41 protein-coding genes, 1 pseudogene and 1 riboswitch (1 of these 43 running past the window's edge) are annotated in these 54,432 nt (G+C 59.8%); of the genes and pseudogenes, 26 read left to right on the forward strand and 16 right to left on the reverse strand.

What is annotated here, in order from left to right:
* The 4 genes from dapE to dapC all read right to left on the reverse strand — a co-directional run.
* Window positions 1-197: the start of a succinyl-diaminopimelate desuccinylase gene (dapE, locus tag IWX87_RS12730; protein WP_196863890.1), read on the reverse strand. It extends 1,024 nt beyond the left edge of the window; 197 of the gene's 1,221 nt are visible here — the first part of the coding sequence; it begins with the start codon at window positions 195-197; its stop codon lies off the left edge, out of view.
* Between the two features lie 188 nt (window positions 198-385).
* Complete coding sequence (locus tag IWX87_RS12735; RefSeq protein ID WP_196863891.1) at window positions 386-1,534, reverse strand: PilT/PilU family type 4a pilus ATPase; 1,149 nt, start codon at window positions 1,532-1,534, stop codon at window positions 386-388.
* Window positions 1,535-1,720: 186 nt separating this feature from the next.
* A complete protein-coding gene (gene dapD, locus IWX87_RS12740) occupies window positions 1,721-2,548 on the reverse strand; it encodes a 2,3,4,5-tetrahydropyridine-2,6-dicarboxylate N-succinyltransferase (RefSeq protein WP_196863892.1) in 828 nt (275 codons plus the stop codon).
* Window positions 2,549-2,559: 11 nt separating this feature from the next.
* Window positions 2,560-3,768 carry a succinyldiaminopimelate transaminase gene (gene dapC / locus IWX87_RS12745; RefSeq protein ID WP_196863893.1) on the reverse strand — a complete coding sequence of 403 codons (1,209 nt, stop codon included), beginning with the start codon at window positions 3,766-3,768 and terminating at the stop codon, window positions 2,560-2,562.
* Between the two features lie 434 nt (window positions 3,769-4,202).
* On the opposite strand from dapC, the gene smc reads away from it, so the two are divergent.
* The 5 genes from smc (at window position 4,203) to def (ending at window position 13,191) form a co-directional block, all read left to right on the forward strand.
* Window positions 4,203-7,748 carry a chromosome segregation protein SMC gene (gene smc / locus IWX87_RS12750; protein ID WP_196863894.1) on the forward strand — a complete coding sequence of 1,182 codons (3,546 nt, stop codon included), beginning with the start codon at window positions 4,203-4,205 and terminating at the stop codon, window positions 7,746-7,748.
* A 14-nt stretch (window positions 7,749-7,762) separates the two neighbouring features.
* Window positions 7,763-8,848: a cell division protein ZipA C-terminal FtsZ-binding domain-containing protein gene (locus IWX87_RS12755; RefSeq protein ID WP_196863895.1), complete on the forward strand. Its 1,086-nt coding sequence runs from the start codon at window positions 7,763-7,765 to the stop codon at window positions 8,846-8,848.
* A gap of 70 nt (window positions 8,849-8,918) precedes the next feature.
* The gene (gene ligA / locus IWX87_RS12760; RefSeq protein WP_196863896.1) at window positions 8,919-11,033 is read left to right on the forward strand and encodes an NAD-dependent DNA ligase LigA; all 2,115 of its coding nucleotides are present in this window, start codon (window positions 8,919-8,921) and stop codon (window positions 11,031-11,033) included.
* Window positions 11,034-11,337: 304 nt separating this feature from the next.
* On the forward strand, window positions 11,338-12,477 hold the full coding sequence (locus IWX87_RS12765; RefSeq protein WP_196863897.1) for a glutathione-independent formaldehyde dehydrogenase: 1,140 nt from the start codon (window positions 11,338-11,340) through the stop codon (window positions 12,475-12,477).
* 174 nt (window positions 12,478-12,651) lie between these two features.
* Window positions 12,652-13,191, forward strand: coding sequence for a peptide deformylase (def, locus tag IWX87_RS12770; protein WP_196863898.1), 540 nt, complete (start codon window positions 12,652-12,654; stop codon window positions 13,189-13,191).
* Between the two features lie 47 nt (window positions 13,192-13,238).
* Here the strand turns inward: def and IWX87_RS12775 are convergent, their stop codons facing one another.
* The 4 genes from IWX87_RS12775 to map form a co-directional block, all read right to left on the reverse strand.
* A complete protein-coding gene (locus tag IWX87_RS12775) occupies window positions 13,239-14,603 on the reverse strand; it encodes a sodium:alanine symporter family protein (protein ID WP_231374774.1) in 1,365 nt (454 codons plus the stop codon).
* Between the two features lie 190 nt (window positions 14,604-14,793).
* Window positions 14,794-16,050 (reverse strand): D-amino acid dehydrogenase, encoded by a 1,257-nt coding sequence (locus IWX87_RS12780; protein ID WP_196863899.1) that lies wholly within the window; start codon window positions 16,048-16,050, stop codon window positions 14,794-14,796.
* 164 nt (window positions 16,051-16,214) lie between these two features.
* A riboswitch (glycine riboswitch) is annotated at window positions 16,215-16,315 on the reverse strand.
* A 139-nt stretch (window positions 16,316-16,454) separates the two neighbouring features.
* Window positions 16,455-19,133 carry a [protein-PII] uridylyltransferase gene (locus IWX87_RS12785; protein ID WP_196863900.1) on the reverse strand — a complete coding sequence of 893 codons (2,679 nt, stop codon included), beginning with the start codon at window positions 19,131-19,133 and terminating at the stop codon, window positions 16,455-16,457.
* A 59-nt stretch (window positions 19,134-19,192) separates the two neighbouring features.
* Complete coding sequence (map, locus tag IWX87_RS12790; RefSeq protein WP_196863901.1) at window positions 19,193-20,026, reverse strand: type I methionyl aminopeptidase; 834 nt, start codon at window positions 20,024-20,026, stop codon at window positions 19,193-19,195.
* Window positions 20,027-20,252: 226 nt separating this feature from the next.
* On the opposite strand from map, the gene purL reads away from it, so the two are divergent.
* Window positions 20,253-24,398: a phosphoribosylformylglycinamidine synthase gene (gene purL, locus IWX87_RS12795; protein WP_196863902.1), complete on the forward strand. Its 4,146-nt coding sequence runs from the start codon at window positions 20,253-20,255 to the stop codon at window positions 24,396-24,398.
* Between the two features lie 76 nt (window positions 24,399-24,474).
* Here the strand turns inward: purL and IWX87_RS12800 are convergent, their stop codons facing one another.
* Window positions 24,475-25,356 carry a D-hexose-6-phosphate mutarotase gene (locus IWX87_RS12800; protein ID WP_196863903.1) on the reverse strand — a complete coding sequence of 294 codons (882 nt, stop codon included), beginning with the start codon at window positions 25,354-25,356 and terminating at the stop codon, window positions 24,475-24,477.
* Between the two features lie 304 nt (window positions 25,357-25,660).
* On the opposite strand from IWX87_RS12800, the gene IWX87_RS12805 reads away from it, so the two are divergent.
* Window positions 25,661-26,404: a heparan-alpha-glucosaminide N-acetyltransferase gene (locus IWX87_RS12805; protein ID WP_196863936.1), complete on the forward strand. Its 744-nt coding sequence runs from the start codon at window positions 25,661-25,663 to the stop codon at window positions 26,402-26,404.
* 225 nt (window positions 26,405-26,629) lie between these two features.
* Window positions 26,630-29,080, forward strand: a complete 2,451-nt coding sequence (locus IWX87_RS12810; RefSeq protein WP_280757488.1) for a catalase — start codon at window positions 26,630-26,632, stop codon at window positions 29,078-29,080.
* Window positions 29,081-29,143: 63 nt separating this feature from the next.
* On the opposite strand, the gene IWX87_RS12815 is transcribed toward IWX87_RS12810, so the two are convergent.
* The 5 genes from IWX87_RS12815 to IWX87_RS12835 form a co-directional block, all read right to left on the reverse strand.
* Complete coding sequence (locus IWX87_RS12815) at window positions 29,144-29,926, reverse strand: peptidylprolyl isomerase (RefSeq protein ID WP_196863905.1); 783 nt, start codon at window positions 29,924-29,926, stop codon at window positions 29,144-29,146.
* Window positions 29,927-30,034: 108 nt separating this feature from the next.
* Entirely contained in the window at window positions 30,035-30,334 is a 300-nt protein-coding gene (locus tag IWX87_RS12820) for a BolA family transcriptional regulator (protein ID WP_196863906.1), read from the reverse strand.
* Window positions 30,331-30,957: a septation protein A gene (locus IWX87_RS12825; protein ID WP_196863907.1), complete on the reverse strand. Its 627-nt coding sequence runs from the start codon at window positions 30,955-30,957 to the stop codon at window positions 30,331-30,333. The genes IWX87_RS12820 and IWX87_RS12825 overlap by 4 nt, the downstream gene beginning before the upstream one ends.
* 193 nt (window positions 30,958-31,150) lie before the next feature.
* Window positions 31,151-31,561, reverse strand: coding sequence for a peptide-methionine (R)-S-oxide reductase MsrB (gene msrB, locus IWX87_RS12830; protein WP_196863908.1), 411 nt, complete (start codon window positions 31,559-31,561; stop codon window positions 31,151-31,153).
* A gap of 46 nt (window positions 31,562-31,607) precedes the next feature.
* A complete protein-coding gene (locus IWX87_RS12835; RefSeq protein WP_196863909.1) occupies window positions 31,608-33,101 on the reverse strand; it encodes a YdiU family protein in 1,494 nt (497 codons plus the stop codon).
* Window positions 33,102-33,297: 196 nt separating this feature from the next.
* On the opposite strand from IWX87_RS12835, the gene IWX87_RS12840 reads away from it, so the two are divergent.
* The 18 genes from IWX87_RS12840 to IWX87_RS12925 all read left to right on the forward strand — a co-directional run bounded on the left by IWX87_RS12840 (window position 33,298) and on the right by IWX87_RS12925 (window position 52,926).
* Window positions 33,298-34,929: a 3-(methylthio)propionyl-CoA ligase gene (locus IWX87_RS12840; RefSeq protein WP_196863910.1), complete on the forward strand. Its 1,632-nt coding sequence runs from the start codon at window positions 33,298-33,300 to the stop codon at window positions 34,927-34,929.
* 141 nt (window positions 34,930-35,070) lie between these two features.
* Complete coding sequence (locus IWX87_RS12845) at window positions 35,071-36,375, forward strand: branched-chain amino acid ABC transporter substrate-binding protein (RefSeq protein ID WP_196863911.1); 1,305 nt, start codon at window positions 35,071-35,073, stop codon at window positions 36,373-36,375.
* 114 nt (window positions 36,376-36,489) lie between these two features.
* Complete coding sequence (locus IWX87_RS12850; RefSeq protein ID WP_196863912.1) at window positions 36,490-37,443, forward strand: branched-chain amino acid ABC transporter permease; 954 nt, start codon at window positions 36,490-36,492, stop codon at window positions 37,441-37,443.
* 12 nt (window positions 37,444-37,455) lie between these two features.
* Entirely contained in the window at window positions 37,456-38,772 is a 1,317-nt protein-coding gene (locus IWX87_RS12855) for a branched-chain amino acid ABC transporter permease (RefSeq protein ID WP_196863913.1), read from the forward strand.
* On the forward strand, window positions 38,769-39,563 hold the full coding sequence (locus tag IWX87_RS12860; RefSeq protein ID WP_196863914.1) for an ABC transporter ATP-binding protein: 795 nt from the start codon (window positions 38,769-38,771) through the stop codon (window positions 39,561-39,563). The genes IWX87_RS12855 and IWX87_RS12860 overlap by 4 nt, the downstream gene beginning before the upstream one ends.
* Window positions 39,564-39,600: 37 nt before the next feature.
* Window positions 39,601-40,296, forward strand: coding sequence for an ABC transporter ATP-binding protein (locus IWX87_RS12865; protein WP_196863937.1), 696 nt, complete (start codon window positions 39,601-39,603; stop codon window positions 40,294-40,296).
* Between the two features lie 197 nt (window positions 40,297-40,493).
* Window positions 40,494-42,593, forward strand: a complete 2,100-nt coding sequence (locus IWX87_RS12870; protein ID WP_196863915.1) for a 3-hydroxyacyl-CoA dehydrogenase NAD-binding domain-containing protein — start codon at window positions 40,494-40,496, stop codon at window positions 42,591-42,593.
* Window positions 42,594-42,634: 41 nt separating this feature from the next.
* Window positions 42,635-43,810, forward strand: coding sequence for an acetyl-CoA C-acyltransferase (locus IWX87_RS12875; RefSeq protein WP_196863916.1), 1,176 nt, complete (start codon window positions 42,635-42,637; stop codon window positions 43,808-43,810).
* Between the two features lie 140 nt (window positions 43,811-43,950).
* Window positions 43,951-45,783, forward strand: a complete 1,833-nt coding sequence (locus tag IWX87_RS12880; RefSeq protein ID WP_196863917.1) for an acyl-CoA dehydrogenase — start codon at window positions 43,951-43,953, stop codon at window positions 45,781-45,783.
* Window positions 45,783-46,007 carry a hypothetical protein gene (locus IWX87_RS12885; RefSeq protein ID WP_196863918.1) on the forward strand — a complete coding sequence of 75 codons (225 nt, stop codon included), beginning with the start codon at window positions 45,783-45,785 and terminating at the stop codon, window positions 46,005-46,007. Before IWX87_RS12880 ends, IWX87_RS12885 begins: the two co-directional genes overlap by 1 nt.
* An 87-nt stretch (window positions 46,008-46,094) precedes the next feature.
* Window positions 46,095-46,886 (forward strand): SDR family oxidoreductase, encoded by a 792-nt coding sequence (locus IWX87_RS12890; protein WP_196863919.1) that lies wholly within the window; start codon window positions 46,095-46,097, stop codon window positions 46,884-46,886.
* Between the two features lie 217 nt (window positions 46,887-47,103).
* Window positions 47,104-47,553 (forward strand): PaaI family thioesterase, encoded by a 450-nt coding sequence (locus tag IWX87_RS12895; protein ID WP_196863920.1) that lies wholly within the window; start codon window positions 47,104-47,106, stop codon window positions 47,551-47,553.
* A gap of 96 nt (window positions 47,554-47,649) precedes the next feature.
* Complete coding sequence (locus tag IWX87_RS12900; protein WP_196863921.1) at window positions 47,650-48,666, forward strand: NADP-dependent oxidoreductase; 1,017 nt, start codon at window positions 47,650-47,652, stop codon at window positions 48,664-48,666.
* 25 nt (window positions 48,667-48,691) lie between these two features.
* A complete protein-coding gene (locus IWX87_RS12905) occupies window positions 48,692-48,991 on the forward strand; it encodes a hypothetical protein (RefSeq protein ID WP_196863922.1) in 300 nt (99 codons plus the stop codon).
* Window positions 48,992-49,034: 43 nt separating this feature from the next.
* Window positions 49,035-49,982: a glutathione S-transferase family protein gene (locus IWX87_RS12910; protein ID WP_196863923.1), complete on the forward strand. Its 948-nt coding sequence runs from the start codon at window positions 49,035-49,037 to the stop codon at window positions 49,980-49,982.
* Window positions 49,983-50,122: 140 nt separating this feature from the next.
* Window positions 50,123-50,431 carry a GNAT family N-acetyltransferase gene (locus IWX87_RS12915; RefSeq protein WP_231374782.1) on the forward strand — a complete coding sequence of 103 codons (309 nt, stop codon included), beginning with the start codon at window positions 50,123-50,125 and terminating at the stop codon, window positions 50,429-50,431.
* Window positions 50,432-50,448: 17 nt separating this feature from the next.
* Window positions 50,449-51,354 carry an SDR family oxidoreductase gene (locus tag IWX87_RS12920; protein WP_196863925.1) on the forward strand — a complete coding sequence of 302 codons (906 nt, stop codon included), beginning with the start codon at window positions 50,449-50,451 and terminating at the stop codon, window positions 51,352-51,354.
* Between the two features lie 783 nt (window positions 51,355-52,137).
* A complete protein-coding gene (locus IWX87_RS12925; protein ID WP_196863926.1) occupies window positions 52,138-52,926 on the forward strand; it encodes a response regulator transcription factor in 789 nt (262 codons plus the stop codon).
* A gap of 50 nt (window positions 52,927-52,976) precedes the next feature.
* Here IWX87_RS12925 and IWX87_RS12930 read toward each other — a convergent pair.
* Window positions 52,977-54,008 (reverse strand): annotated as a pseudogene (locus IWX87_RS12930) (IS30 family transposase).
* A 192-nt stretch (window positions 54,009-54,200) separates the two neighbouring features.
* On the reverse strand, window positions 54,201-54,432 hold a 232-nt coding region (locus tag IWX87_RS19710), incomplete at its 5' end, for a hypothetical protein (protein WP_231374776.1).

Genomic DNA, 54,432 nt, shown 5'->3' on the forward strand with positions numbered 1-54,432 from the left:
AGCGCAACTGGCCTGAAACCTTCAAATTTTGCCCAGAGGTTGGTAACCCGGAAGTGTTCAGGTCCGCTGATGATGGTTTCACACTTGAAACCCAGCAGCGCGAGCCGCGCGATCAGCAGGTCCTGGCACCCCGCATCGTCGGGCGTTGCCGAAGCGCGGGAAATCAGTTGCTCGGCAAGGTGGAGTGTTCGGGACATAAAAATCAGTGGCTGCTGGGTTGGCTTGAGTTGAAGTGAAAGGAAAGACTATGTGCTTGCGAAGCCAGGAGGGGTGGCAGTTCCAAGGCAGCCAGGGCTGCGGGACTGGCTTTGCCAGACCGCAGGCGCAGCGCGGCCCCCTCGGGGGGCAGGGAGCCACACGCAGTGGGCGTTCGTGGGGGCCACATTCAGTGCCGGACGTCAAAAGTGATTTCAGTGAACGACGGTTCGTCATCCGGGTCGATACCGGACAAGTCGGCCTTGGCCTTGCCGGCAATGAAGTCGTTTTCAAGCCGCCACATCAGGTTGGTCGGCGAATCGGCATTTGCCAGGCCTTCCTTGCGCGTCACCGTGCCGTTGGTGATCAGTTTGGCAATATGCTGCTCGAAGGTCTGCGAGCCCTCGGCCATGGATTTTTCCATGGCTTCCTTGACGCCCGAAAAGTCGCCTTTCTCGATCAGCTCCGCCACCAGTTTGGTATTGAGCATGACTTCCACGGCCGGGATGCGGTCGTTGTTCTGGCTGCGCAGCAGGCGTTGCGAAACCACCGCCTTCAGTGCTGCCGCCAGGTCGCCGAGCAGGGTCGGACGCACCTCTGCCGGGTAAAAGTTCAGGATGCGGTTGAGCGCCTGGTAGCTGTTGTTGGCATGCATGGTGGCCAGGCACAGGTGACCCGACTGCGCATAGGCAATCGCCGCCGACATGGTTTCACGGTCGCGGATCTCGCCGATCATGATCACGTCAGGCGCCTGGCGCAGCGCATTTTTCAGTGCGACCTGCAGCGACTGGGTGTCGCTGCCGACTTCGCGCTGGTTGACGACTGACTTCTTGTTGGTGAAGTAATACTCGATCGGGTCTTCAATCGTCAGGATGTGCCCCGTCGTGGTTTCGTTACGGCGATCGATCATCGAGGCCAGCGTGGTGCTTTTACCAGCGCCAGTGGCGCCCACCATCAGGATCAGACCCCGCTTTTCCATGATCAGTTCGCCCAGCAGCGGCGGCAGGTTCAGGCTGGCCAGCGCCGGAATCCTGTTCGGGATGTAGCGAATCACGGCTGCGTGGGTTGTGCGCTGGCGAAAAGCGCTGATACGGAAATTGCCCAAGCCTTCAACCGGCAGCGCCATGTTGAGTTCGCCGATTTCATCAAGTTCCTCAATGCGCTCGGGGGGCAAAATCTCGGCCAGCAGGCTGCGACATGCCTCGGCTGGCAGGATTTGCGCATTGATGGGAATGGTGTGTCCGTTGATCTTGATCAACGCCGGCGAGTGCGCCGACAGGTAAACGTCTGACGCCTTCTTGTCCACCATCAACCGCAGAATTCTTTCCATAGTGCTCATGGTTCAGCTTTCATCAGGGTTGGTTCAAGTGGTTTGCGCCGCAGGCGCAATGTGTTTGATCCGGCACACGCATGTAGCCCGCTCCAGCCCAGCAGGGGCCGCGGAACCGGCTTTGCCGGGCCGCAGGCGCAGCGGCCCCCTCGGGGGGCAGCGAACCACGCGAAGCGGGGAGCGTGGGGGCCATTTCTAGTCCCGCAGCAAGTCATTCAGGCTGGTCGTTGCGCGGGTCTTGGCGTCCACGCGCTTGACGATGACGGCGCAATACAGGCTGTACTTGCCGCCGGCCTTGGGCAGGTTGCCCGACACCACGACCGAGCCGGCCGGAATGCGACCGTAGCTCACAGTGTCCAGTTCACGGTCGTAAATCGGCGTGCTCTGGCCGATGTACACGCCCATCGAGATCACCGAGTTTTCCTCGACGATCACGCCTTCGACAATTTCGGAACGTGCGCCGATGAAGCAGTTGTCCTCAATGATGGTCGGGTTCGCCTGCATTGGCTCCAGCACGCCGCCAATGCCGACGCCGCCCGACAGGTGAACGTTCTTGCCGATCTGTGCGCAGGAACCGACAGCCGCCCAGGTGTCGACCATCGTGCCTTCATCGACATACGCGCCGATATTGACGTAGCTGGGCATCAGGATCGCGCCCTTGGCAATGTAGCAGCCGCGGCGTGCCACGGCGGGCGGCACGACGCGAACGCCGGTGGCGCGCATTTCCTGCTCGCTCAGGTGCGAGAACTTGGTTTGCACCTTGTCGTAAAAAGCCAGTTCGCCGGCGCGCATCATTTCGTTGTCTTTCAGGCGAAAGCTCAGCAATACGGCTTTTTTCAGCCACTGGTGGACCGTCCATTGGCCCACGCCTTGGCGGGTGGCGACGCGCATTGTGCCGTTGTTGAGCTGCTCGATGGCGTGCTCGACCGCTTCGAGAACTTCTTTGGGCGCGGCGGTGGTTGACAGATTGGCACGGTTTTCCCATGCGGCGTCGATGATGGCTTGCAGGTTGTCTTGTGTCATTTTTGGGTTTCTCAGTGAACTTTGGATTGAATGAATTGGACGATGCGCCGGGCGGCTTCCACACATTCGGCGGTTTCGGCGACCAGCGCCATTCGGATTCGGCCGGCGCCGGGGTTGAGCCCCTGCGCATCGCGGGCCAGGTAACTGCCCGGCAGCACGACAACATTGTAAAGAGCCAGCAATTCGCGGGAGAACGCCGTGTCCGAACCATTAAATCCTTCAGGCACAGCGGCCCACAGGTAAAAACCAGCGTCGGGCAGGGCCACGTCCATCACCTGCGCCAGCAACGGTGTGACCTGCGCAAACTTCTCACGGTACTGCGTGCGGTTGTCCACCACATGCGCTTCGTCGGCCCAGGCGGCGATGCTGGCGGTCTGCACGATGGGGCTCATGGCGCTGCCGTGGTAGGTGCGGTAAAGCAAAAATGACTTGATGAGGGCCGCGTCACCGGCGACAAAGCCGCTGCGCAGGCCGGGGACGTTGCTGCGCTTGGACAGGCTGGTCAGCGAGATCAGGTTCTTGAAGTCATGCCTGCCGAGCCTGGCAGCCGCTTCCAGTCCGCCCAGCGGCGGCTCGTCCCGGAAATAAATTTCGCTGTAGCACTCGTCCGAGGCAATCACGAAACCGTAACGGTCGCTGAGTTCAAAAAGCAGTTTCCACTCGCCAAGGTCCATCACCGCGCCGGTCGGGTTGCCTGGCGAGCAGACAAACAGCAGCTGGGTTTTTTCCCACACGGCGGCGGGCACGGCAGCCCAGTCAATGCCGAAGTTACGCGCCGCCTCGCTCGGCGCAAACCACGGCTGCGCGCCGGCCAGCAGCGCCGCGCCTTCGTAGATTTGATAAAACGGATTGGGGCTGATCACCGTCGCGCCCGGCCGGCTTGGGTCAATGACGGTTTGCGCCAGCGCAAACAGCGCCTCGCGCGAGCCATTAACTGGCAGGATTTGCGTCGCCGGGTCAACTTTCAGCCCGCCATAGCGCCGGGCCAGCCAGTCGCTCATGGTCTGGCGCAGCTTGGGCTCGCCCAGCGTGCCGGGGTAGCTGGCCAAGCCCGCCAGGCTGCCGGTCAGTGCATCCTTGATGAGCTGCGGCGTGGCATGGCGCGGCTCGCCAATGCCCAGGCTGATGGGTTTGTAGGCTGGATTGGGGGTGATGTCGGCATGCAAGTGACGCAGCCGCTCGAAGGGGTAAGGCTGAAGGCGGGAAAGCAGGGGATTCATGGGTCGCGATTATCCACCGGTCACCTGCTGTGCCTTCATAGGTCTGCTGCGGTATCTGCTCCGCCCTCCCGCCGTCGGTTTTCTGCTGGATATGTATCTTGGTGTCAGCCAGCAGGACGCCAGGAAACGGGACAATAGTGGACAATTTCAGCGCCTGATTTTATATGAATTACTATGAATTAAATAGCAGTAAGCGTAACAGCTGCAAGCGCCAATGGCATATTTGACTTTATAAATGGTGTGTCTTTCAATGCAGGGTCTTGCCGCATGTACAGAGGCCACGACCTGAGGCTGTTTTGGGCCTCACGGCTCTAAAAATAACCCTGCGCTCGGGTAACATTACTGACCGTGTGCCGCCTGACCGTAGCGCTGCGGATTCACAAGCGTCAAAAGTATCAACGCATTAGCCTCAGGCTCAACAACACAGGTCAGCCGTGCGTCTCAATTCGATCAAGTTAGCTGGTTTCAAGTCCTTTGCCGACCCAACCCATTTCCAGCTGCCGGGCCAGCTCGTTGGCGTGGTCGGGCCCAACGGTTGCGGCAAGTCCAACATCATGGACGCCGTGCGCTGGGTGCTGGGCGAATCCAAAGCGTCGGAGCTGCGCGGCGAGTCGATGCAGGACGTGATCTTCAGCGGCACCACCACCCGCAAGTCGGCCAGCCGCGCCAGCGTCGAGCTGGTGTTTGACAACGCCGACCACCGGGCCGGCGGCCAGTGGGGCCAGTACGAGGAAATCGCCGTCAAGCGCGTGTTGACGCGGGACGGCACGTCGAGCTACTACCTCAACAACCAGCCGGTGCGCCGCCGCGATGTGCAGGACGTGTTCCTCGGCACCGGGCTGGGACCGCGCGCCTACGCCATCATCGGCCAGGGCACGATCAGCCGCATCATCGAATCCAAGCCCGAGGAGCTGCGCCTGTTCCTCGAAGAAGCCGCCGGCGTGTCCAAGTACAAGGAGCGCCGCCGCGAAACCGCCAACCGCTTGAGCGACACGCGCGAAAATCTCATCCGTGTCGACGACATCCTGCGTGAACTCAATGCCAATCTGGAGCGGCTTGAAAAACAGGCCGAAGTCGCCCTGCGCTACAACACGCTGCAGGCCGCTGGCACGCTGAAGCAGCACCAGCTGTGGTTTTTGAAGCGCGCCGAGAGCGAAGCCGACCAGGCCAAAGTCCGGCTGGAAGCCGAAAAATCGGTCAATGACCTGGAAAGCCGCGTGGCTGATTTGCGCCATGTTGAAGCCGACCTGGAAACCATCCGCCAGGCGCACTATGCGGCCGGCGACCAGGTGAACCAGGTGCAGGGCCGGCTGTATGAGGCCAGCGCCGAGGTCAGCCGGCTGGAGGCGGAAATCCGTTTCGTGGTCGATGGCCGGCTGCGCGTCGAGCAGCGCCTGGTCCAGTTGAAAGAGCAATCCGCCCAGTGGGCCACGCGCGGCGAAGACGCGTCGGTCGAGTCGGAAAGCCTGGCCGGGCAGGCCTTTGACGCCGAGGAACAAGCCGAACTGCTGGCCGCCCAGCTGGAAGAACAGCAGGACCAGCTGCCGGCACTTGAGGAAGCACTGCGCCAGGCCCAGGCCACGGCGAATGCGCAGCGCGCCGGTGTGACGCAGGTGCAGCAGCAACTCCAGGTGCTGGCCGCCGAACAGCGCCATGTCGAAGAGCAACTGCGCACGCTCGGCCTGCGCCATGAGCGACTGTCGGCGGACCGCAAGGCGCTTGATGCGCCCGACGAGGCACGGCTGGCCAGCCTGAATTTGCAACTCGATGATGCGCGCGAAGCGCAGTCCGTGGCGCAGGCCCGTTTGCAGGCGCTGACCGAAGCCGTGCCGCAACTGGACGACGCGCGGCGTTCGCTTCAACAGGCGGCCAATGCCGAATCGGCCAGGCGCGCCGAGCTGTCGGCGAAGCTGGAGGCGCTCAAGGCGCTGCAGGAAAAAGTCAGGACCGACGGCAAGCTCAGGCCTTGGCTGGCCCGGCACGGGCTTGAAAATCTGCAGGGCCTGTGGAGCCGCCTTTACATCGAGCAGGGCTGGGAAAACGCGCTGGAAGCGGCGCTGCGCGAGCGCCTGGGCGCGCTGGAAGTCAGCCGGCTCGACATCGTGCGCGGTTTTGCCGGCACCGACGCGCGCGGCCAGGCGCAGGGGCCGCCCGCCAAGCTGTCGTTCTACACGCCGCCGCAGGCCGGCGTGCCAGGCCGCGCCCGGCCGGCAGGGCTTCTCAAGCCATTGGCCGACCTGCTTCGGCTGAACGATGCCGGGCTGTCGGCGCTGCTGGACGACTGGCTGGACGGCTGCTTCACCGCGCCGACGCTGGACGACGCCCTGGCCGCGCGCGAACGGCTGGAGCCGGGCGAGACGATCTACGTCATGGGCGGCCATGCCATCACAAGGCACAGCGTGAGTTTTTATGCGCCCGATTCAGAGCAGGCCGGCTTGCTGGCGCGTGCGCAGGAGATCGACAACCTGGAAAAAAGCCTGCGTGCGCAATTGCTGATCAGCGAGGAAGCCCGGGCGGCGCTGGCGCGTGCCGAAGCCAGCTATCTGGACGCCAGCCAGCGCCTGGCAACGGCCCGGCGCGAAGCGGGCGAGGGCCAGAACCAGAGCCATGCGCTGCAGGTCGAGGTGCTGCGCTTGACGCAACTGGCCGAGCAGGCGCGCGCGCGCAGCCAGCAGCTCCAGGCCGACATGGCCGAAATCGAACCCCAGCTTGAGGAGTTGCAGGAGCGCAAGATCACTGCCGAAGGCCGGTTTGAAGAACTCGACATGCAACTGGCCGACAGCCAGGAGCGCCACGCCCAGCTGGAAGACCGGGTGATTGCTGCCGAGCGTCGGCGGGCCGAATCGCGCGAGCAGCAGCGCACGCTGGAGCGCCAGCTGCAGGAAGCGCAGTTTGCGCTGCGCACCCTGGCATCGCGGCGCGAGGAACTGGCGCGCTCCATCGCCATTGCCGCCGCCCAGGCGTCGTCGATTGCCGCCGAAGAAGGCCGTGCCCAGGATGAACTGGCGCGGCTGAGCGATGCCGCAGCGCAGGGCGGGCTTCAGGATGCGCTGAATGCCAAGGTCGCGCGCGACGCCGAGTTGCTGGCCCAGCGCAGCCAGTACGACGACCTGACGCACCGGCTGCGCAGCAGCGACGAGCGCCGCGCCGCTCTGGAGCGCGAACTCGATCCGCTGCGCCAGCGCATCACCGAATTCCAGCTCAAAGAGCAAGCCGCGCGGCTGGGTTTCGAGCAATATGCCCAGCTGCTGCTTGACGCGCAGGCCGATCTTCAGGCGGTCCAGGCGTCCATCGAGTCCGGCAATGTGCGCATCAGCGGGCTGCAGGGCGAAATCGACCGCATCCAGCGCGACATCCACGCGCTGGGCGCGGTGAACCTGGCCGCGCTCGACGAACTGGGCATTGCCCGGGAACGCAAGCAGTTCCTCGATGCGCAGTCGGCCGACCTGAACGAGGCCATGGCGACGCTGGAAGACGCGATTCGCAAGATCGACATGGAAACGCGCGATTTGCTCTCCAGCACGTTTGACGCCGTCAATGGCCACTTTGGCCGCATGTTCCCCGAGCTGTTCGGCGGCGGCAATGCCCGGCTGGTGATGACCGGCGAGGAAATCCTGGACGCCGGCGTGCAGGTCATGGCGCAGCCGCCGGGCAAGAAAAACCAGACCATCCACCTGCTCTCGGGCGGTGAAAAGGCGCTGACCGCGATTGCGCTGGTGTTCGCGATTTTCCAGCTCAACCCGGCGCCGTTTTGCCTGCTCGACGAGGTCGATGCGCCGCTCGACGATGCCAACACCGAACGGTATGCCAAACTCGTGTCCAGCATGAGCAAGCAAACCCAGTTTTTATTCATCAGCCACAACAAGATCGCCATGGAAATGGCCGAGCAATTGATTGGCGTGACCATGCAGGAGCAGGGCGTTTCCCGCATCGTCGCCGTCGACATGCAGGCCGCCCTGGGACTTGCCGAAATAGCCTGAACCCATCAAACATCATGAGCACATTACAAATAAGTCTGGCGGTCGGTGGCAGCCTGGTCCTGGTGGGCATCGTTGCCCATGGCGCCTGGTCTGCCCGCAAGAACCTGCCCAAGCAGGCCACGGCCAAGCCAGTATCCGACATCGAACCCGCGCCAGCGCCTGGCCAGGAGAATTATTTCCAGATGGACGATGTCGATGGATTGCCGGAACGGCAGGAACCCAGCTTTGACACCGATGCCGTCCTGGCGGCGCTGACGCAGCTCACCACGCCCGAGAGAAAACCGGTGCTCGACATTTTGATCGACGCCATCGCATCGGTCACGCTGGAATCCCCGGTTTCTGGCGAAGCCGCGCTGGCTGCCATGCCAACCACGCGCCGTGTGGGCAGCAAGCCTTTTGCCATTGAGGGCCTGCGTGAGGACAGCCGCGAATGGGAAATTCCTGCTGCTGGCCATCGCTACAGCGCTTTTCAATGCGGCGTCCAGCTGGCCAACCGCACCGGCGCGCTGAACGCCATCGAATACTCCGAATTTGTCATGAAGACGCAGGCTTTTGTCGATGCGATTGGTGGGGAAGTCGAGTTTGCCGAAATGCAGAGCGAGGTGGCCCGTGCCCGGGAACTTGACCAGTTTGCCGGCGCGCACGATGCGCAGTTGAGCTTCAAGCTGCGCGCCGTGAAAACCGCCTGGAGCCCGGGCTATGTGCAGCAATGCGCGGCCGGCCAGGGATTCATGCCCGCCTCCACGCCTGGCCGCATGCTTTTGCCGGCCAGCCAGACCGGCCCTGGCCCGATCCTGGGCCTGAGCTTTGACTCGCAGGCCGCACAGGCCGAGGACCCCGAACAGACGGCCTTGTATGAAGTGACGCTTTCGCTGGATGTGCCGCAGGTGCTGCGTTCGGAACGGCCTTTTGCCCGCATGTGCGAAGTGGCGATTGCGCTGGCGGGCAGCATGGACGGCGTGATCATCGATGACAACACGATTTTGGTCAGGCCCGAGGCAATGGAAGCGATCCATGCCGACCTGGAGGCGTTGTACGACCGCATGGATGCGCGCGAACTGTCGGCCGGCTCGGTGCTGGGCCGGCGGTTGTTTTCGTGAAATCCTGATTTCTGCATCCATTTTCCGGCTGCCTCAGGCGGCCGATTTTTTGAAGCTTCCCGATATTCCCATGGCCACTCCTGACCTGTTTGCCCAGCCAATACCCGTGCCTGCGGCACTCGAAGCCGTGTCAGCGTCCGAACGCATCGCCGGCCTGCGCGCCGAACTCGACCTTCACGCGCACCGTTACTATGTGCTTGACGAACCCAGTATTCCGGACAGTGAATACGACCGGTTGTTCCGGGAACTGCAGGCGCTGGAAGCGGCGCATCCTGATTTGCAAAGTCCGGATTCGCCCACGCAGCGGGTCGGTGGCAAAGCCCTTGGCCAGTTCGCCACGGTGCGCCACCGGATTGCCATGCTCAGCATCCGCACCGAAACCGACACCGAGGCCAGCGGTGCCCGGAATTTTGACAACCGGGTGCGCAAGGAACTGGGGTTGACGGAATCCGACCCACCGGTCGAGTACGTGGCCGAACTCAAGTTCGACGGCCTGGCCATGAGCCTGCGCTATGAACACGGTGTGCTGGTGCAGGCCGCCACGCGAGGCGACGGCGAGATGGGCGAGGACGTGACGCAAAACATCCGCACCATTCGGCAGATTCCCCTTAGGCTGCCCTCCGGCGCACCGCCCGTGATGGAAGTGCGCGGCGAAGTCTATATGCGCCGGGGTGAATTTGAGGCACTGAACGAGCGTCAGCGTGAAAAAATCGCCAAAGGCGCGAAGGGCGAAAAAACATTTGCCAACCCGCGCAATGCCGCGGCGGGCGGCGTGCGCCAGCTCGACCCGGCGATTGCGGCGGAGCGGCGACTGAGCTTTTTCGCCTATGGTGTGGGGGAAGTCACGCCGCCCGAACAAGATGGCCCGGCATTCGAAACCCATTACGCGCTGCTGCAAACCCTGAAATCATGGGGTTTTCCGGTCGCAGCGCAGACCCGGCTTGCGCAAGGCGCTACTGAATTAATAGCGTTTCACGACACTGTTCGCAAAGAGCGGGATCGCTTGCCGTATGACATTGACGGCGTGGTCTACAAGGTCAACAGCCTGGCGCTGCAACGCCGGATGGGTTTTGTCAGCCGTGAGCCGCGCTGGGCGGTGGCGCACAAATACCCGGCGCAAGAGCAGCTGACCACCGTGCTGGCGATCGACATCCAGGTCGGGCGCACCGGCAAGCTGACGCCGGTTGCAAAATTAGCGCCGGTGTTTGTCGGTGGCGTGACCGTCACCAACGCCACGCTGCACAACGAGGACGAGGCGCGGCGCAAGGATGTGCGGCTGGGCGACACGGTCATCGTTCGGCGTGCCGGCGACGTGATTCCCGAGGTGGTCAGCGTGCTGCTTGACAAGCGCGTACCGGACGCGACGCAGTTCACCATGCCGCGCCAGTGCCCGGTCTGCGGCTCAGAGGCCGTCCGGGAAGAGGGTGAGGCCGATTACCGCTGCACCGGTGGCCTGTTCTGCGCCGCCCAGCGCAAGGAAGCCATCCTGCATTTCGCCCACAAGCGGGCTGTCGAGGTTGAAGGCCTGGGCGACAAGCTGGTCGAGCAACTGGTTGATGCGGGCGTCATCCGCACGCTGCCTGACTTGTACAAGCTGGGTTTTGCGTCACTGGCCAGCCTGGAACGCATGGCAGAGAAGTCGGCCAACAACCTGGTGGCGGCACTGGAAAAGTCCAAGCACACCACCCTGCCGCGTTTTGTCTTCGGCCTGGGCATCCGGCATGTCGGAGAGGCAACAGCCAAGGCGCTGGCCCGCCATTTTTGCCAGCTGGACCGCATCATGGATGCGACTGAAGCGCAGTTGCTGGAAGTGGACGATGTCGGTCCCATCGTGGCCAAAAGCATCCACACCTTCTTTGACCAGCCGCACAACCGTGAAGTGGTCGAGCAACTGCGTGCCTGTGGCGTGACCTGGGAAGAAAGCGAACCCGTGGCGCTGGCAGTCAAGCCGCTGTCGGGCAAGACCTTTGTGATCACCGGAACCTTGCCGGACCTGAGCCGTGACGAGGCCAAGGACATGATCGAGCTGGCCGGCGGCAAGGTGGCCGGCTCCGTCAGCAAGAAGACCGATTACGTTGTGGCTGGTCTTGAAGCGGGCAGCAAGCTGATCAAGGCCGAGGCGCTGGGCGTCGCAGTGATTGATCAGGAGGACTTGATGGCGCTGCTGCATGGGCTGCCAGATTGAAGCTGGCTTCAAATTTTCTTGTCGGTTGGATTAACCGCATGCGTAATTCGGCGCTTCGCTTTGCTGCTATTAAAAATGCAGCTGCTTGCATCCATCTTTATTACGTTGGCGGTTGTTTTCATTAAAAATTTTCAATGGAGAAGCGGCGTGCGCGAAGTACTTTGCCGGTTGGGGACTTACGAGATCCTCTGGTGCTCGCTTACAAGCGGCTGAAGGCACGGCCACTAAGGTTGTCAACTTGTGCTTCACCTCTCGGTGTTGCTGCAAACACAATTTCAATCGGCAACTTCAAAGGAAACCCACCATGAAAGCACTCGTCTATCAAGGTCCGCGCGACGTCCGCGTCAAGGAGGTGCCCGATGCCAAAATCGAACGACCCACCGATGTGCTGGTCAGGATCACCGTGACCAACATTTGCGGTTCTGACCTGCACATGTATGAAGGCCGTACCGATATGGAGACTGGCCGTATCCTGGGGCACGAAAATCTTGGCGAAGTGGTTGAAGTGGGCAACGCGGTCGATCGGATCAAAATCGGCGACCGGGTCTGCCTGCCGTTCAACATTGGCTGCGGCTTTTGCAAGAATTGCGAGCGTGGCTTAACCGGTTTTTGCCTCACCGCCAACCCGGGAACGGCAGGCGCGGCATATGGATTTGCCGGCATGGGCCCGTACAGCGGTGGTCAGGCTGAATACCTGCGTGTTCCCTATGCCGACTTCAACTGCCTGAAGTTGCCGCCCGACGCGCAGGAGAAGGAAAATGACTATGTGATGCTGTCCGACATCTTTCCGACCGGTTACCACGCCACCGAGCTGGCTGGTGTTCGACCGGGCGAGTCAGTGGTCATCTACGGCGCGGGACCGGTCGGCCTGATGGCCGCGTATTCTGCGGCGATCAAGGGTGCCGGCAAGATCATGGTGGTCGATACGCATAAGGACCGCCTGGCTTTGGCAGAGAAAGCCGGCGCTATTCCCATCGACGACTCCGACGGTTCATGCGTCGACCAGATTCTGGCGCTGACGAAAGGCCAGGGTGCTGACCGTGGGTGCGAGTGCGTGGGCTACCAGTGTTGCGACAAGCATCGCAACGAAGTACCTAACCTGACCATGAACAACCTTGTGAAAACAGTGCGGGCGACCGGTGGCATCGGCGTGGTTGGCGTCTTTATTGCTCAAGACCCGGGCGCCAAGGACGATCTGGCAAAGCAGGGGCAACTGGCATTTGACTTTGGCCAGTTCTGGATGAAAGGCCAAAAGATAGGCACGGGACAGGCCAATGTCAAGGCCTATAACCGTCCGTTGCGCGACTTGATCGAGGCTGGCAAGGCCAAGCCATCGTTTATCGTTTCGCATGAGTTGCCGCTGGACCAAGCGCCTGAAGCCTACAAGAATTTCGATGAGCGCAAGGATGGCTGGACCAAAGTGCTCCTGCGGCCGGGCACTTGATGAAATTGTGGTTTCTTGGTTTGCTCCTGCTTATCCATAAACGTAACAGCATGCCAGCTGTGTCATTGAGCATAAGCCGCAGGCAGTAGGACATGGCTAAAAGCGTGCCCGTCATTCGTGACATTGTTTTGAGCGCATGGGCGCAATGTGCCGCCAGCCGCTATGCTTGCTTGCATGACCATTCGTGAAATTCTCAAAATGGGCGATGCGCGGCTTTTGCGCATTGCCCAACCCGTGGCAGCCTTCGACACTGATGCGCTGCATCTGCTGATCTCTGACATGTTCTACACCATGCAGTCGGTGAATGGTGCTGGCCTGGCCGCGCCACAGATCGGTGAAAACCTGCAGGTGGTGATTTTTGGCAGCGACCAGCTGAACCCGCGCTACCCCGATGCGCCGGTCGTGCCGCGTACCGTGCTGGTCAATCCGGTCATCATGCCGCTGGGCGTGGAGGAAGAGAGCGACTGGGAAGGCTGTCTGTCGGTGCCTGGCCTGCGCGGCATGGTGCCCCGTTTCTCGCATATCCGCTATACCGGCTTCGACCAGTATGGAGACCCCATTGACCGCACAGTGGACGGCTTTCATGCGCGCGTGGTGCAGCATGAATGCGACCACCTGATCGGCAAGCTGTACCCTATGCGCATTCGGGACCTGAGCCAGTTTGGCTACACGGAGGTGCTGTTTCCCGGCCAGGACGCGTCCGACGACGACTAATCCAGCCGCGTCCTGTGCCGGTTGTCCTTATGGGCCCCGAGATCTTTTTAGCGCAATGTTCCCGCGTTGGTTTTGTCTGCAAAGTAGTCGTTGGTGACCTTGCTCACCACCGGCGAGAGCAGCACCAGTGACACCAGGTTGGGAAAAGCCATGAAAGCGTTCAGGGTGTCGGCCAGCAGCCAGACAAAGTCCAGGTGCGTGACCGCGCCTACCATCACAAACAGCGTCCACAACACGCGGTAAGGCACTTCGACCTTGCTGCCGAACAAGTAAGCCCAGCATTTTTCACCGTAATAGGCCCAGCCCAGAATGGTGGTGAAGGCAAACACTGCCAACGCAATGGCCAGCAGGTATTGGCCAAAACCCGGAAAGGCCGTGGCAAAAGCACTCGATGTCAACTCGGCCCCGGTCAGTCCGCTGTTCCAGGCCCCGGTGATGATGAGCACCAGGCCGGTCATCGTGCAGACAACAATGGTGTCGATAAAGGTGCCCATCATGCCGACGAGGCCGGATTCGGCGGCGCTTTTGGTCTGGCCAGCGGCCTGCGCGATGCCGGCCGTTCCCAATCCGGCTTCATTGGAGAAAATGCCGCGCGCCACGCCATAGCGCATGGCCAGCATGATGGTGGCGCCCGCAAAGCCGCCAGTAGCCGACAAGGGCGTGAAGGCGTACTTGAAGATCAATGCAAAGGCTGCCGGAATCTGGTCGGCGTACATGCCCAGCACAATCAGCGAGGCAACGACGTAGCCGATGCACATGGCCGGTACCAGTTTTTCAGCCACCGCGCCAATGCGCTTGACCCCTCCCAGCAGCACAAAGCCCGTCAGTACCATCAACACCACGCCCGACACCCAGGGCGAGATGCCAAAGCTGGCGGTTAGTACGGCAGCAATGCTGTTGGACTGCACCATGTTGCCAATGCCAAAACCGGCCAGACCGCCAAACAGGGCAAAGGCAGCACCCAGCCAGGCCCAGCGTTGACCCAAGCCGTTCTTGATGGCAAACATGGGCCCGCCCATGTGTTCACCATGGGCATTGGTTTCACGAAAGTGCACCGACAGCAACACCTCGGCGTACTTGGTGGCCATGCCGACCAGCGCCGTCATCCACATCCAGAATAGCGCGCCCGGCCCGCCAATGGCAATGGCTGTGGCAACGCCCGCAATGTTGCCTGTTCCTACAGTCGCGGCCAGCGCGGTCATCAAGGCGGCGTAAGGGGTGATTTCGCCTTTGGCGCCCGACTCGGGCTTGCGGCCTTTCCAGACCATGCGAAACCCGGTGACGATGCGCAAAATCGGCATCAGCTTGAGCCGGAGTTGAAGAAAAAGGCCAGTGCCAAGAACCAGCACCAGCATGGGCGGTCCCCAGACGAAGTTGTTGATCGCTGTGACGATCGATGTCAGGGTTTCCAAGATTTTGTCTCCATATAGTAGTTATTGAGGCGAACGAAAGCACCCGCCCATGGCGGTTATTGATGAACAACCTTGCCTGTCACGGCAAGGTCTCGTGGTTTTGAGGGCGGCTGGCAATGCCAGTGAATCGCTGCCGCACCCAGGCAAGCCGTCAGCGCCAAATGTCAGCTGGCGCATGGGCCTTGAGTTTTCAGGCCGCGACAGGGTTGCCTTGCAGCAAGCTCGTTGGTTTGAAGGCTTCGCTCACCACATCACCCACCATCTCGGCGGTGATGGCTGACAGCGTCCAGCCGAGGTGACCGTGTCCGGTATTGTAAAAAACGCAGGGCGAGCGCCCACGGCCAACGCGTGGCAGCATGTTGGGCATCATGGGCCGCAAACCCGCCCAAGGTATGACGCTCTGGGTGTTGATGCCGGGAAAGCAGCGCTGCACCCAGTCCACCAGGGGCTTGATGCGGTCGGCACGAATGTCACGGTTGTATCCGTTGAACTCGGCTGTGCCGGCCACCCGGAAACGGTCAAGGCCCAGGCGGCTGGTGACCAGCTTGGTTTCATCGTCCAGCAAACTGACCACGGGGGCTGCCGCCTGACTTTGCGCGTCTTGCAGGTTGACGGTGATGGAATAGCCCTTGACCGGGTAGATGTTCACGCGGTCGCCCAGCGAGGCAGCCAGCGCGCGGCTGGCGGTGCCGGCACAGACCACCACGCCGTCAAAGACCGCGCGGGTTTCCTGGGCGCCATGACCCACCGTCACGCAGGCCTGGGTTGCGTCTGCCGTCACGCTTTTTACGTCTTGGTCATAGAGGCATGTCACACCCAGTCGTACGGCGGCTTCGGCCAGGCCCTTGGTGAAGCGGTGGATATCGCCGGTCGAGTCGCTTTCGGTGAAATAGCCGCCGTAATACTTGCCGGCCAGCGTCGGCTCGAGGACGCGCATCTCTTCAGGGGTGACGGCGCGGCGTGGCAGACCGCCTTCGGCCAGCAACTTGGAAACCTTGCCTGCGTGGTCAAAGCTGGCCTTGTCGCGGTAAATGTGAAGAATGCCTTCTTTTTTCAGGTCAAAGTCTATGCCCTCCTGTTCGGCCCAGCCCAGCAGATGCTTGCGCGCCGCGATGGCCAGGCGCGTGGTTTCTATGGTGTTGCTTCGATAGTTGGGAATGTTTGCAATGAACTCGGCAAACCACGATATTTTGTGCCAGCTGGGTTTGGGACTGACCAGCAGCGGGGCATCGCTCTTGAGCATCCACTTCAGGCCCTTGAGCAGCGTTGACCAGTGGTTCCACACCTCTGCGTTGGACGCGGAAAGCTGGCCGCCATTGGCAAACGAGGTTTCCATGGCGGCATAACGGTGCTTTTCGAACAAAGTGACAGAAAAGCCGCGCTTGGCCAGTGCGTAGGCTGTGGTCACGCCGGTGATGCCACCACCAATGACTGCGATTTTTTTCATGAAAGTCTCCAGCAACGTCAAGGGGTTGAGCCCGCGCGCAAATGTGCTGCGGACACCCCCTCTGTTCTGGACCTGAGAGATTCACCGGCCTTCGCTTGTGGCAGGGCTGGTTTGCTCCTTCGGTGCACCGCATGACGTAGCCTGCGGCAACTCTTCAGAGATCAATAGTGATGCCGGTCCTTTGGCCTGAGAGTTTCCGGGGTGGTTGCTCCTTCGGCGCCGGGTACTGCGTTAGCCGTACCACAGACTCTTCCGGCATCAAGCAGGCTAAGCGCCGATTGATGCATGCCGTTCTCAATGAGAGCGGCAATGATGGTAATTTATCAGCTATCCGGCTAGATCAACAAACTTTTTCAGATTTTGCGGCATCTTTGTCAAGATACGACAAAGATGCGTGCTGAATCTTATTCGCTCAAGGCCTTGAGCAACTCGGTTTCAATCGCAATCTGCGCTTTGTTGTGCTGCAGTTCAGGTCCGTCGATCAAAAAAGTGTCTTCGACCCGTTCGCCCAGCGTTGTCACCTTGGCCAGCTTGACGTTGATGTGGTGATTGGCCAGCACGCGTGCAATCAGGTAAAGCAAGCCGACCCGGTCGCTGGCCGACACGCTGAGTAACCACCGCTGGGCTTTTTCATCCGGCCGCAAATCGACGCGTGGGGTCACCGGAAAGCTTTTGACGCGGCGCGACACCCGGCCTTTGCTGGGTGGCGGCAGCGGGCCTTTTTCTTCCAGAATGCGGCCCAGGTTCACCTCCACCATGGTGGCCAGTTCGCGGTAGTGCTCTTCCAGCAGCTCGCTGGTGACCTGGAATGTGTCCAGGGCAAAGCCGTTGTTGGTGGTGTGCACCTTGGCGTCCAGGATGCTGAAGTCGGATTTGTCAAAGAAGCCGCAGATGCGCACGAACAGGTCTGGCGCATCGGGCGTGTAGACCAGCACCTGCATGCCTTCGCCGGTTGCCGACTGGCGCACGCGCACTGTCACCACGGCCTTGCCGATGTGGCGCGACAGGTGCCGGGCATGCCAGGCAATGTCGGCGGCTTCGTGGCGCATGAAATAGCTCACGTCCAGCGTGTCCCAGAGCGCCTTGTAGGCCTGGAAGGGCTCGGCGTGCAGTGCCAAAAGCGTCAGTGCGCCGCGCTTGCGGGCCTCGATCTCGGCGGCGGCATCGGGCGCGCGTCCGCCCAGCACGCGCAGTGTGTAGCGATACAGGTCTTCCAGCAGCTTGCCCTTCCAGGCATTCCATACTTTCGGACTGGTACCGCGAATATCGGCCACCGTGAGCAGGTAGAGGGCGGTCAGGTAGCGTTCGTTTCCGACCCGCTTGGCAAATGTGGCGATGACCTCCGGGTTGCTCAGGTCCTCCTTCTGGGCCGTGCGGCTCATGCTCAGGTGTTCGCCCACCAGGAACTCGATCAGCCGGGTGTCCTCGGCGGCAATGCCGTGCTGACGGCAGAAAGTGCGCACATCCTTGCGGCCCAGCTCGGAGTGGTCGCCGCCGCGCCCCTTGGCAATGTCGTGGAACAGCGCGGCGATGTACAGAATCCACGGCTTGTCCCAGCCTGCGGCCAGTTGCGAGCACATCGGGTATTCATGCGAATGCTCGGCCATGAAAAAACGCCGCATGTTGCGCAGCACCATCAGGATGTGCTGGTCGACGGTGTAGACGTGGAACAGGTCGTGCTGCATCTGCCCGACGATGCCCCGAAACACCCACAGATAACGGCCCAGCACCGAGGTCTGGTTCATCAGCCGCATGGCGTGGGTGATGCCTTGGCCCTGCTGCAGGATGCGCAGGAAAGTCGCCCGGTTCACCGGGTCGGTGCGAAATTTCGCATTCATCATGCCGCGGGCGTTGTAGAGCGCGCGCAAGGTGCGTGCCGACAAGCCCCGGATGCCGACATGGGTTTCGAACAGCAGGAAGGTTTCCAGGATGGCGTGAGGCTCCCGCAGGTAAAGGTCGTCACTGGCCACTTCGAGCATGCCGGCCTTGTCCAGAAAGCGCGCATTGAGCGGGCGCAGCGGATAGTTGCAGGGGCTGAGATGCTCCTCGATATTGAGCAGCAATATCTGGTTCAGCTGGGTGACCGCCTTGGCCGTCCAGTAATAGCGGCGCATCAGCGCTTCGCTGGGGCGCGCCGGCGGGCGTCTGGCCGCCCGTCCGCCCCGGGGTGACACGGCCCTGTCCAGCGGCAGGGCCACCTGAGCCGCATCCAGTGCAGGCAGGCGTTCGCTTCGGTTGCCAGGCTGTGTGTGATAGCCGAAAGATTCGGCCACTGTTGTCTGCAGGTCAAACACCAGGCGGTCTTCGCGCCGACGGGCAATGATGTGCAGACGCGCCCGTATCAGGCTCAGCAAGGCCTCGTTGGCCTTGATCTGCCGGACTTCAAAGCTTGAGATCAGCCCGTTTCTGGCCAGCTCGTCCCAGGATTTCCCCAGGCCTGCAGCGCGGGCCACCCACAGCACCACCTGCAGGTCGCGCAGCCCGCCGGGCGATTCCTTGCAATTGGGCTCCAGCGCGTAGGGTGTGTTGTCAAACTTGTTGTGGCGCTGGCGCATTTCCAGCGTCTTGGCGATAAAAAACGCCTTGGGGTCAAGAATTGCGTCAAGCTGCGCCTGCAGGCGCTGGTAGCAATCGGCCCCGCCAGTCACCAGACGCATTTCAAGCAGCGAGGTCTGCACGGTGACGTCCTTGGCCGCTTCCTCGACGCAGTGGGCCGCCGTGCGAACACTGGAGCCAATCTGCAGCCCGCAGTCCCAGCAGCTGCTGATAAAGTCTTCGACCTTCGCCTTGAGCGCCGGGTTATTTTCAACATCGATCGCGTCGTCGGGCAGCAGCAGAAGTACATCGACATCGGAATGCGGAAACAATTCGCCCCGGCCAAAACCGCCGACCGCGATCAGGCAGGCATCCCGCGGAAATTCGGCTTGTTGCCACAGGCGCCGCAGGGTGGTGTCGGTCAGCTGGCTCAGCTTTTGCAGCAGTCCATGGATGCCCCGGGTCGAGGCACCGCTGCCCGCCAGCGCGGCCAGAACAACCGCCTTGCCAACACTGTATTGTTCACGAAAGGGAGCCAGTTCAGTCATGATGGCGGGGCCTGACCTTGAAAGAATCGAAGAAGGCAGTCCCGTCAGGGAGGCCGGGATCAGGCGGCGGTTGTTTCGCGCGACAGCTGCGGCACGAAATCCGGAATTGGCGGGCTGCCGGCCGACAGCGTCAGCACTTCGTAACCGGTCTCGGTGACCAGCACCATGTGTTCCCATTGCGCCGACAGCGAATGGTCGCGCGTCACGATGCTCCAGCCGTCTTTTTCCGGACCATCCTTGATGTCGCGCTTGCCGATGTTGATCATCGGCTCGATGGTGAACACCATGCCGGGCTTGAGTTCGTCAAGCGTGCCCGGGCGGCCGTAATGCAGCACCTGCGGGTCTTCATGGAACTTGGTGCCGATGCCGTGGCCGCAGAACTCGCGCACGACCGAGTAACCCTGCTTTTCGGCAAACGTCTGGATGGCGTGGCCGATGTCGCCCAAGTGGGCGCCGGGACGCACGCACATGATGCCCTTCCACATGGCGTCGTAGGTGACCTGGCACAGGCGCTTGGCGGCAATCGAGCATTCGCCGATCAGGAACATGCGGCTGCTGTCGCCGTGCCAGCCGTCCTTGATGCCAGTGACGTCCACATTGACGATGTCGCCCTTTTTCAGCGGCTTGTCGTTCGGAACGCCATGGCACACCTGATGATTGATCGAGGTGCACAGCGACTTGGGGTAGGGCGGATAGCTGGGCGGGCCATAGCCGAGCGTGGCCGGGACAGTTCCTTGCACGTCGACCATGTAGTCGTGCGCCAGCTGGTTGATTTCGTTGGTCGTCACACCGGGCTTGATGAAAGGGGTCAGATAGTCCAGCAACTCGCCGGCCAGTCTGCCCGCCACGCGCACGCCTTCGATACCGGCTGCATCTTTGTAAGTAATACTCATGGAGGAATTATCCCACTGGCGTCTGTTGCGTGCTTTTCAACGGGCAGCAAGGCTTTTGACGGTGCATCAAAGCGCGGCCGGTGCGCTGATAAAATTGCCGTTTGACGCGAACTGCGCAGATTCTGGCCTTTTGCCGGGAAGTTATTTCCAGCAAAAGGCTTCATATTCGACAAAAACAGCTTGCTGGCTGCCCTCCACCACTTTTATCCAAAAGGCCACCCGTACCGTGACCCTGCACCTGACGACTTTTGAGGGCGACGCCCACGGCATCAGCGCCCTGAGCGATTTTCGCGTCCAGCAACTTCTGCCCCGGCTGCAAGCCATCCACGACAAGATCGTCGGCATCAGCGCCCGGTTTGTGCATCTGGTCGCCACCGAAGCGACTCCTTCGCCGGACCTGAAAAACCGGCTGGCGGCCTTGCTCAGCTACGGCGAACCGTGCGCACAGCCCGCCGCAAATGCCGCCGACAACGTGTTGTTCATCGTGTCTCCGCGCTTCGGCACGGTGTCGCCGTGGGCGTCGAAAGCCACTGACATCGCGCACAACTGCGGCTTGGACGTGCGGCGTATCGAGCGCATCACCGAATACCGGCTGAGCCTGAAATCCGGCTTTTTCAGCAAATCGGCACTGACGGAATCCCAGCACGATCAGGTCGCCGCGTTGCTTCACGACCGCATGACGGAAAGCGTGGTTGCCGACCGTGCCCACGCAGAAGCGGGCTTGTTCACCGAGCTGCAGGGTGCGCCGTTGCAGACCATTGACGTACTGCAGGGCGGAAAAGCCGCGCTGCAGCAGGCCAACAGCGAGTTCGGCCTGGCACTGGCTGAAGACGAGATTGGCTATTTGGTCCAGGCCTTTACCCAGTTGCAGCGCAACCCGACCGATGTCGAGCTGATGATGTTTGCGCAGGCCAACAGCGAGCATTGCCGGCACAAGATTTTCAACGCCGATTTCACGATTGATGGTGCGCTCCAGGACAAAAGCCTGTTCGGCATGATCCGCAACACCGAGAAGCTCAACCCGCAGCACACGGTGGTGGCCTATTCAGACAACGCTTCGGTCATGGAAGGTGCGAAAATCCAGCGATTTTATGCAAAATCGGCCTCTGGCGCAGGTGTGACGGGCGCAAGCAGCTATCAAAGTTATAGCGCCATGGACGATGTGCTGACGCATGTGCTGATGAAGGTGGAAACCCATAACCATCCAACGGCGATTTCCCCGTTTCCCGGCGCATCGACCGGCGCAGGCGGTGAAATCCGCGACGAAGGCGCGACCGGGCGCGGCTCCAAACCGAAAGCCGGTTTGACAGGCTTCACGGTTTCAAAACTGTTTGACGGCGATTACGGCAAGCCCGGCCACATCGCCAGCCCGCTGCAAATCATGACGGAAGGCCCGCTGGGCGGCGCGGCGTTCAACAACGAGTTTGGCCGGCCCAACCTGAATGGCTACTTCCGCGAGTACGAGCAGACCGTCGGCGGCCAGCGCTGGGGTTACCACAAGCCGATCATGATTGCCGGCGGCGTCGGCACGATTGATGCCGAGCTGACGCACAAGATTTTGTTTCCGGCCGGCACGCTCCTGATTCAGCTGGGCGGCCCCGGCATGCGCATCGGCATGGGCGGAAGCGCCGCCAGTTCGATGGCGTCGGGCGCCAACGCGGCACAGCTCGACTTTGATTCGGTGCAGCGCGGCAACCCGGAAATCGAGCGCCGCGCGCAGGAAGTCATCAACCAGTGCGCCCAGCTGGGCCTTAGCAATCCGATCCTGGCGATTCACGATGTCGGCGCGGGCGGCTTGTCCAACGCCTTTCCCGAACTGGTGAACGACGCCGGGCGCGGGGCGCGCTTTGACCTGCGCGCCGTCAAGCTCGAAGAAAGCGGCTTGTCGCCCAAGGAAATCTGGAGCAACGAGAGCCAGGAACGCTATGTGATGGCGATTGCACCCGAGTCGCTGGCGCAATTCGAGGCGTTTTGCGAGCGCGAACGCTGCCCGTTTGCGGTGATTGGCGTGGCGACGGAAGTAAGGGAGTTGATCGTCACAGACGAAGTAAGTACTGGCCTTCCAAATCAGCCGGGGTCGCAGAACCGGCTTAGCCGGACTGCAGGCGCAGCGACCCCCTCGGGGGGCAGCGAACCACACGCAGTGGGGAGCGTGGGGATTCCAGTTCATATGCCCATGAATGTCTTGCTGGGAAAACCCCCCAAGATGCACCGCGACGTAACTACCGTGGCGCGCAAGATCAAGCCGATTGACCTGACCGGCGTTGACCTGCAAAAAAGCTGCATTGACGTGCTGATCCACCCCACCGTGGCGTCCAAGCGTTTCTTGATCACCATTGGCGACCGCACCGTGGGCGGCATGACACACCGCGACCAGATGGTCGGCCCGTGGCAGGTGCCGGTGGCCGATTGCGCGGTGACGCTGGCCGATTACCAGGGCTTTGGCGGCGAGGCCATGAGCATGGGCGAGCGCACGCCGCTGGCCGCCATGGGCTCGGGTGGGGCCGCCGCGTCCGGCCGCATGGCCGTGGCCGAAGCCATCACGAACCTGCTGGCTGCGCCGATCGAGCTGGCGCGCGTCAAGCTGTCGGCCAACTGGATGGCTGCCTGCGGCGAGCCGGGCCAGGACGCTGCGCTGTACGAGACCGTCAAGGCCGTTGGCATGGAACTGTGCCCGGCGCTGGGCGTGTCGATTCCGGTCGGCAAGGATTCGCTGTCGATGCGCACCGTCTGGAAAGACGAGGGCGATGGCGCGGCGAAAAAGGTCATCTCGCCGGTGTCGCTGATCGTCAGCGCCTTTGCCACGCTGGCCGATGTGCGCGGCACGCTCACGCCTGAGCTGAACACGGTGGAAGCCGACACGACCTTGATCCTGATCGACCTGGGCAAGGGCCAGCGCCGCATGGGTGGCTCCATCCTGGCGCAAACGCTCAATATTGAAGACGGCGAAGTCCCCGACCTGGACGACCCGCAAGACCTGGTGAATCTGGTCAATGCCATCAATGAACTGCGCGCGCAGCGCCAGATCCTGGCTTACCACGACCGCAGTGACGGCGGCCTGTTCGCCGCCGCCTGCGAAATGGCCTTTGCCGGCCATGTCGGCGTGTCGCTGAACATTGACATGCTGCTGGTCGAGGGCGACGGCATCAGCGACAGCCGCATGGAAATGGGCGACAGCAAGAACTGGGCGTCGCAGGTCAGCGGTCGCCGTGACGAGCTGACGCTCAAGGCGCTGTTCAACGAAGAACTGGGTGTGGTGATTCAGGTGGCAACGTCCGTGCGCAATGACGTGATGCAGACACTGCGCACGCACGGACTGTCCAAATTCAGCCATTTCGTCGGCAAGACCCGGCCGGCGCATGCATCCCTTGACGTCGGCAAGGGTGAAGTGCATGTCTGGCGCGACACCAAGGCAGTGTTCAAGGCCAAGCTTCAGGACCTGCACCAGGTCTGGGACGCCGTGAGCTGGAAGATTTGCCAGCAGCGTGACAACCCGGCCGGCGCGGACAGGGAACATGCGGCAGCCGGTGATCTGGCGGACCCGGGCTTGCATGTTTTCCTGCCGCCCGCCATGCGCGACGGCATTCATGCCCCGGCGCTGATGCTGTCGCGCCCGAAAGTGGCGGTCTTGCGCGAACAAGGCGTTAACTCGCATGTGGAAATGGCTTATGCCTTCACGCAAGCCGGTTTTGATGCCATCGACGTGCACATGACCGACCTGCAGACCGGCCGCGCCCGGTTGGCCAATTTTTCCGGCGTCGTCGCATGCGGGGGTTTTAGCTACGGCGACACGCTGGGCGCAGGCATCGGCTGGGCGCGTTCTATCACCTTCAATCCGCTGCTGGCCGAGCAGTTCAGCAGTTTCTTTGGCCGCAACGACACTTTTGGCCTGGGTGTGTGCAACGGCTGCCAGATGTTTGCCGAACTGGCCGACATCATTCCCGGCGCCGAGGCCTGGCCGCGCTTCACCACCAACCGCAGCGAGCGTTTCGAGGCGCGGCTGTCGATGGTCGAGGTGCTGGAATCGCCCAGCCTGTTCTTCGCCGGCATGGCGGGCATGCGTCTGCCGATTGCCGTGGCGCACGGCGAAGGCTACGCCAACTTTGCGCACCGGGGCGACGCCGGCAAGGCGATCGCGGCCATGCGCTTCACGGACAACCATGGCCAGCCAACCGAAGCCTATCCGGCCAATCCGAACGGCAGCACCGGCGGCTTGACGGCCGTCACCACATCAGACGGCCGCTTCACCGCGATGATGCCGCACCCCGAGCGGGTGTTTCGCAATGTGCAGATGAGCTGGACCAATCTGGACAAGAGCGCCGCCAGCCCCTGGATGCAGCTGTGGCACAACGCCCGCCAGTGGGTCGGTTGATCAGGCGGCTTTGACAATTATACAAGCTGCTATCGAATATATAGCAGCTTGTATTCGCCAGTCATGCGCAAAAGGCTTATTCGATGCTCAAGGTTTGTCCCAGCCAGTGCTCGGCGCCCGGTGCCAGGGCAATGACATCGGGTCCGGCATTGGCGGCCTCGATGCAGAAATAATCCTGCCAGCCATCGTCGGGCACGTCGGTCATCTGGCGCGCGCCTTCGCTGCCGGGGTTCCACACCACCACCGACCGGCTGCCATGCGTTTGCATGAGGATGCGGCGTTGCCAGCCCGCGTCGGTCAGTGTGCAGCGGCCGGTGTAGGCGCTGACGGTGTCCGGCGCTGCATGGTAAATGCGGTCGCAAGCCTGATCAAGGGCAAACGGCGCTTGCTGGACAGCGGCTTCCATGCCGCGCAGTTTGTCCCGGTAGGGCAGGCCGTCCAGGCCTTCGATGCCGATCTTCGCCGCACTGCTGACAGCAAAGTAACTGTGCAGCGCTTGCGTCAGTCGAAACGTCCGCGTGCCGAAGTTGCGGGTGTGCAGCGACTGGCTCAGCGTTTGGCCGAGCGTGATCTGCAGGCTGACCTGCAGGTGGGGCGCCAGGTCGGCAAGGCGGGCATCGGCACAAGGTTGCAGGCTCAAACTGACTCCATCGTCGCCGCTGGCATGCACTTCGCTGACTTGCCATGCAACCCGTCGCGCGGGCCCATGCTGCAACGCGTCTTCTGGCATGCCTTGCTTGGCAAACCACGGCCAGCACACCGGCACGCCGCCACGAATTGCTGCAGGCTCGGGCGGCGAGTCCGGGGACAACCAGAAAATCTCGCGTTGACCGGTGGGTACCCACGACAGCAGGTGCGCGCCGTGGAGCGCAATGATGGCGGTGCCGTGGCGTGTGGCCAGTTGCAAGGCCTCATGGCCTGCATGCTGGCAGGGGGTGATTTCAGGCGGCAGGTGCATGCCACGAATTATGGCTGTACCTGCTGTTTTTAATGTCGATCCTAATGGCCTGATGGCCAGAACACACAACCCTGGCGACGATGAATGCCCTGGCTTTGCGCCTGGCGTCCATGTCGCTGACCAAAAAGAAGTTTGCGGGGGGAGACGCTGTTACCGCGTTCTGCCCACCCTGGCCGTGTCGACCACGCCGAAATGACAAACCAATGCGAACAATGTTGCTGAATTTGGCTTCTGCAGGCGGTGAGATAGCTATGCGGCCGACCAGGCGAGTCACAAAGAAATACCTGTGCGTACACTCGGAGACATGCTTTTTCGCCGATTCGACTATCTCGACGCCCTGCGCGGCCTGGCCATCCTCTGGATGACGGCCTATCACTTGTGTTTTGACCTGAACCATTTTGGTTATCTGCAAGAGAATTTTTACTCGAATCCATTCTGGACATGGCAACGCACAGCGATCGTGACGCTGTTTCTGTTCACGGCTGGCTTGGGTCAGTCGGTGGCTTTTGATCAGCACCAGACGTGGGCGCGCTTTTGGCTGCGATGGTTTCAGGTGGCCGGTGCTGCTCTGCTGGTCAGCGCTGGCTCCTACGCCATGTATCCAGAAAGCTTTATTTATTTTGGCGTGTTGCATGGCATGGCTGTCATGCTGGTGCTCGTGCGGCTGACGGCAGGCTGGGGTCGGTGGTTGTGGCTGCTGGGCAGTGCGGCCATCGCCCTGAAGTTCATGGCCAGTGGCGCACATGCCCTGTGGCCCGCTCTTGATTTCCTGAATGACAAAACGCTGAACTGGTTGGGGTTGATCAGCCGCAAGCCTGTCACCGAAGACTATGTTCCCCTGGTTCCCTGGCTTGGCGTGGTGTGGCTGGGCATGGCGGCGGGGAACTGGATGCTGCGCGCGCGGCCACAGTGGCTGGTTGCGCATTCCACCCCAGCCCCTCGTGCCATTAGCGCGTTGGCCACACTAGGGCGGTGGAGCCTGAGCTACTACCTGCTTCACCAGCCCGTGTTGATGGGTCTGCTGACAGTTTTGAGTTTTTTGAAGTAACTTTGGCCTCACTGCATTTATTGAAGGCGTCCCGGACTGAATCGCGCCCCGTCCTGGTTTGTCAGCTTTCGCAGGAGATCAGCCAGAAAGTTGCTTGCAGGTTACATGGCCATTTTCACGGTTCATAAAATGCTTGCTTGGGCAAACGGCCACGTCCTACAAAAGGGTTTGAATCGCTTGGGTATTGTTTTTGTTGGCAATCTCGCCGGCTCACCCCCAATATTCATGCCTAAAACCAGCCCACCGGCCGATGGCCGAAAAAATACCGGAAAAAATTCTTCTGCCAGTGACACTTCCGCCAAGGCCTCTGCCCGTAATACCGACAGTGGCCCTGCCAAGCTAAACCCTGACTCAGGTGGTGACACGCAGGTTGAAAAAATGGTTCAGACCGAAACTTTGGTCGCTGCCATGCCTTTCAATTCGAGAAAATCCGCTGAACACGGATTTGCCAATGCCATCGCGCCACAGCAGGGCGCCACCGTAAAGCCCGAGTCCAGGTTGCCTACAGGCAGCACGTTGTCTGAGCACAACAGCAGTGACAAGACCGGAAGCGTCGTGCCCGAAGGCGTGAATGCTGCCATTGAGCCGCTGGACCGGGTTCGCGTGGATGCGTCGGGACAGATGCTGACCACCAACATGGGCACGCGTATTTCGGATAACCAGAATTCGCTGAAACTCGGCCTGCGTGGCCCGGTATTGCTCGAAGATTTCATCTTTCGCGAGAAGATGACGCATTTCGACCACGAACGCATTCCAGAACGCATCGTGCATGCGCGCGGTTCCGGCGCCCATGGCTATTTCGAATGCTACGAACCGCTGACGCAATACACCAAGGCCGCGCCTTTCAAGGAAGCCGGCAAGGTCACACCGGTGTTCGTGCGCTTTTCTACCGTCGCTGGCGAGCGCGGCTCCAAGGACACGGCCCGCGATGTGCGCGGGTTTGCCGTCAAGTTATACACAGACGAGGGCAACTGGGACATTGTGGGTAACAACATGCCGGTGTTCTTCATTCAGGATGCGATCAAGTTCCCCGATCTGGTACATGCCGTGAAGCCCGAGCCGCACAACCAGATCCCGCAGGCTGCCAGCGCCCACGACACCTTCTGGGATTTCGTGTCGCTGATGCCTGAATCGACGCACATGCTGATGTGGCAGATGTCGGATCGCGCCATTCCGCGCAGCTTTGCCACGATGCAGGGTTTCGGCGTTCATACCTTTCGTTTTGTCAACGACGCTGGCGAAGCGGTCTATGTCAAATTTCATTGGAATCCAAAGGCTGGCACGCATTCGCTGGTGTGGGACGAGGCCGTCAAGATTTCGGGCGCCGATCCTGACTTCCATCGCCGCGACCTGTGGGAGCGTATCGAGTCGGGTGCCTATCCGGAATGGGAACTGGCAGTGCAAATTTTCACGGAAGAACAAGCCGAGCAATTCAGCTTCGACATCCTTGATGCCACAAAGATTGTTCCGGAAGAACTGGTCCCGCTCAAGACAGTCGGGCGCATGGTGTTGAACCGCAACCCGGACAATTTCTTTGCCGAAACGGAACAAGTGGCTTTCGGAACGCAAAATATTATTCCAGGCATTGATTTCACGAACGATCCGCTTTTGACAGGACGCCACCATTCGTATGTGGACACCCAGTTGTCGCGTCTGGGCGGTCCGAACTTTCACGAAATCCCGATCAACGCCCCGATCGCTCCGATTTACAACAACCAGCGCGATGGCATTCATCGGCAGGCAATTCCTCGCGGACGGGTTTCTTATGAACCCAACTCGCTGGCAGGCGGCTGTCCGTTTCAGGCGGGTGCGGCCCAGGGCTTTGTGACCATGGCAAGACGGGCCGAGTCTCTGCAGCCTGAAGGCATGGTGCGCGGCAAGCCTGAGAAATTTGCTGACCACTACACCCAGGCCACGCTGTTCTATGAAAGCCAGACCTTGTCTGAAAAGGCGCACATTGCTGCTGCTTTTCGCTTCGAGTTGAGCAAGGTCACGGTGCCGGCGATTCGTCAGCGCACTGTGTCGATGCTGCGCAATGCGTCGGAAGAGCTGGCAGAAAAAGTGGCGGCGGGCTTGGGCATGGAACACATGCCGGACGCCATGCCGCTGGCTTTGGCGCAGCCTGCAGCACCCGAGGTAACCGTTTCACCGATGTTGTCGCTCATGGCGCGACCGGGTGATGGCAGCATCAGGGGGAGGAAGATTGCCTTGCTGATCGCGCGGGGTGTGGTGGCAAAGTCCATGGCGCAGGTGCAGTCTGCGTTACTGGCCGAAGGCGCTGTGGCGCGCTTGGTGGCGCCCCATATCGGTTCTGTGGCGGCGGTGGACGGTGAGGTTTTGCAGGCGGATGCTTCGCTTGAAAATGAACCCGGTTTCCTGTTCGATGCGCTGGTTCTTCCTGATGGCCAAGCGGGTGTGGATGCACTGGCGATGGACGGTCACACGATGGAGTTCATCAAGGACCAGTACCGGCATGGCAAGACGATTCTGGTACTGGGCGCTTCAGCGGCGCTGATGGAAAAAGCCGGTATTCCAAGTGCCTTGCCCGATGGAAAACCCGATACCGGCATCATCGCCGGGCCACCGGAAAGCACTGCCAATGCGATAGAGAAGTTCCTCAAGGGCGTTGCGCAACACCGCCATCCGCAGCGAGAAACCGATCCTCCGAGCGTGTAGTGGCGCGACTGACATAAAAAAACGCGGCCTTGGCCGCGTTTTTTTATGATTCAAGCACTCTGCTTATTCGATCTTGGCTTTCTTGCGCAAATCTTCCTGGAAGGCTGCGAGCTTTTGCTGCTGCATCTGCTGGGCAATTTGCGGCTTGACTTCTTCAAACGCAGGCAGTTGCGCCGAGCGGATGTCGTCCACCCGGATGATGTGATAGCCGAATTGCGACTTGACCGGCTTATCGGTCGTCTGGCCTTTGCTCAACTTGAGCAGCGCTTCGGTGAATTCAGGCACGTAGCTGGACGGATTGGCCCAGTCCAGATCGCCGCCCTTGGCGCCGGAGCCTGGGTCTTTCGATTGCTTTTTGGCGATGTCCTCGAACTTGCCGCCTTTTTTCAGGCTCGCAATGATGGCATTCGCTTCAGACTCCTTTTCGACCAGGATGTGGCGTGCCTTGTATTCCTTGCCGCCGTTGGCCGCCGCAAATTTGTCGTATTCGGCCTTCAGGTCGGCATCGGTGACCGGATTGGTCTTTTGGTAATTGGCGAACAGTTCGCGGATCATCAGGGTCTGGCGGGCCAGTTCCATTTGCGCCTTGAAGTCGTCGCTGGCAGCAATTCCCTGCTTTTCGGCTTCCTGCATGAACACTTCACGGGCAATGACTTCTTCGCGCAATTGCCCTTCCATTTCCGGCGTGACCGGGCGACCGGCCTTGGCAACTTGCTGGGCCAGTGCGTCCAGCCGGGTTTTGGGAACAGCCTTGCCATTGACGATGGCAAGGTTTTGGGCCATGGCGCCAGCGCTCAGCGCCAGCAGGCTCGCCATGGCCGTGGCCAATAAAATTTGTTTCTTCATGATCAAGGGGAAATCTTTAGAAAGGATGGTTGAGGAGAAGGATGGTTCCAGCCGGCAGGCCGGTACTGTTGCAAAAGATCCTGGCGGGTCGGTTTGAACCGAAGACCCTCAAGCGTCTTTAACGATTTCAATGGCCAGCGCATGCAGGCCCTGGTCGATGAAATTTTGCATTGCATCATACACAAGCCTGTGGCAGGCCACCCGGCTCTTGCCGGCAAATGCGGGGCTGGCAATGCGAACCCGAAAATGCGAACCGAATCCCTGGGCATTGGCACCCGAATGGCCGGCATGGGCAGCGCTTTCGTCCAGAACTTCCAGCTGGGTCGGTGCAAGGCGCAAGCGGAGTTGCTGCTCGATTTCCTTGACGCGCACGGGCAGGGCGGTGTTTTCACTGGGAGCGTTGCTCATGGTGTGGTGTCCGGCTTGATGTGCTTGTTAAGAAAAAATGCCTGCGCCAGGATGAACACCAGCATCAGGCCCATGCCACCGAACAACTTGAAATTGACCCAGGTGCTGGTAGGAAAGTTGAAGGCCACCCACAAATTGATGAGCCCCATGACGGCGAAAAATGCCACCCAGCTGAAGTTGACCTTGCGCCACACCGCATCGGGCAGGCTCATCTGGGCGCCCATCAGCGACTTGATGCCGTTTTTCCGGAACACCAGTTCGCCCACCAGCAGTGACGCGCCCATCACCCAGTAAAGCACCGTCGGCTTCCACTTGATGAAGCTTTCGCTGTGAAAGTAGATAGTGGCACTGCCCAGCGCCGTGACCAGCCCGAGGCTGATCCAGAGCATCGTGTCCACCTTGCGGCGGCTCGCCTTGAGCCACAGGATTTGCGCCAGGGTGGCCACAATCACGACCACCGTGGCCAGCAGCACCGGTGCCTCGGCCGGGCCAACGACACCGCCCGACACCATGAAGCCCAGCCAGTCAGTGGCGGCGCTGGCTGCCCAGTCCTTGTTGCCTTCGGCGTACTTGAACATGCCGAAGAACAAGGCAATCGGCAAGAAATCGAACAAAATTTTCATGGCGTGATTATGGCGGAGCGGTTTTGGTTTTAAAGAAGCACCAGAGGCTCATTCCGGAATTCGCAAAACAGCCAGTCATGGTGCTGGAACGCGTTTTAGACCAGCAGGGGCCGCGGAACCGGCTTAGCCGGGCCGCTGGCGCAGCGGACCCCTCGGGGGGCAGCAAACCACACGCAGTGGGGAGCGTGGGGGTTCAACGCTTCTTGAAATCGAGCGAAGCAGAGTTCATGCAATAGCGCAGACCGGTATCGGTCGGTCCATCGGGAAACACGTGGCCCAGGTGCGCGCCGCAATTGGCGCAAACCGTCTCGGTGCGCGTCATGCCGTGGGCGCGGTCCACATGTTCTTCAATTGCGCTGTCCTTGATTTCCTCGGAAAAGCTCGGCCAGCCGCAGCCCGCGTCGAACTTGGCCGACGAGTTGAACAGCTCGGCGTCGCAGCAGATGCAGCGGTAGGTGCCTTCGGCCTGGTTGGTATCGTATTTGCCGGTGAACGGGCGCTCGGTCGCGGCATGGCGGGTGACATCGAAAGCCACGGGTTCCGCGCCTTTTTCAGCCAGTACGGCTTTCCATTCGGCATCGGTTTTCTGGATTTTGGCGCTCATGATCTGGTTCCTGTTCTATGGGATTAGTGGTGGGCGTGAGGAGTGATTACGAACTGCAGCTGATGGAGATCGACGAAGCCCAATCAGGCGGAAAGCCGGCCAGAGGCTCCTGCCCGGGATGTTCGTCGAACGGCGCCTGCAGCAAAGCAAGCAAGGTGTCGACTTTTGAAAAGTCTTTGAGCTTCGCCGCCTGGATGGCTTCTTCGCCCAAGTGGTTACGCAGCACGTATTTCGGATTGGATTTAAGCATCAAATCGGCTCTTTGCGCAATATCCACGGCCGTTATTCGCTCTGAATATTGTAGCGCCCAGGCATTGAACGATTCCAGGTCGAAAAACAGGTCGCGCACCGGCTCATGGCCGCTTTGCGCGGTGAAGTTGCCCAACCGGCGCCAGAAGATCGTGTAGTCCACCTTGTTGGCCGCCAGCAGCCGGAAGGTGTTTTCAATCAACGCCTGGTCGCCTTCCTGCGCATCAGGCAAGCCCAGCTTGGCACGCATCCGGGCCTGCAGGGCTTCGGGAAACACGGTTTTAAACGATTCCAGTGCAGCCAGCGCGTCTTCCTGGTTGTCAATCAGTGGCAGCAAGGCCTGGCCCAGGCAAAACAGGTTCCAGTACGCCATATTGGGCTGCTTGTTGTAGGCATAGCGGCCCTGTTCGTCCGAATGGTTGCAAATATGGCCGGGGTCGAACGCATCAAGAAACTGGAACGGGCCGTAGTCAATCGTCAGGCCGAGGATGCTCATGTTGTCGGTGTTCATCACGCCGTGGCAAAAGCCGACGGCCTGCCAGGCCGCCACCATGTGTGCAGTGCGTTCGCTGACCGCCTGAAGAAAGGCCGCATAGGGCTGCTTCGCTTCCCGGCATTCGGGATAAAAACGGTCGATGACGTAATCGGCCAGGGCTTTCAACTGTTCAGGCTGGTTGCGGTAGCTGAAATGTTCGAAGTGGCCGAAACGAATAAAGCTTGGCGCGGTTCGCGTCACGACGGACGCGGTTTCAATTTCTTCACGACGCACCGGGGCGTCGGAGCCGGTCACGCACAGTGCGCGAGTGGTCGGTATGCCCAACCCATGCATGGCTTCGGAACACAAAAATTCACGGATCGAGCTGCGCAACACAGCACGGCCATCGCCCATGCGTGAATACGGTGTTTTGCCCGCGCCCTTGAGCTGGATTTCGCGGGGTCCCTTCGGCGTCTGCAACTCGCCGAGCAGGATGGCCCGGCCATCGCCCAGTTGACCAGCCCAGACGCCGAACTGGTGTCCGCTGTACACACTGGCCAGCGGCCGCGTGCCTTGCAGTTGCTGATTTCCGGTGAGGGCGGCCAGTACGTCGGCCGATTCGAGCCACTCGTCCTGCAACCCCAGTTCGCGGGCCAGCGCGCGGTTGCGTCCGACCCAATAGGGCGTAGGCAGCGGACGGGGCTGCAGTTCGGTATAAAAATCCGGGCCCAGCGTGGCAAATGAATGGGTCCAGACCCGATCAGGCACGGCAGACGGCGGGTGGATGAAGGAAGGTGTGTCGAAGGCAGTGCTCATGACTTTATTGTGCAATGCGGCAAGCAGCCCTGTGCAGCAAGGGGTAAGTATTGTGTTTTGGCATGCAGGCTGTCGCCAAGGAGCGCCAAATACGGACTTTCCCGAGGCGGGTCGGGAATATCGGCCTGTACCATGCACACAGGTTTAAAAATTTTCATGACATGCCCGGCCGGGCAATAAAAAAAGGACGCAGACGATGTTAGGTTTAATGCAGAACCAGCCCTTGCTGATTTCATCACTGATCGAGTTTGCTGCGCGCCACCATGGCGACGCTGAAATCGTCTCGCGCCGGGTCGAGGGTGACATCCACCGCTACACCTACCGTGAATCCGCCCGGCGCTCGCGCCAGGTGGCGCATGCGCTGAATGCGTTGAATCTGGCATTTGGTGACCGGGTGGCGACGCTGGCCTGGAACGGCTACCGGCATTTCGAGCTGTACTACGGCGTCAGCGGTTCGGGCCGGGTGCTGCACACCATCAACCCGCGCCTGCACCCCGAGCAGATTGCCTGGATTGCCAACCATGCCGAAGACCAGGTGCTTTGTTTTGACCTGAGCTTCCTGCCGCTGGTGCAGGCGGTGCATGCCAACTGCACCACCATCAAACATTACATCGCCCTGTGCGATGCCGACAAGCTGCCTGCGGATTCAGGCATTCCCAACCTGCAAAGCTACGAAAGCTGGATGGGCGGGCAACCGGGCGATTACGACTGGCCGACTTTCGATGAAAACACAGCGTCGAGCATGTGCTACACCAGCGGCACCACCGGCCATCCCAAGGCGGCGCTGTACAGCCACCGCTCCAGCACGCTGCATGCGTTTGCGGCGGCCTTGCCCGACGTGATGAGCATTTCTGCGCGCGATGCGATTTTGCCGGTCGTGCCGATGTTCCACGTCAATGCTTGGGGCATTCCGTATTCAGCGGCGCTGACCGGCGCCAAACTGGTGTTTCCCGGCCCGGCAATGGACGGCAAGTCGGTGTACGAGTTGATCGAAGCCGAAAAAGTCACCTACGCGGCTGGCGTGCCGACTGTCTGGCAGATGCTGCTGACGCACATGAAACCCCAAGGACTGCGTTTCTCCACCTTGCGCCGGACAGTGATTGGCGGCTCGGCGTGCCCGCCAGCCATGATCAAGGCGTTCAACGATGACTACGGCGTGGAAGTGCTGCATGCCTGGGGCATGACCGAGATGAGTCCGCTGGGCACGTTGTGCACCCTGAAGAACAAGCACGACAGTCTGTCTGACGACGAGAAGATGAAAATTCGCCTCAAGCAGGGGCGAGCCATTTATGGCGTGGACATGAAAATCGTTGACAGCGCGGGCAAGGAACTGCCCTGGGATGGCAAGACCTATGGCGACCTGCTGGTCAAGGGGCCGTGGATCATCCGTGAATACTACAAGGGCACAAGCGACCCGCTGGTGGATGGCTGGTTTCCGACCGGCGATGTGGCAACCATTGACGCCGACGGCTACATGCAGATCACCGACCGCAGCAAGGACGTGATCAAGTCGGGCGGTGAATGGATCAGCTCGATCGACATCGAAAACATCGCCGTGGCGCATCCCTCGGTGCTCATGGCCGCATGCATCGGCATGGTGCATCCGAAATGGGACGAGCGGCCTATCGTTGCCGTTGTGAAAAAACCGGGCATGGACGTGAGCCGCGATGAACTGCTGGCTTTCTACGAGGGCAAGACCGCCAAATGGCAGATTCCTGATGACGTGGTGTTCGTCGATGCCATTCCCCTGGGCGCGACCGGAAAGATGCTCAAGACGCGCCTGCGCGAGCTGCTCAAGGATTACCAGTTGCCAGAAATCCAAAAGTGATCGACGTGTTGGCCCCAGCCAGTCACGCGAGCGACATGAGATAGGGCATTCCCTGACAGGATGCAAAGCCTTTTCCCCTAACCTTTGCCGTTGACCCGTTTCGTTAACTCGCCGTTTCATAAATTATTCAGGAGACAAGGGATGACAACCCAGCGCAATTTTGTTCGCAGGCACATTGGTATTGCCATGGCGGTATCGGCCCTGCTTTGCTCGGGGCTGAGCCTGGCCCAGACGCCCGCGCCTGCCAAGGCAGCTGCGCCGGCAGCTGGCGCGGTGAACCTGAACCAGACGGTGAAAATCGCCTGGCTCGACCCCTTGTCCGGTTTGATGGCAGCGGTGGGAAACAACCAGCTCAAGAGCTTCCAGTTCCTGGCTGAGCGTTTCAGCCAGAAAAACAAGGCCGGCGTGAAGTTCGAGATCATCGGCATCGACAACAAGCTCAGCCCGCAGGAAACCACCAACGCGCTCAAGTCGGCCATTGACCAGGGCGCCCGCTATGTGGTGCAGGGCAACGGCTCCGGCCCGGCGCTGGCCATCATTGATGCGCTGTCCAAGTACAACGAGCGCAATCCGGGCAAGGAAGTCGTTTACCTGAACTATGCCGCTGTCGACCCGGACCTGACCAACAGCAAGTGCGACTACTGGCATTTCCGGCTTGATGCGGACACCTCGATGAAGATGCAGGCACTGACGGCCTTCATGAAGGACCAGACTGACATCAAGAAGGTCTACCTGATCAACCAGAACTACTCGCACGGCCAGCAGGTTTCGAAGTTTGCCAAGGCCAACCTGGCCACCAAGCGGCCCGACATCCAGATTGTTGGCGACGACCTGCATCCGCTGGCACAGGTGCGCGATTTCGCTCCCTATGTTGCCAAGATCAAGCAGTCGGGTGCCGACACCGTCATCACCGGAAACTGGGGCTCGGACCTGGCGCTGCTGATCAAGGCTGCCAACGAGGCCGGTTTGGACAACGTGAAGTTCTACACCTACTATGGCGGCGTCACCGGCACGCCATCTGCCATGGGCGCTGCTGCGGCCGGTCGGGTTTATCAGGTTTCCTACAACCACCTCAACCTGGGTGGCGACATCCAGCAGGCAATGGCTGAATTCAAGAAAAAGTTTGATGACGACATGTACACCGGCGCCATCTACCACGCCTTCAGCATCCTGACCGAAGCCATGGCCCAGGCCAAGTCAACCGAGCCCGCGCTGGTCGCCAAGGCCATGGAGGGCCTGCGCTTCAAGAGCTTCAACGGGGAGGTCGAAATGCGCAAGTCTGATCATCAGTTGCAGCAGGGCCTGTTCATTGACCGCTGGGAAAAAGCCGGCGGCAAATACCCGTATGACGCTGAAAACACCGGATACACATTTGTGCCGGTGAAGTACTACGAAGCCTATGTGGCCAGCACGCCGACCTCGTGCCAGATGAAGCGGCCTTCCTGAAAAGGCAGTTTCCAAGGCCTTTGACTTAAAGCTGACAAGCGCTGATAGACCAACTTTCATCCTCCAAGGCCCGACAAGCTCGGGCCTTTCTAATTATTTTCCGGGCACGACACAATGAATCTGGAGTTTTTCACTATCTCCATGCTCAATGGACTGAGCTACGGGCTGCTGCTGTTCATGCTCAGTTCCGGCCTGACGCTCATTTTCAGCATGATGGGCGTGCTCAATTTCGCCCATGCTTCCTTTTATATGGTGGGCGCCTATGTCGCCTACAGCCTGTCGCAGGTCGTCGGCTTCTGGTGGGCGCTGCTGGTGGCGCCGCTGGTAGTGTTTGCCCTCGGAGCGGCTTTCGAGCGCTTTTGCCTGCGCAAGGTCCACAAGTTTGGCCATGTGCCGGAACTGCTGGTGACCTTTGGCTTGTCTTACCTGTTACTCGAACTGGTACAGCTCATCTGGGGCCGGGCGGCGGTCAACTATGTGCTGCCCGAAGGCTTGAAGGGGTCGCTGTTCACGGTGTTTGGCACCGACTTTCCCAAGTCGCGCGCTTTCATCATGTTTGTATCGCTCGCCATGCTGGCCAGCATCTGGCTGCTGCTGACGCGCACCCGCATCGGGCTGGTGATCCAGGCGGCGCTGACGCACCCCGAAACCGCGCAAGCCCTGGGCCACAACGTACCCCGTGTGTTCATGCTGGTGTTTGGCGGCGGCGCGGCGTTGGCCGGGCTGGCTGGCGTGGTCAGTGGCAACACCTTCATCACCGAGCCTGCCATGGCCGGCTCGGTCGGCCCCATTATCTTTGTGGTAGTGGTGGTGGGCGGCATGGGCTCGCTCAGCGGTGCTTTTCTGGCGTCCATCCTGATCGGCCTGATCCAGACTTTTGCCGTGGCCATGGACCAGTCGCTGATGACGCTGCTCGGCCATTTCAATTACGCAGTGACGCCTGAATCGTTTGGCTATCCGCTGCTCAAGCTCACCATTTCGCAGGTGGCACCCATCCTGCCATTTTTGTTTCTGGTACTGATTCTGATTTTCCGGCCCAAGGGTCTTCTGGGTACGCGGGAAGGTTAAGGAAACCAGCACATGACATCCACCACAATTTCAAACACATCAGGCAAGCATTACCAGTTCAGACCCATGAACATTGGCCGCTGGCTGATCTGGTCGCTGTATGCGCTGATGCTGATCGCCGCGCCGCTGCTGTTCAAGAGCAGCCTGTCGCTGACCATGCTGTCGCAGGCCGGCTATCTGGTCATCATCTGCCTGAGCTACAACATCTTGCTGGGGCAGGGCGGCATGCTCAGCTTCGGCCATGCGGTATATGCCGGGTTGGGATCATTCCTGGCGATCCATGCCATGAACCTGGCGGCCAGCGGCCGGTTTTATATCCCGCTCAGCCTGATACCGCTTGTCGGCGGTCTGTCAGGGCTGTTCTTTGCCGTATTGCTGGGCTATGTCACCACCAAGAAAGCCGGCACCACCTTCGCCATGATCACGCTGGGCGTGGGCGAACTGGTGTTTTCCATGTCGTTGATGTTTCCTGAGTTTTTTGGCGGGGAAGGCGGCATCACCACGAACCGTGCCTATGGCCAGCCGTTCATGGGCATCACATTCGGTCCGCAAATTCAGGTGTATTACCTGATTGCCCTGTACTGCTTTGTCTGCACCGCCGCCATGTTCGCCTTCACCCGGACACCGTTGGGCCGCATCTTGAACGCTGTACGCGACAACCCCGAGCGCGTCGAGTTCATCGGCTACAACACACAGCGCGTGCGCTACTACGCCTTCATCATTGCAGGCTTCTTTGCCGGCATCGGTGGCGGGCTGGCTGCCATCAACTCGGAAATCGTCACTGCCGAGGTGGTCAGCGGCGTGCGTTCGGGCAGCTTGCTGCTGTTTACCTTCCTGGGCGGCGCCACCTTCTTTTTCGGGCCGATCATCGGGGCCGGGCTGCTGGTGCTGGCCCTGATACTGCTGTCGGAGTTGTCCATGGCCTGGCTGCTGTATGTCGGCCTGATCTTTTTGTTCATGGTGATGTACGCGCCCGGCGGTCTGGCCAGCCTGATCATGATGAACCTGCGGGTTGCCTCATTTGGCAAACTCAGGCAACTCTGGCCAGCTTACCTGGCGCTGGCTGTCACTGCACTGGCTACGCTGATGGGCGCTGCTGCCATGGTCGAGATGATTTACCACATGCAACTCAATGCCGCAGTCGGACCAGAACTGAAGTTCATGGGCTTGACACTCAATGCCACCCGGCCCGGCACCTGGATAGTGTCGGCTCTTGTTTTCCTGGTCGGTCTGGGGCTGTTCGAACTGGTGCGGCGCAAGTTCCGGGTGCAATGGAGCCGTATTCAGGACGAGATTGAAACCGAAATCAAGCGCCGGGAGCTGCTATGAAATTTGACAGTGCTGCACATGCCAGCCCTGCGCTGGAGCTTAAAAACCTTCGAAAAAGCTTTGGCAAGACCGAGATCATTCGCGGTATCAACCTGACTGTGAATCAGGGGGAGCGGGTGGCCATCATCGGGCCGAACGGCGCTGGCAAATCGACGCTGTTCAACCTGATCAGCGGGCGCTTCGAGCCCAGCAGCGGCGAGGTGCTGCTGAACGGCCAGCGCATCAACGGCAAGAAGCCGTTCGAGATCAACCGCATGGGGCTGTCGCGCAGTTTCCAGATCACCAACATCTTTCCCAAGCTCAGCGTGTTCGAGAACTTGCGTTGCGGTGTGCTGTGGAGCCTGGGCTACAAATACACCTTCCTTAAATTTTTGGCCAATCTGGACGACGCCAATGCCAGGGCTGACGAACTGATGGCCATGATCAAGCTCGACAAGAAGCGCGATGTGCTCGCGACCAACCTGACTTATGCCGAGCAGCGCGCGTTGGAAATCGGCATCACGATCGCGGGCGGCGCCGGCGTCATCCTGCTGGACGAACCGACGGCGGGCATGAGCCGCTCCGAGACCAGCCGATTCATCACCCTTATCAAGGAAGTCACAGTGGGCAAGACGCTGCTGACGGTCGAGCACGACATGGGCGTGGTGTTTGGTCTGGCCGACAAAATCGCCGTGGTGGTCTATGGAGAAATCATCGCCTTCGACGTGCCCGAAGCCGTTCGCGCCGACCAGCGGGTGCAGGAAGCCTACCTGGGCTCGTCGGTGGCAGATGCGCAAGAGCAGGGACACTGACATGCAACATGACCACAAAAGCGGCACCGCTGATTCCATGCTCAAACTCACCGACCTGCATGCTTACTATGGCAAGAGCCATGTGCTGCATGGCGTTTCTTTCGACGTCCGGCCGGGTGAAATCGTCGCCTTGCTGGGCCGTAACGGCTCGGGTCGATCTACCACTGCCAAAGCCATCATGGGCCTGGTTGATTGCAAGGGTTCCGTCCTCTGGAAAAATACGGAAATCGTTGGCAAAAAGGCCTACCAGATTGCCCATCTTGGCTTGGGCTACGTGCCCGAGAACCGGGATATTTTCCCCAAGCTCACCGTTCAGCAGAACCTGTTGCTCGGCCAGAAGGGTGGCAGCAAGGGCTCGCGCTGGTCGTTCGATGACATGTATGCTTTGTTCCCCCGGTTGCGCGAGCGCCAGCACACCGAAGCCGGCGTGCTGTCAGGCGGCGAGCAACAGATGCTCACGCTGTGCCGCACGCTGATGGGCGATCCGGACCTGATCATCATTGACGAGCCAACCGAAGGGCTGGCGCCGAAGATCGTCGAGCTGGTTGGCCAGTACCTTCAAACCCTCAAGGCCAAGGGCATTTCGGTGCTCCTGATCGAGCAGAAACTGACGATTGCGATGACTATTTCGGATCGTGCACTGGTCATGGGTCATGGCAGCATCGTGTTCGACGGCACGCCCGACAGCCTGCGCGCCGATGACTACATCCGAAAAGAGTGGCTGGAGGTTTAACAAGTCGGCCGGTTTGTCACGGCAGGGACAAAAACCGGGTAAACCCGCACCCTCCATGCTGTTTGACTCCCGCAAGCCTCCCTACAATGATAAAAGAACGACCGTACTATTTCTGTCCAGATGGCCGGACACCAGAACCGGACCAGCGCCCCTAGAAACGTCAATACTGAAACTTCAATCAAGGAAAGAACCAACCCATGACAACCCTCTACGAAGTTCACGGCTCGGTGGCGCTGATCACCCTGAGCAATCCGCCGGTCAACGGACTTGGCCATGCCACCCGGCTGAGCATCACCGACAACCTGCAAAAAGCCAACGACGACGACGCGGTCAAGTCCATCGTCATCACCGGCGCTGGCAAGGCGTTTTCGGGGGGTGCCGACATCAAGGAGTTCGGTTCGCCCAAGGCCCTGCAGGAACCCAATCTGCTGAGCGTCATCGTGGCAATTGAAAAATCCCCCAAGCCCGTGGTGGCCGCGATTCATTCAGTTTGCATGGGCGGCGGTCTGGAACTGGCGCTGGGTTGCCATTACCGCATCGCCGCACCGGGCTGCAGCGTGGCGCTGCCGGAAGTCAAGCTTGGGCTGCTGCCGGGCGCGGGTGGAACCCAGCGTTTGCCGCGCGCCCTGGGTGTAGAGCCGGCGCTGAACATGATCGTCAGCGGCGAGCCGGTCAAGAGCGAAATGCTGGCGCAAATCCCGGGCCAGAAACTGTTCGACAAACTGTCCTCGTCACCCGATACCCTGGCCGAAGAGGCATTTGCCTTTGCCCAGGCAATCGCCGAAACGCGTCCCCTGCCGCTGGTGCGTGACTTGCCGTGCAAGCATCGCAACGGCGATGCCTATTTCCAGTTTGCGCGCAACATGGTCAAGGGCATGGCGAAAAACTTTCCCGCGCCGCTCAAGTGCGTTGATGCGGTGGAAGCGGCAACCAGGCAAAAGTTCGAAGACGGCATGCGCATCGAGCGTGAGCTGTTCACCAACCTGATGTTCACGCCCGAAAGCCGCGCGCTGCGCCATGTCTTCATGGCTGAACGTGCAGCATCAAAAATACCTGATGTGCCAGCAGACACTGCACAACGTGCTATCAACTCAATAGCGGTCATCGGCGCCGGCACCATGGGTGGCGGCATTGCGATGAACTTCCTGAACGCCGGTATCCCCGTCAAAATGCTGGAGATGAAGCAGGACGCGCTGGACCGGGGCATTGCCACCATGCGCAAAAACTACGAGTCGCAGGTCAAGAAGGGCAAGCTCAAGCAGGACAAGTACGAAGAGCGCATGGGCCTGCTCAGCACCACGCTGAGCTACGACGACCTGAAAGACGCCGACATGGTGATCGAAGCCGTGTTTGAGGAAATGGGCGTGAAGGAAAAGGTGTTCACCGAACTCGACCGCGTCATGAAGCCGGGCGCAATTCTGGCTTCCAACACTTCCACGCTTGATTTGAACCAGATCGCGTCGTTTACCAAGCGTCCCGAAGATGTGGTCGGCCTGCATTTCTTCAGCCCGGCCAACATCATGAAATTGCTTGAAGTGGTGCGTGGCGACAAGACCGCCAAGTACGTCATGGCCACGGTCATGGCGGTGGCCAAGAAAATCCGCAAGACGGCCGTGGTGTCGGGCGTGTGCGATGGTTTCATCGGCAACCGCATGATCGAGCAGTACGGCCGCCAGGGCGGGTTCTTGCTCGACGAGGGCTGCACGCCCGCGCAGGTCGACAAGGCGATTGAAAAATTCGGTTTTGCCATGGGGCCGTTCCGCATGGGCGATTTGGCGGGCAACGACATTGGCTGGGCCATTCGCAAGCGCCGCTACCAGGAAAAGCCGGACATGAAGTACAGCAAGACCGCAGACCTGCTGTGCGAGAAAGGCCGCTTTGGGCAAAAAACCGGCGCCGGCTGGTACGACTACGTGGCCGGCAAGCGCGACGCCATTCCAAACCAGGAAGTGGTCAGCATGATTGAGGCGCACCGCAACTCGCTGGGCATCACACCGCGCAAGATTTCTGACGATGAAATCGTCCAGCGCCTGGTGTATTCGCTGGTCAACGAGGCCGCGCATATTCTGGAAGAAGGCATCGCCTCCAAGGCCAGCGACATCGACATGGTCTACCTGATGGGTTATGGCTTTCCGCTTTACCGTGGTGGCCCCATGCTTTATGCCGACCAGGTGGGTCTTTTCAACGTGGTGCAGGCCATGAACCGCTTTGCTAAAAATCCGCTTGACGATGCCAGTTTCTGGCAGCCCGCGCCGCTGCTGGCCCGGCTGGCGGCTGAAGGCAAGACTTTCAACTGATTTGCTGTCCATAACGCCAAGCCCCTAATTCGGAGATTTTCATGACCTCAGCTGTAATTGTTTCCACCGCCCGAACCCCTCTCGCCAAGAGCTGGAAGGGCGCTTTCAACATGACGCACGGCGCCACGCTGGGCGGCCATGCCGTCCAGCATGCCATTGCACGCGCCGGCATTGAGGCGGGTGAAGTCGACGACATCATCATCGGCTGCGCCACGCCCGAAGGCGCGACCGGTGCCAACATCGCCCGGCAGATAGCCCTGCGCGCCGGTTGCCCGGTCAGCGTGTCGGGCATGACCGTCAACCGCTTTTGCTCGTCCGGCCTGCAGGCCATTGCGCTGGCGTCGCAGCGCATCATCGCTGGCGAGGCCGATATTTACGTGGCCGGCGGCGTGGAAAGCATCTCCTGCGTCCAGCAGGAAATGAACACCCACATGCTGCGTGAAGACTGGCTGGCCAAGAACAAGCCCGAGATTTACTGGAACATGCTGCAGACCGCCGAGCAGGTCGCCAAGCGCTACCAGATCAGCCGCGAACGCATGGACGAATACGGCGCCGGCAGCCAGCAAAAAGCCACTGCCGCACTGGCAGCCGGCCTGTTCGAGGCTGAAATTGCCCCGATCACTGTGACCGCCGGGATCGCCGACAAGGTGATGGGCCTGATCACCAAACAGGTCACCGTGAGCCAGGACGAGGGCATCCGCGCCGGCACCACCCAGGAAGGCATCAGCGGCCTGCGCTCGGCCATTCCCGGCGGTTTGATCTCGGCCGGCAATGCCAGCCAGTTCTCGGACGGGGGCGGTGCCGTGGTCGTCATGGATGAAACAGTTGCCGAGCGAAAAGGACTCAAGCCCTTGGGCCGCTTCCTCGGCTTTGCCGTCGCCGGCTGCGAGCCCGACGAAATGGGCATCGGACCGGTGTTCGCCATTCCCAAGGTACTGGCCAAGCTCGGCTTGAGTGTGGGCGACATCGATTTGTGGGAACTGAATGAAGCCTTTGCCGTGCAGGTGCTGTATTGCGCTGACAAGCTGGGCATTCCGATGGACCGGCTCAACGTCAACGGTGGCGCGATTGCCGTCGGCCACCCTTACGGCGTCACTGGCCAGCGCCTGACCGGCCATGCGCTGATCGAAGGCAAGCGGCGCGGCGCCAAGCGCGTTTGCGTGACCATGTGTATCGGCGGCGGCATGGGCGCTGCGGGTATTTTTGAAGTGCTGTAACACCGGTTTGGCAGCAAACCTGTCCGGTATGCCGAAGAAATCGCAAGCACTGGCTCCAGCAAGGTTGCACGTCTTCAGACGAATCCACTACTTTCTTGCAGCCTGGTTTGCGATTTAGCCTTTGTATTGAGGATCACCCCATGAGTTTGCGTTCTACTCTCGATTTTCTGCTTTACCCCTGGCTGGCCGCTGAGTCGCTCAACCAGCGCGAGCGCTTTGCCGACCACAGCCGCGAAACCTTTGACGCGGTGTTCGACACCTGCGAGCGCATCGCGCGTGAGAAATACGCGCCGTTCAACCGCCTGGTCGATACGCAGGAGCCGCATTTCGACGGTGAAAAAGTCATCCTGCCGCAAGCCACGCACGACGCGCAAAAGGCTTATGCCGCATCCGGCATGCTCAGCGCCGCGCAGGACTATGAGGTGGGCGGCATGCAGCTGCCTTACACGGTCGAAGCCGCCGCCAATGCTTTTTTTGCCATGGCGTCGGTCAGCATGGGTTCGAGCCTGCTGACGACGGGCAATGCCAATTTGCTGATGGTGCATGGCTCGCCGATGCAAAAGGACGTGTTCGCCAAAAATGAATTTTCGGGCCGCTTTTCGGGAACCATGTGCTTGTCAGAGCCCCAGGCCGGCTCGTCGCTGAGCGACATCACCACTCGGGCAGTACCCGACGGCGATGACTTTGATGCCGATCCACTCGGCCCGCGCTATCGCCTCAAGGGCAACAAGATGTGGATTTCGGCCGGTGAGCATGAGCTGACCGACAACATCATCCACCTGGTACTGGCCAAGATTCCCGGCCCTGACGGCCGCCTGATTCCAGGCACCAGAGGCATCTCTTTGTTCATCGTTCCCAAAAAAATGGTTGGCACCGATGGAGAATTGACCGGCGTGCGCAACGACGTGGCGCTGGCCGGGCTGAACCACAAGCTTGGCTGGCGCGGCACGACCAACACACTGCTTAACTTTGGCGAAGGCAAGTACCCGGTCAATGGCCAGGCGGGTGCGGTGGGCTACCTCGTCGGCAAGCCGCATGAAGGACTGCGCTGCATGTTCCACATGATGAACGAGGCGCGTATCGCCATCGGCATGGCGGCCACCATGCTGGGCATGGCGGGCTATCACGCGTCGCTCGACTACGCCAGGAACCGGCCACAGGGCAGACCCATGACGGGCGCCGGCAAGGACGCCTCGGCACCGCAGAGCCGCATCATCGAGCATGCCGATGTCAAGCGCATGCTGCTGGCGCAAAAATCGTATTGCGAAGGCGCGTTGGCGCTGGAGTTGTACTGCGCCCGGCTGGTCGATGAGCAGCACACCGGCACGCTCCAGGCGGCTGACGAGGCACGGTTACTGCTCGAAGTGCTGACACCGATTGCCAAGAGCTGGCCCAGCGAATGGTGCCTCGAAGCCAATTCGCTGGCCATCCAGGTGCTCGGTGGCTACGGCTACACGCGTGATTTTCCGGTCGAGCAGTATTGGCGCGACAACCGGCTCAACATGATCCACGAAGGTACCCACGGCATTCAGGCGATGGATTTGCTGGGCCGAAAGGTGCTGATGGAGGGTGGCAAAGGGTTTGATTTGCTGGCCGCGCGCATCACAGCCACCGCAGCGCGTGCCAGCCACTTGCCCGAACTCGTTGCCCATGCCGACGCGCTGGCCGATGCGCTGCAGCAAGTCCGCGAAGCCACACGCGCGGCCTGGGCTACCGGCGAGCCTGGCGAAGCGCTGGCCAATGCCGTGCCCTACATGCAGGCCTTTGGCCATACCGTGCTGGCTTGGGTGTGGCTGGACGTAGCGCTGGCCGTGCAAGCGGCAGATGCTACACAATCAATAGCTGAAAATGCAGGCAGAATGGGCGCGATGCATTACTTTTACCATTATGAGCTGCCAAAAACAGCTGCCTGGCTCCAAGTGGTTTCCAACCGCGACCGCACCTGCGCCGACTTTCCAGAAGCGTCTTTCTGATGAGTTATTTCAAGAAATCGGCTGGAACCGAGGTCAACAAATCTCTGGCACGCCTCGGTGCCCTGACCTGGACATTGATCTATGCAGGCCTGTTGGCTCTGGTGTGGGGCGTCTGGGTCGAACCCAATGACGAGGACACCGGCTGGCTGATGATGTCCGGCGGCGCGCTGGCGGCTGCCATCGGATTTTTTCTGATCTACATTCGTTCAAGAATAAAAAACTGACCCCGTATGGAGTTGGAAGCTGAATAAAACATTTTCCTGCTTCCGTCCTGCCAAAAAATTCAACAAACCCTGCAAGGAGACTGATCCATGACACGAACCATCCAGCAACTTTTCGACCTCACCGGCAAAACTGCACTCGTCACCGGAGGCTCTCGCGGCCTGGGCCTGCAACTGGCTCAGGCGCTTGGCGAGGCAGGCGCTCGGGTCATGCTCAGTTCGCGCAAAGCTGAAGATCTGGAGGAGTCTGCTGGTGTGCTGAAGGCCGCCGGCATCGACGTTGACTGGATTGCCGCAGACGCCTCCAAAGAAACTGACATCCGCGCGCTGGCCGATGAAACCATCAAGCGTTTCGGCCACGTGGACATTCTGGTCAACAACGCCGGTGCCGCCTGGGGCGCCCCGGCCGAAGACCATCCGGTTGAAGCCTGGGACAAGGTGATGAACCTCAATGTGCGCGGCTACTTCATCTTGTCGCAGCATATTGCCAAGCACAGCATGATCCCGCGCAAGTCGGGCCGCATCATCAACGTCGCCTCGATTGCCGGACTGGGTGGCAATCCGCGCGGCATGACCACCATCGCCTACAACACTTCCAAGGGCGCTGTCATCAATTTCACCCGTGCGCTGGCTTGTGAATGGGGCGTGAACCACATCACCGTGAACGCCATCTGCCCCGGCTTTTTCCCGAGCCGCATGACGGTGGGCACGCTCAAGGCGATGGGCGAGGAAAAGCTCGCCGCCCACGCGCCATTGGGACGTCTTGGTGATGACGAAGACCTGAAGGGACTGTGCGTGCTGTATGCGTCTGATGCCGGCAAGCACATCACCGGCCAGTGGCTGGCGGTGGATGGCGGTGTGTCGGTGATCACGGGAGGCTAGAAATGGCCCCCGCGCTTCCCACTTCATATGGTTCGCTGCCCCCCGAGGGGGCCGCTGCGCCTGCGGCCCGGCAAAGCCGTGGATGTTGTGCCCCCACGCTTGTCGCTTCGCGTACTGCGCTGCCCCCCGAGGGGGCTGCTGCGCCTGCGGCCCGGCAAAGCCGGTTCCGCGGCCCCTGCTGGGTTGAAGGTGGCACTTCCATTTTGTTAGGCAGGTTATGAACTTCGGAGCGGAAATTCCTTTTGTCACGCTGCTGGGTTTCACGCTTGAACTGTTCGAGGGCGGGGAGTCCGTTTTGGGCTTCACGCCCCGGCCCGAGCACCTGAATTCCTTTGCCGTTACGCATGGTGGCGCCTGTATGACGCTGCTGGACGTGGCCATGGCTGTGGCTGCGCGCAGCGTGCAAAAGGATATGGGTGTGGTCACCATCGAGATGAAGACCAGCTTTATGCGGCCTGCACCCGGTGACGGCACGCCGCTTACGGCCAAAGGGCGCTTGATGCACCGCACGGCGACACTGGCTTTTGCCGAAGCCACGATTTACGATGCAAAAGGTCAGGCCTGCGCCCATTCAACCGGCACCTTTAAATACGTCAGGCGGCAGGCGGGAGATGCGACGAATGCGCAGCTGCCCGATTCCCCCGCGGGTTCGATTTCAACCGACTGAGTTTGATTTCATGAGCCAAATCATGCTTTTGCGCATATCCAGTGTGTGTTTATAGCTATTTATTAAATAGCACAACCATTTATCAAGGAAAATTTTATGCCCGCCAATCAACAATTTCTTCTCGACAACCGGCCTACCGCAGAGGCAAGCGCCAGCAACTTCAAACTGGCCAGCGCCGAAACCCCTGCCTTGCAGGACGGCCAGGTGCTGGTACGCCACCATTTCCTGAGCCTGGACCCCTATATGCGCGGCCGCATGAATGATTCCAAGAGCTATACCGCGCCCCAGCCGCTCGGCGAAGTGATGGGCGGCGGCACGGTCGGCGAAGTGGTCGAAAGCCGTTCACCCAAGTTTCAGGCCGGCGACAAGGTGGTCGGTATGGGCGGCTGGCAGCATTACAGCGTGGTGAACGCTGACGAGCCCGGCGCGCTGCGCAAGGTCGACACCGCGCTGGTGCCGCTGTCCTATTACCTGGGCGCGGTCGGCATGCCCGGCGTCACCGCCTGGTATGGCCTGGTCAAGGTGATTGCACCGAAGGCCGGTGAAACCATGGTGGTCAGCGCCGGTACTGGTGCGGTCGGCAGCGCATTTGCGGCCTTGTCCAAAGCGCGCGGCTGCCGAACCGTCGGCATTGCCGGTGGTCCGGAAAAATGCCGTTACGCCGTTGATGAACTCGGGTTCGATGCTTGCATCGACTACAAGCTGCACCAGGATGCGGCATCGCTGTCCAAAGCGCTCAAGGAAGCGTGTCCCGATGGCATTGACGGCTACTTTGAGAACGTCGGCGGCATGGTGCTCGATGCGGTACTGCTGCGCATGAACGCCTTTGGCCGCATTGCCGTGTGCGGCATGATCGCCGGCTATGACGGCAAGCCGCTGCCGCTAACCTATCCTGCGCTGATCCTGACGAACCGCCTCAAGGTGCAGGGCTTCATTGTCAGCGAGCACATGGACATCTGGCCCGAAGCGCTGAAGGAACTCGCCATGCTGGTAGCTACCGGCAAGCTGCACCCCCGCGAGTCGATTGCCGAAGGGCTGGAAGCCGCGCCTGAAGCCTTTCTTGGCCTGCTCAAGGGTAAAAACTTCGGCAAGCAACTGGTCAAGCTGATCTAGTTTTCCGGGCCATCAGAAAGCCGCCATGGACCTGATCCATGAAGTTTTGGACCGGCTTGGACCGCTGCTCAACTCCAAGCTGTTCGAGTGCAATAAGCCCTTTTGCGATGCGCTGAAGTCAATGCGCCTGGAAGGAAGCATCCGGGCTGTTCAGTCAGGGCAACCAGCTTGGCGCTGCCGAGGCCCAAGCGCATGTGTGGCTGGTCAATGTGAATCTATGGGCATGACGCAAAAGCAGGGCGGTCAAGTTATGCGCACGAATACTTTGGGCACGTTGCCTTCCCTTACCAATTTCTATGCTATCGCCGGCTTGGCCATGGCCTGACAAGCTTGAGTCGTACAACAATCCGAATTTTCAGGAGCCCTGCATGATCACACCGCCAACACTGATCCTTCACCATTATCCGTCCTCGCCCTTTTCGGAAAAAGTCCGGCTGATGCTGGGCTACAAAAAGCTTCCCTGGAAGTCTGTGGTCATTCCGATGGTGAGCCCCAAGCCCGACCTGATCTCCTTGACGGGCGGCTACCGCAGGACACCAGTGCTGCAGGTTGGCGCCGACATTTATTGCGACACCGCGCTGATTGCCGATGTGCTGGAGCATGTCGAGCCACTGCCCGTGCTGTACCCCGAACCCAGCAAGGGCATGGCCCGTACCTTAGCGCAATGGGCAGACACGACGCTTTTCTGGACTTCGATGGCATACAACCTGCAGCCCAGGGGCATTGCCCAGTTGTTCGAACACGCACCACCTGAAGCTGCCTTGGCATTTGCCCAGGACCGAAAGGCGATGAGCGGGGGCATGTCTCGCCAGCGTCCGCAGGATGCTGCCGCAGCGTACCGGTCGTATTTGCGCCGCCTGTCCGACATGCTCGACGATCGGCCTTTCCTGCTGGGCGACATGCCGTGCATCACTGATTTTGCAATGTACCACCCACTGTGGTTCACACGGGTGCGCACCTCGGTACTTGCCGGCGTGCTTGATGCCACGCCTGCGGTATCGGAGTGGATGGACCGTATGGCTGCAATTGGTCATGGCGCCATGGAAAAATTTAGTGCACATGAAGCCATCGCGGTTGCTGCCGCGTCCACCCCCGCGGCACTGCTCGACGATGTTTTTCTGGACGAGCATGGTATTGCGTTGGGCAGCAAGGTGCAGGTCTGTGCCGAGACCTTTGGCCAGGAGCCAACCCATGGCGAACTGGTGGCTGCCACCCGGATGCATTACACGCTTCGCCGCACCGACGAACGGGCTGGCGTGGTGCATGTGCATTTTCCGCGCATTGGTTACTCGCTTAAGGTTGCCGAGTTGGCATGAGCGGGATTGAGTGGCGGTGCATGGCGTTCGCACAGCTGAGCGCTTCTGAGCTTTATGCCGTACTTCAGTTGCGCAGTGAGGTTTTTGTAGTCGAGCAAGCTTGCATTTTTCAGGACATGGATGGCGCCGACGCGCAAGCCATGCATTTGTTGGGACGCTTGGAAGGCCGTCTGGTGGCGTATGCCCGTTGTTTCGATGCGGGACGAATGTTTGCCGAAGCGAGCATTGGTCGTGTGGCAACTGGTCCCACTGTGCGCGGCACCGGGGTTGGGCATGCATTGATGAGCCAGGCAGTGGCCTGCCTGTCGCAAGTGTGGGGCGTTCAAGCAATCAGGATTGGCGCGCAGGCCCATCTGGAAGGTTTTTATCGCCAGCATGGTTTTCATAAGGCCGGACCGGTTTACCTTGAAGACGGAATTGACCACATTGAAATGTTGCGCGATTTTTAATTTTTAAGGAGTTGCAAATGATTACGGATTTCAATGGCAAGACAGCTGTTGTGACGGGTGCTGGATCAGGCTTTGGCCTTGAATGCGCTCGTATTGGCGCAAAACTTGGCATGAACATGGTGCTGGTCGATGTCCAGCAGGATGCGCTTGACAAGGCCAGCGCCGAGGTAAAGGCAGCAGGCGTAGAAATGCTTTCCTTCAGGCTCGATGTAGCGAGTGCTGAAGAAATGCAGGCCATGAGCCAAGCGGTGTTCGAGCGATTTGGTGCGCCGCATTTTGTCTTTAACAACGCCGGCGTCGGATCAGGCGGGCTGGTCTGGGAAACCACTGTCAAGGACTGGGAATGGGTCTTGGGCGTCAATCTGTGGGGTGTGATTCACGGCGTTCGATTGTTTACACCCATGATGTTGGACGCTGCTGCCAAAGACCCGTCATGGCAGGGCCATATTGTTAATACTGCCAGTATGGCCGGGCTGCTAAATCCTCCCAATATGGGCGTATACAACGTCAGCAAGCATGCCGTGGTGTCACTTAGCGAGACGCTTTATCAGGATTTGCGCTTGGTCACTGACCAAATCGGCGCCAGCGTGTTGTGCCCTTATTTTGTGCCAACCGGCATCAGCCAGAGCCACCGTAACCGGCCCGCTGGACTGGAGGGTGAAAAACCCACACGAAGCCAGTTGATTGGTCAGGCCATGACCGACAAGGCTGTGGGCTCAGGCAAGGTAACTGCGGCTGAAGTCGCACAAAAAGTGTTTGACGCAATGGCGGCTGATCAGTTCTACATCTTCAGCCATCCCAAAGCCTTGGGAAATGTGCAAAACCGTATGGAATGCATCGTGCAGCAAACCCACCCGACAGATCCGTTTGGGGAAAGGCCAGAGATTGGGCGTGACTTGAAGGCAGCACTGCGAGCTGTCTAACAAAGATTTCCCGCTTAAATTCAGACAAGATAGGGCATTCTTCCATGACCCAATTTCAAATTGACGCTCAAAAAGTGCCCCTCACTGCCCCGAGCCCTGCTACGAGCAGGAGAAAAGCCAACATCAGCCCGGACATGATGGTTAACCGCAAGCGCACGCGGCGCTTCTGACGAGTCCGGTGATCGCAGTAATCACGGTAGTCCCAGTTGTTCCTGCGTTCACACCGACGACAAAAAAACATGACGTTGTTTCCTTTTTGAATGCAAGGCAGCACCGATGCAGAAAAAGCAGTTTGCAGAATGTTGGCAATGACAATTCCGATTTGTTAAAAATCCGGAAGACTCAAACAAAGTCATCAACTTGATAGGCCAAGGCGTTTCAAGCTGTTTATTTGATGCCGCGCACCCTAGGTGTTCATGTTGCAGTTTCCCTAAAACTACGATCTCAACCAATCGCTTCAATCGGCTACATAGTTTTTTGTAACTGAAAAAAAGGTTCAAACTCATTCACGGATAGTAAATATAAATAATGACCCGTTTGAAGCTTCATTTTGTAAGTTTAAATGCTTGAGTTTCTGTGAGAAATTTCCGTAACTACCTGTGATTTAAGCTGTTGGCTGATAGCTTTTCTTCCTGTTTTGCGTATCAATGCTATCAACGCAGTGAATTAAAGAAGTCAGTAAGTAACAATTTATTAGACAAAGATCCGTAAAAGTCAGTAAGATTATTTCTAACTGTCACAGGCTTTAGCATTGTTCTGGAAGCAATAAGCAAGGAAAAAACTATGGAAATTCGTAACGAATCACAAGTCGCTTCAGACTTTCTGATCAAAAATACCACCCTGTCATCCACTCACAATTTGGCACCTCACAGTGGTTTGCCGTCGATGTGGCCCGGATTTTTGACGGGGCAGGCAGAGCAACCTGTGCGTGTGCTCTTGATTGATGATGATCCCCACATGAGCCGTGTCATTGCGCATGAATTGTTGGCTGATCTGCGTATCAACTTGCTTGGTCAGGGGAGTAGTGTCAAGGAAGGACGTCGCTTGATCAGTCAAAATGAGTTTGATGTGATGCTGGTCGACTTAAATTTGGGAGACGGTACCGGGTTTGCGCTTATCGAATACATGAAGACCGTCCGTCCCTTGGCCGAAGCTATTGTTATTTCTGCAATGGAAGACGAGCAACATGCCTTACATGCATTTGAATTGGGTGCCACCGGCTATCTGGTGAAAAATTCCTGGTTTGGTAATTTTCCGCAAGCTGTTTTACAGGTCGTCAATGGTGGCGCGTCGATTACTCCGAATCTGGCGCGCAGACTGCTCAACAAGTTTGAACAGCCTCAAACCCAAACACAGGCTCTTCAAGAAAGTAAAAACAAGGAAAAGCTGTCCGAGCGCGAAAAGCAAGTACTTAAATTGGTTGCATCAGGTTACACGAGTACTGAAATTGGCTCAAGGCTGATCATCAGTGCACAGACAGTTAATACCCACATCAAAAATATTTACCGAAAACTTAATGTCCGAACACGCGCTCAAGCTGTCAGCTTTGCCGCAAGTCGCGGGTTATTTTAAAAAACGTTTTTAGTCCTGGGCGGTTTCAAGTCCAAGCGCAACACTTGGGATCATTGAATGATGGCGGGGGCGGGGTGGTGTTTTGCCAGCAAGTCGCGGTAAACCTCAAGAGGCGAATGCGTATTGAGCGTCTTGCGAGGCCGGTGGTTGATCTCGTCGGCGATGGTGTCGAGTTGCGCTTGGGAGTAACCCGAGAGGTCCGTGCCCTTGGGCAGGTACTGGCGCACCAGGCCGTTGGTGTTCTCGTTGGTGCCGCGCTGCCAGGGGCTGTGCGGGTCACAGAAGTAAACGGCAATGCCGGTGTTGGCGCTGAGTTCCTTGTGGCGGGCCATTTCCGAGCCCTGGTCGTACGTCATGGTGCGCCGCATGGGCGCGGCCACCGAGCGCAGCTTGTCGGTGAAGGCCCGCAGCACATGGGCCGCGCTGGCCGGCTTGGGGCTGGGCAGATGCACCAAGATCAGCAGCCGTGAAGAGCGCTCGACCAGGGTGCCGACAGCGCTGGCGTTGGCCTTGCCCTTGATCAGGTCGCCCTCTCAGTGGCCGGGAAACAATCGATCGGCCACCTCCGGCGGGCGCACATGGACGCTGAGCATATCCGGTATCTTGCCGCGGCGGTCTTCGCCGTAGGTGCGCGGCAACTGCTTGGCGCGTGCATGGCGCAGGCAGGCAATCAGCTCGCCGCGCAACTCCCCCCGGGGCTGGGCGTAGATGGCGTTGTAGATGGTTTCGTGGGACACGCGCTGAGCCCGATCGTGGGGAAAGTGACGGGCCAGATGCAGGGCGATTTGCTGGGGTGAGCATTTTCGCGCAAGCCATGCGCGCACGCGTCCAAACAGGGCGCTGCAACGCGCCAATTTGGCAACAGGCCTGCATTGCAGGCGCCGGCGCACGCAGCGCTGCTGGGCAAACGTGCAGCGGTACTGGCCCGACGGTGCATTGCGTGCGAGCTCACGGCTGATGGTCGAAGGCGAGCGGTTGAGCATGCGGGCCATGGCCCGCATGCTCAGGCCCTGTGTTTTGAGGCTTGACAGGGCGATCCGCTCGTCCGGCTGGAACTGCTGATAAGACTGCACTTTTTTCATCTTCACACCTTAGTTGAATAAAAATGTTGCACTTCAGATTTGAGGCCGCCCTTCCTCATAAACCCCCAGAAGTTTGTCCAACTTCTGGGCGTCAGTTCAAACCCGGGGAAGTTCAGGCAATTGATGACAGGCGCTTGGATTTCACGGGGCCGGATCGACAGACCAACTGCCCTACACGACATACAGAGCGGTTTACAACTTTTTGGAGTAGTTCATAAATAAGGCCCGCATGGCATGAGTAAGGGTGCTATGATTTGCGGCTCTGCTGATGACAAAGCGGCTTTCCTTGAAGATGGCTGCGGAGTTTGGAAGTTGAAAAAAAGTCAAACAAAATTTGACTACTGCGAGAAAAGCGGTATATAATTTGAGGCTCAGCTGATTACAGCTAACAGTGCAAAGCAAGACGGCAAAGCTGTCGAGCAGA

It is taken from the genome of Polaromonas sp. CG_9.7, from assembly GCF_015752205.1.
Lineage (GTDB): Bacteria > Pseudomonadota > Gammaproteobacteria > Burkholderiales > Burkholderiaceae_C > Polaromonas.

What these genes read in the sequence shown, in the direction of transcription:
- IWX87_RS12835 (WP_196863909.1), bottom strand. Translation starts at nt 33,101, where the DNA reads ATGAGCACTGCCTTCGACACACCTTCCTTCATCCACCCGCCGTCTGCC.
- IWX87_RS12890 (WP_196863919.1), top strand. Translation starts at nt 46,095, where the DNA reads ATGACACGAACCATCCAGCAACTTTTCGACCTCACCGGCAAAACTGCA.
- IWX87_RS12820 (WP_196863906.1), bottom strand. Translation starts at nt 30,334, where the DNA reads ATGAGCAACGCTCCCAGTGAAAACACCGCCCTGCCCGTGCGCGTCAAG.
- map (WP_196863901.1), bottom strand. Translation starts at nt 20,026, where the DNA reads ATGAGTATTACTTACAAAGATGCAGCCGGTATCGAAGGCGTGCGCGTG.
- IWX87_RS12755 (WP_196863895.1), top strand. Translation starts at nt 7,763, where the DNA reads ATGAGCACATTACAAATAAGTCTGGCGGTCGGTGGCAGCCTGGTCCTG.
- IWX87_RS12825 (WP_196863907.1), bottom strand. Translation starts at nt 30,957, where the DNA reads ATGAAAATTTTGTTCGATTTCTTGCCGATTGCCTTGTTCTTCGGCATG.
- IWX87_RS12910 (WP_196863923.1), top strand. Translation starts at nt 49,035, where the DNA reads ATGATCACACCGCCAACACTGATCCTTCACCATTATCCGTCCTCGCCC.
- IWX87_RS12900 (WP_196863921.1), top strand. Translation starts at nt 47,650, where the DNA reads ATGCCCGCCAATCAACAATTTCTTCTCGACAACCGGCCTACCGCAGAG.
- IWX87_RS12855 (WP_196863913.1), top strand. Translation starts at nt 37,456, where the DNA reads ATGACATCCACCACAATTTCAAACACATCAGGCAAGCATTACCAGTTC.
- IWX87_RS12805 (WP_196863936.1), top strand. Translation starts at nt 25,661, where the DNA reads ATGCTTTTTCGCCGATTCGACTATCTCGACGCCCTGCGCGGCCTGGCC.
- IWX87_RS12905 (WP_196863922.1), top strand. Translation starts at nt 48,692, where the DNA reads ATGGACCTGATCCATGAAGTTTTGGACCGGCTTGGACCGCTGCTCAAC.
- IWX87_RS12735 (WP_196863891.1), bottom strand. Translation starts at nt 1,534, where the DNA reads ATGAGCACTATGGAAAGAATTCTGCGGTTGATGGTGGACAAGAAGGCG.
- IWX87_RS12765 (WP_196863897.1), top strand. Translation starts at nt 11,338, where the DNA reads ATGAAAGCACTCGTCTATCAAGGTCCGCGCGACGTCCGCGTCAAGGAG.
- IWX87_RS12800 (WP_196863903.1), bottom strand. Translation starts at nt 25,356, where the DNA reads ATGCACCTGCCGCCTGAAATCACCCCCTGCCAGCATGCAGGCCATGAG.
- def (WP_196863898.1), top strand. Translation starts at nt 12,652, where the DNA reads ATGACCATTCGTGAAATTCTCAAAATGGGCGATGCGCGGCTTTTGCGC.
- IWX87_RS12870 (WP_196863915.1), top strand. Translation starts at nt 40,494, where the DNA reads ATGACAACCCTCTACGAAGTTCACGGCTCGGTGGCGCTGATCACCCTG.
- IWX87_RS12875 (WP_196863916.1), top strand. Translation starts at nt 42,635, where the DNA reads ATGACCTCAGCTGTAATTGTTTCCACCGCCCGAACCCCTCTCGCCAAG.
- IWX87_RS12925 (WP_196863926.1), top strand. Translation starts at nt 52,138, where the DNA reads ATGGAAATTCGTAACGAATCACAAGTCGCTTCAGACTTTCTGATCAAA.
- IWX87_RS12780 (WP_196863899.1), bottom strand. Translation starts at nt 16,050, where the DNA reads ATGAAAAAAATCGCAGTCATTGGTGGTGGCATCACCGGCGTGACCACA.
- IWX87_RS12815 (WP_196863905.1), bottom strand. Translation starts at nt 29,926, where the DNA reads ATGAAGAAACAAATTTTATTGGCCACGGCCATGGCGAGCCTGCTGGCG.
- IWX87_RS12895 (WP_196863920.1), top strand. Translation starts at nt 47,104, where the DNA reads ATGAACTTCGGAGCGGAAATTCCTTTTGTCACGCTGCTGGGTTTCACG.
- msrB (WP_196863908.1), bottom strand. Translation starts at nt 31,561, where the DNA reads ATGAGCGCCAAAATCCAGAAAACCGATGCCGAATGGAAAGCCGTACTG.
- IWX87_RS12860 (WP_196863914.1), top strand. Translation starts at nt 38,769, where the DNA reads ATGAAATTTGACAGTGCTGCACATGCCAGCCCTGCGCTGGAGCTTAAA.
- dapC (WP_196863893.1), bottom strand. Translation starts at nt 3,768, where the DNA reads ATGAATCCCCTGCTTTCCCGCCTTCAGCCTTACCCCTTCGAGCGGCTG.
- IWX87_RS12845 (WP_196863911.1), top strand. Translation starts at nt 35,071, where the DNA reads ATGACAACCCAGCGCAATTTTGTTCGCAGGCACATTGGTATTGCCATG.
- dapD (WP_196863892.1), bottom strand. Translation starts at nt 2,548, where the DNA reads ATGACACAAGACAACCTGCAAGCCATCATCGACGCCGCATGGGAAAAC.
- IWX87_RS12920 (WP_196863925.1), top strand. Translation starts at nt 50,449, where the DNA reads ATGATTACGGATTTCAATGGCAAGACAGCTGTTGTGACGGGTGCTGGA.
- ligA (WP_196863896.1), top strand. Translation starts at nt 8,919, where the DNA reads ATGGCCACTCCTGACCTGTTTGCCCAGCCAATACCCGTGCCTGCGGCA.
- IWX87_RS12850 (WP_196863912.1), top strand. Translation starts at nt 36,490, where the DNA reads ATGAATCTGGAGTTTTTCACTATCTCCATGCTCAATGGACTGAGCTAC.
- IWX87_RS12865 (WP_196863937.1), top strand. Translation starts at nt 39,601, where the DNA reads ATGCTCAAACTCACCGACCTGCATGCTTACTATGGCAAGAGCCATGTG.
- IWX87_RS12915 (WP_231374782.1), top strand. Translation starts at nt 50,123, where the DNA reads ATGCATTTGTTGGGACGCTTGGAAGGCCGTCTGGTGGCGTATGCCCGT.
- IWX87_RS12880 (WP_196863917.1), top strand. Translation starts at nt 43,951, where the DNA reads ATGAGTTTGCGTTCTACTCTCGATTTTCTGCTTTACCCCTGGCTGGCC.
- IWX87_RS12785 (WP_196863900.1), bottom strand. Translation starts at nt 19,133, where the DNA reads ATGACTGAACTGGCTCCCTTTCGTGAACAATACAGTGTTGGCAAGGCG.
- IWX87_RS12810 (WP_280757488.1), top strand. Translation starts at nt 26,630, where the DNA reads ATGCCTAAAACCAGCCCACCGGCCGATGGCCGAAAAAATACCGGAAAA.
- IWX87_RS12885 (WP_196863918.1), top strand. Translation starts at nt 45,783, where the DNA reads ATGAGTTATTTCAAGAAATCGGCTGGAACCGAGGTCAACAAATCTCTG.
- IWX87_RS12840 (WP_196863910.1), top strand. Translation starts at nt 33,298, where the DNA reads ATGTTAGGTTTAATGCAGAACCAGCCCTTGCTGATTTCATCACTGATC.